Origin of the sequence: Novosphingobium sediminis (assembly GCF_007991615.1) — a bacterium.
GTDB lineage: Bacteria > Pseudomonadota > Alphaproteobacteria > Sphingomonadales > Sphingomonadaceae > Novosphingobium > Novosphingobium sediminis.
Genome location: NZ_BJYR01000018.1, coordinates 55,974 through 111,918, shown reverse-complemented (window position 1 = coordinate 111,918; position 55,945 = coordinate 55,974). Strand labels below are relative to the sequence as shown.

The window sequence follows — 55,945 nt, the reverse complement described above, 5'->3', positions numbered from 1 at the left end:
GGTGAGATCGAGGATCAGCGCGTCCACCGCAGCCTGATCGGCCAGTTCGCCGAGATAGACCGCCGCCAGCCGCGCATCCGCGCCCGAAAGGACAAGGTGATGGAACCCGCCCGCGAGCCGCAGCGGCAGCGCATCTTCCAGCGGTTTCCCGGGCCAATGGGCGAGGCGGCGGCCCGTCTCGGTGTCGCTCTCCAGCAGGGCCAGCTGCGCGCGAACGACCCGTGCGGTGCAGGGCGCGCCGTTCTTCGCGGCATGATCCGCCTGCCAGCGGATCGCTTCGGCGACATCCTGCCAATCCATCACCCGTTCCATACGGTTGCCCTTTCCGGCCCTTTGCCATAGGGGCGAGCGGCCATGACCGCGCCAGCCTCTATTGTTTTCGCCCTTCCGAAGGGCCGCATCCTCGACGAAGCGCTGCCGCTGCTCGACAAGGCGGGGGTCGTGCCTGAAGCCGACTTCTTCGACAAGGCCTCGCGCAAGCTGAGCTTTGCCACGAGCCGCGCAGACATGACCATCATCCGCGTCCGCGCGTTCGATGTCGCCACTTTCGTGGCGCACGGCGCGGCGCAGGCCGGAATCGTCGGCTCCGACGTGATCGACGAATTCGACTACGCGGACCTCTACGCCCCGGTCGATCTCGATATCGGGCACTGCCGCCTGTCGGTGGCCGAGCCGGCAGAAGCCGTCGCCAGCGGTGCCACCGCGCGTGAAAGCCATGCCCGCGTCGCCACCAAATATCCCAGCTTGACCCGCCGCCACTTCGAAAAGCTGGGAGTCGCAGCGGAGGTCGTGAAATTGAACGGGGCGATGGAACTCGCGCCTTCGCTCGGCCTTGCCAGCCGGATCGTCGATCTCGTTTCCTCGGGCCGCACGCTCAAGGACAACGGGTTGGTCGAGACGAGCCGGATCATGCCGGTCTCTGCGCGTCTCATCGTCAACCGCGCCGCGCTCAAGACGGACAGCGCGCGCATGGGTGCACTGATCGACACCTTCCGCGAACTCGCCGCGCGCGGGAAAGCCGCCTGATGCAGCGCCTGCACGCCCGTGACGCCGGCTTTGCCGCAGCATTTGCCGCCGTCGTCAGCGACCGGCGCGAAAGCGATGCCGATGTGGCGCACGGCGTTACCGCGATTCTCGCCGACGTCCGCGCGCGCGGTGACGCGGCGCTGGCAGACTATACCGCGAAGTTCGACGGCCATGATCTGGGCGATGACTGGCGCATTCCGGCCGAAACCTGCCGCGAGGCCTTCGACGCGCTCGATCCCGCCTTGCGCGCCGCGCTCGAACTCGCCGCGACACGCATCCGTGCATACCACGCGGCGCAGCTGCCGGAAGACCGCGACTACACCGATGCGTCCGGCGTCCGGCTTGGTGCGAAGTGGCACGCGGTCGATGGCGCGGGGCTCTATGTGCCCGGTGGCCGCGCAGCCTATCCCTCCTCGCTGCTGATGAACGCCATTCCCGCCAAGGTCGCGGGGGTGGGCCGCCTCGTGGTGACGACGCCGACGCCGAAGGGCGTGATCAATCCGCTGGTGCTGGCTGCCGCGCATCTCGCCGGCGTCGATGAGATATGGCGCATCGGCGGCGCGCAGGCGATTGCCGCGCTGGCCTATGGCACCGATCGGATCGCGCCGGTCGACGTGATTACCGGGCCGGGCAATGCCTGGGTCGCCGAAGCCAAGCGCCAGCTCTACGGCGTGGTCGGCATCGACATGGTGGCGGGCCCCTCCGAGATCCTCGTCATCGCCGATGGCCAGAACAACCCGCAGTGGATTGCCGCTGACCTCCTCAGCCAGGCCGAGCACGACCCTGCCGCCCAATCGATCCTGATTACGGACGACGCGGCCTTTGCCGATGCCGTAGCTGCGGCGGTAGAGGCGGAAATCGCCCTGCTCCCCACCGCCGCGGTCGCCCGCGCCAGCTGGGATGCCCACGGCGTCATCATCGTGGTCGATTCGCTGGACGAAGCCCCTGCCCTCGCCAATGCGCTGGCGGCGGAGCACGTCGAGATTGCGACGGATGATCCTGAGTCAGTGTTTGCAGGCATCCGCCACGCGGGCTCCGTCTTCCTTGGTCGCCATACGCCCGAAGCCATCGGCGATTATGTCGCGGGACCGAACCACGTGCTCCCCACCGGGCGCAGGGCACGTTTCGCATCGGGCCTGTCGGTGCTGGATTTCATGAAGCGCACCAGCTTCCTCGGCGTCAGCGAAGCCTCGCTCGGCGCAGTGGGTCCGGCTGCCGTTGCGCTCGCCGAAGCGGAGGGCCTTGCCGCCCACGCCCGCTCCATCGAACTGAGGCTTGGAATATGAACCGTCCTGCTCGTCTGACCGCCCGCTCCGCCGCGCGGCTTGCCGCCGTGCAGGCGCTTTACCAGCTCGAGATGGAAAAGCCGCAGCTGCACCTGCTGCTCGATGAATTCCACATGCACCGCCTCGGCGCCGAGATCGAGGACGACCAGTACCACGCTGCCGACGTCGCCTTCTTCGACGACGTGGTCCGCGGAGTCGCTGCCCGACAGGACGAGATCGACGGCGCGCTGACCGCGCGGCTGGTGGACGGTTGGTCGATCACCCGGCTCGACCGCACGATGCTCCAGATCCTGCGCGCGGGCGCCTACGAACTGATGGCGCGGCCCGATATCAGCGTCGGCACGGTGATCGGGGAATACCTCGATGTCGCCCATGCCTTCTTCGACGCGCGCGAGACGAAGTTCGTCAACGGGCTGCTCGATGCCGTGGCGAAGGACGTGCGGAAGTAGGCTGCATCCGCACCTTCAACGCGACACAAAACAAGACCCACTCACCCTGAGCCTGTCGAAGGGTGAGCGGGTTTTGGTGTTGGCGTCAGGACTTCACAGCCGCTCGGCGTGCCAGCGGATGTGATCGGCCATAAAGCTCGAGATGAAGTTGTAGCTGTGGTCGTAACCGTCCTGCAGCCGCAGGGTGAGGTCCACGCCCGCTGACTTGCAGGCCGCTTCGAGCAAGTCGGGACGCAGCTGTTCGGCAAGGAAGCCGTCCGCCGCACCCTGATCGACAAGGATATCGCCCGCCGGACGCTTGCCGTCCTCGATCAGCGCCACGGCATCATGCGCGCGCCATGCCGCGCGGTCCTGCCCGAGATAGCCGCCGAGCGCCTTGTGGCCCCACGGCACCTGGCCGGGCGCGACGATAGGCGCGAAGGCGGAGAGCGACTTGAACTTGTCCGGGAAAGTCAGCCCGATAGTCAGCGCGCCGTGGCCGCCCATCGAATGGCCGGTGATGCCCATGCGCGCCGGATCGATCGGGAAGTGCTCCTCGATCAGCGCGGGCAGCTCCTGCGTCACATAGTCCCACATGCGGTAGTGGGCGGCGAAGGGTTCCTCGGTGGCGTTGACATAGAAGCCCGCCCCAAGGCCGAAATCGTAAGCGCCCTCCGCATCGTCAGCCACGCCTTCACCGCGCGGGCTGGTATCCGGAGCGACGAACACGATGCCATGCTCCGCGCAGGCGCGGCGGTATTCGCCCTTGTCCGTGACGTTGGCGTGGGTGCAGGTGAGCCCCGAGAGGTAGAACAGAACCGGGAGCTTGGCTCCCGCCTCCGCCTGCGGGGGCAGGAAGACCGAAAAGGTCATCCCTGTCCCCGTCGCGGTGGATTGGTGCCGATAGACTCCGAGCGTACCGCCATGGGCCTTGCTGGTCGAAACGGTCTCGAACGTGGAATCAGGCGCCATTGGTATCCTGCCTCAGCTGCCGATGACGTGCAGCGCGCACAGCTTGTTGCCATCAGGATCGCGCAGATAGGCGAGGTAGAACGGCGAACCTTCGCGCGGCCCCGGCGGATCTTCGCAGGCGGTGCCGCCATTGGCGCAGCCGGCCGCGTGCCAGGCATCGGCCTGCTCGGGCGTCATCGCGAAGCCGACCGTACCGCCATTGGCGCAGGTAGCCGGTTCGCCGTTGATCGGGGGGGTGAGGAGAAACATGCTGCCGTTGTGCGCATAGATCAGGCGGCCCTTGGGATCGACCATCCCGGGCTGGCCGCCAAATGCTGCGAACGTAGCATCATAGAACTTCTTTGAGCGCTCGATATCGTTGCTGCCGAGCATCACGTGCGAGAACATGGCCTCTCCTTTTTGTAGTCAGCCTGCCAACCGGCTCCGGAAGGAACCAGTGCGAACGGGGGTGTGCCCGCGCGGGGGGCGTCCGGTCAAGGGGCCAGCGAACCGCCCCGCCAGAATTCAGCCGCCCGTATCGCGGCGCGCAATCCCGCGCACGAAAATGCCCACGGCATGCGCCACCTGCCGCTCGATCTCGGCCTCGTCCGGCGGCGGGATCAGCCCGCTGGAGACCCGCAAGTGGATATCCCCGCGCACCATGGCGAGGAATTGTTCGGCGGCGAGGCGCGGATCGGGGCAATCGATCAGCCCCATGGCATGGAACCGGGCCAGCGCCGGGGTGAGCACCGAATAGGCCGCCTCCGGCCCATAGGCGAAGAAGGTGCGCGCCACTTCTGGGAAGCGCTCCGCCTCGGCATGGACAGTGCGGTGGATGACGATGGCATCGGGCTGGCAGAGACGGGTAAGGAAGATCTTGCCAAAGGCCTTCAGCAGCGTGGCGGGATCCGGCGAACTGCCCGCCAGTTCCTCCAGCGGCCCGATCACCGCCTCGCACTTGCGGCGCATCACCTCGTGGAACAGTTCATCCTTCGAGGCGAAGTATTTGTAGAGCGTCGCCTTGGATCCGCCGAGCCGAGCGGCGATCGAGGACATCGACGTGATCCCGTAGCCCTCAAGGGCAAACGCCTCCGCTGCCACGGCGAGGATGTTTTCTCGCCGTTCGTCAGGGCTTTGTCGCCCGAGCCTCACCCTGGTCAGAGTTTCGTTAGTGACCATTCCGTACACTTATTCGCTTGACTTCGCAGAAGCAAGCTTTATCGCGTTAGTGACCGAACCGTACTGTCATTATGGTGTCATTGATGCGCTTCTCTCTCCCGATCAAGCAGGCGGCATTCCTGCTGGGCACCAGTGTGCTGCTGGCAGGATGCGCCGCCATGCCCGATCTCGGTCCGCGCCCTGCCCTGCGCGATCCCGCCACCCTTGGCGCTCTGCCTGCAGACGGTGCGATGCCTCAATGGCCCGGCGATGGCTGGTGGAAGGACTTTGGCGACCCGCAGCTTTCATCGCTGATCGAGGAAGCGCTGGCGGGTTCACCCTCGCTCGCAGTGGCAGATGCGCGCGCCCGCAAGGCAGCCGCCTATGCGCAAGGTGCCAGGGCTGCACTGCTCCCTGCGATCAACGCCAATGCGCAGGCCACTGAAGTCAAGCAGAGCTACAACAACGGCTTCCCGGCGCAGTTCGTGCCCAAGGGGCTGAATGATAGCGGCCGGGCCACGCTCGACCTCAACTACGAACTCGATTTCTTCGGCAAGAACCGCGCCGCGCTGCGCGCCGCCACATCCGAACGCGAGGCTGCGTCGATCGAAGCGCGTGCGGCGCGGCTCGCGCTCGCCACATCCATTGCCGCCGCCTATGCCGATCTTGCCCGCCTTGCCGCCGAGCGCGAGGTGGAAGTGGCCGCCGTCCAGCAGCGCGAGGAAATCGCAGCGCTGGTTGCACGCCGCGTGGCAAGCGGGCTCGATACGCGCGGCGAGCAACGCCAGGCGGATGCCGGAGTGCCGCTGGCACGCGGGGATCTTGCCGCAACCGATGAAGCAATCGCGCTAACCCGCAACCGGCTTGCAGCGCTGCTCGGCGCAGGGCCGGAGCGCGGAGCGGCGATTGCCCTCCCCTCGCAGCGTGTGCTGCCAGCACCCGGCCTTCCCGCCAATCTCGCGCTCGATCTCGTCGGCCGCCGGGCGGATATCGCCGCGGCCCGGCTGCGGGCGGAAGCTGCCGCCTCGCGCATTACCGTGGCGCGCGCTGGCTTCTATCCAAACGTCAACCTGATGGGCTTCATCGGCCTGCAATCGCTCGGCCTCGGCAATCTCACGGCCAAGGGTTCGGACATTGCCGAAGTGGGCGGGGCGATCAGCCTGCCGATCTTCTCCGGCGGGCGGATCCAGGGCAACTACCGCGCCGCCCGGGCCGACTATGACGAGGCCGTCGCGCAGTACGACCAGACCCTCGTGCGCGCGCTCAACGAAGTGGCCGATGCCGCCGCGTCGCAGCGCGCACTCACCGCGCGGCAGGCCGAGGCCCGTGCTGCGCTGGCAGCGTCGGAGGAGGCCTACGCCATTGCGCGGCGCCGCTACGAAGGCGGCCTTTCGCCCTATCTCTCGGTGCTGACGGCGCAGGACGCGCTGCTCAGGAACCGCCAGCTTGTCGCCGCGCTCGATGCGCGCGCGCTTACCCTCAATGTCGAGCTGATCCGCGCCCTTGGCGGCGGATACGGCCCCAAAGCTTGACGAAAGAGCACCCTATGGCTGACCGCGACCCCCAGATCATGCTCGAAGAGACCGAACCCATGGCCCCGCCCCCTCCCCCCACGCCGACAAGCGATGCCGCTGCAAAGCGCAAGCGCGGCTTTACCATTCTCGGCGGCGTCGTGCTGGCGGTGGCGGTGGTCTATGGCGGCTATGAGGCGCTGTTCGGCGGTCGCTATGTCGAAACCGACAATGCCTATGTCGCGGCCGAGATTGCGCCGGTGACTGCGCTTTCCGCCGGAACGGTGATCCGGGTGGCTGCGGTCGACACGATGCAGGTGAAGAAGGGCGACGTGCTGCTCGAGCTTGATCCGTCCGACGCGAAGATCGCCGTGGCCGAAGCCGAAGCCGCCGTCGCGCAGGCGCTGCGGCGCGTGAACCAGACGGTCGAGACGGGCACCGCGCTCGCCGCTCAGGTGCAGGCGAGCGATGCGGACATCCGCCGCAAGCAGGCGCTGGTCGGCGTTGCCTCGGCCAACCTCGCCAGGGCGCGGCTCGATCTGACCCGGCGCGAGGCGCTGGTTTCGGGCGGCGCGGTTTCCGGTGAAGAGCTTTCGAGCGCGCGCAATGCGTTTGCGGCGGCCCAGGGCCAACTGGCGGTGGCCGAGGCAGACCTTGCGCAGGCGCGGGCCTCTCGCGGGTCGGCTGAAGGACAATCAAACGCCAATGCCGCGCTCGTTGGCACCACCGCACCCACCGAAAACCCGGACGTGCTGGCGGCCAAGGCCCGGCTCGATCGCGCCAAGCTCGATCTGACGCGGACGGTGATCCGCTCGCCGGTCGATGGCATCGTCACCCAGCGCAATGTGCAGGTAGGCCAGCGCGTCGCGGCCGGTACGGTGCTGATGACGGTCGTCCCGCTCGGCGAGGCGCATGTCGACGCGAACTTCAAGGAAGGCCAGCTGCGCCGCGTGGCGCCGGGCCAGCCGGTCGAGCTGACGTCAGACCTCTATGGCTCGGGCGTGGTCTATCACGGCCGCGTGGTCGGCTTCTCGGGCAGCACCGGATCGGCGCAGGCGCTGATTCCGGCGCAGAACGCCACCGGCAACTGGATCAAGGTGGTGCAGCGCCTGCCCGTGCGCGTCGCGCTCGATCCGAAGGAACTGAAGGCGCACCCGCTGCGTGTCGGCCTTTCGATGACCGCGACGATCGATACCGGAGCAAAGTGAGGTGAGCGGTGCTGCTGCGCCGGGGGCCGAGCTTCCGCGGCTGAAGGGGTGGCCGCTCCTGCTGGCCGCCTTCAGCCTTGCGCTCGCCAACTTCGTGGTGGTGCTCGACATCACCATCGCCAACGTCTCGGTGCCGCACATCGCGGGCAGCCTCGCCGTGTCGCCCTCGCAGGGGACTTGGGCGATCACGTCCTACTCCGTGGCCGAGGCGATCTGTGTGCCGCTGTCCGGCTGGCTCGCCGCGCGGTTTGGCGCGGTGCGCGTGTTCCTCACTGCGATCACCGGATTTGCGTTGTTCTCGCTGCTCTGCGGGGTTTCACGCAGCCTCGAGGCGCTGATCGTGTTCCGCATCTTCCAGGGCCTCAGCGGCGGGCCGATCATGCCGATGTCGCAGACGCTGTTGACCCGCATCTTCCCGCCGGAAAAAGTGGGAATGGCGCTGGGGCTGTGGAGCATGACGGTCGTCGTCGCGCCGATCCTCGGCCCGATCTTCGGCGGCACCATCTCCGACGACTGGAGCTGGCACTGGATCTTCTTCATCAACCTGCCGATTGTCACGTTCTGCCTTGTGTTTGCGCTGCGCTATCTCCTGCCGTTCGAAACCCCGACCGTGCAGCGACCGATCGACTACATCGGCCTTGCGCTGCTGGTGATCTGGGTGGGCGCGCTGCAGATCGTGCTCGACGAGGGGCGCAACGCCGATTGGTTCGCCAGTTCATTCATCTGCACGCTTGCAGTGATCGCGGTGATCGGGTTCGCCGCGTTCCTGATCTGGGAACTGACCGAAGCCAACCCGGTCGTCGACCTCTCGGTTTTCCGGCAGCGCGGCTATAGCGCCGCGGTGGCCGCCCAGAGCATCGCCTACGCCGGGTTCTTTTCAGCCATCGTGGTCGTACCGCTCTTCCTCCAGACCAACCTTGGCTACACCGCGACTTATGCCGGCTATGCAACGGCCTTCGTCGGCGTTCTGGCGGTGCTCATGTCGCCGGTCGCCGCAGGGTTGATGTCAAGGTATGACGTGCGCAAGCTGATCACGTTCGGCGTCGTCTGGCTCGGCCTCGTATCGCTGCTGCGCACCGGCTGGGCAAGCCAGATGGACTTCTTCACCATCTCGCTGCCGCAGTTCCTGCAAGGGTTCGGCATGCCCTTTTTCTTCATTGGCACGACTTCGCTGGCGCTGGGATCGGTCCGCCCGGATCAGACCGCCTCGGCTGCGGGATTGCAGAACTTCGCGCGCACACTGGCAGGAGCATTTGCCACTTCGCTCGCCACAACGCTTTGGGAACGCGAGGCAAAAATGGCGCACGAGAACCTTGCAGGCCTTGCTCACCCTCTTCCGCAAGGTTTTGGATTTACCACCGAGCAAGGACGGATGATCCTGGAGCGAATCGTCCAGACAGAGAGCGTAACTCTCGCCACAAACGCGATATTCTGGGGCTGCACCGGCTTGTTCGCACTTGCAGCGATGATCGTCTGGATAGCGCCACGACCGCGCAGCGAGATCGATCTCAGTGCCGCTCACTGACAATCAAGATATTGATATATTTAAATTAAACCGCCTATATCAAGCCAAGTCGCGCCAGCCGTTAACCACAGCGTATTGATCATACAAAATCGTATCGTAACAGCAACAAAGCGGTTTTCATTCGAAACTGAACATAAATTTCATCTATATTATAATGTCTTACTGCAAATGCGAGCCAGTTGGTTTTTCGCCCTTTGCGAACGCATAACATGTATGTTAGGTAATCTTCCTGAGGGTCCATACGTGGACTGGGGTCCAATAAAAACATTCGCCAATTACCCTTCGCCGCTCGCGAGGCGCCGCTTTTTTGTGGAGTAGAAAGATGGCCAATCCCCCTGTCGGCTTTATTGCCAGGGCAATGTGTGCAGTTGCTGCAGCATCGCTCATTGCCGCCCCTGTGATGGTCTTCGCCGATGCCGGCGCGCCGACCAAGCACAAGGTGCACAAGAAGAACTGGAAGAAGAAAGGTGTTGCTCGCAAGGGCAAGCACAAGCGTACGCGGTCGGCTCGGTACCTTCCCAAGACGAACACCGTGACGACGACGACGACGACGCCGGCTCCCCCGCCGCCGCCGCCTCCGCCGCCTCCCCCGCCGCCTCCGCCGCCGCCGCCTCCTCCCCCGCCTCCGCCGCCTCCCCCGCCTCCGCCTCCGCCGCCCCCCAAGGTCGGCTATCACCCCAATATGGGCTTCCTCCTCGGTGGGGCTGCTCTGGGTGGCGGTATCGGTGCGATCATCGGTTCGAGCGAGAACAACGACAGCCCCGGCGGCTGATCGCTTTCTTCATTGCCAACAACGGGACGGCCCGGCCTCGCAAGAGGCCGGGCCTTTTCCTTTTGTGCTCGTCACAAAGCGGCTTCACGTCATCAGCCGCAGCGCATTTTCACGCTGCATTTTCAGCTGCATTTCTTAACGGCAGGGCATTTTTAACGGTCGATTGACGCTCGGCTCGCGCCTCGTTTGACGCACCACTCCTAGAACAGGGCCATCGGAACCGACGTGGCTTCACCCCGAGACCCTCGGGGGGAGTTCGGCGCCGAAACCGAAAGGAGAGCAAATAATGTCCCAAAGGAGTTTCTTAACCGCCGCTTTCATACTTGCCTCGGCGCTTGCGCCTTCGCTGGCCGCTGCGGCCACCGCTTCGGATGGCATGGAACAGAGCGTCGCGGTGGTCCGCACGTCTGATCTCAACCTCGCTTCGCCGGAAGGCCAGTCGACGCTCAACGCCCGCATCACGGGCGCCGTCAACCGGGTTTGCGGCACTGCAACCGGTGCGATCAGCATCGAGGAACGTCACGCCATCACGGTGTGCCGTGCCAAGACCCGCAATACCGCTCTCGCGGTTGCGCGGATTCGTGAGGGTCAGATGCTAGCGCAAAGCTGATCCCCACACACCACATCGCCACAACGGTCAGCAAAGGGCCGGGAGCACAACGCTCCCGGCCCTTTCGCGTATGACCGCTCGTTGCCGCAGCGATCGGGCTTTCATGCTGGCGCCGGCGCAGCTGACGAAGCGCTTCGCGCGCTCTTCACCTATCTTTGCCAGGCGAACGCCATTTTTTCACGGCCGATGCACTTTTGACGTTTGGCTCACGCACGCTTGGCGCTGGCCATGACGCAGGCCTCCTAGAAGCAATTCATCGGCAGCGCGAACCGCCGAATTCCCAGAGGAGAGCCACCATGAAGTCCAACATGATCCCCGCCGCCATCATCGCCACCACCGTCGTCCTTGCGGCAATGCTGATCCCCGCCCTCGCCAAGGCGGCTCCGGTAACAGAGGATGCGACCATCCAGGTCGCAGTCGTGAGCACCGGCGATCTCAACCTCTCGAGCGACGAAGGCATGTCGACGCTCAAGGCCCGCATCTCGGGCGCCGTGAACCGCGTCTGCGGCACTTCGACCGGCACGATCTCGCTCGAAGAGCGCATCGCGATCAACGCCTGCCGCGCCAAGGCCCGCACCGCTGCGCTCGCCGCCGTCCGCACGCACTCGGATCAGATGCTCGCCCAGCGCTGAGCAACTTTTCCCGATCGCCACGCCGGCCAGCACGGGCCGGGAGCACATGCTCCCGGCCCGATCGCGCGTTTCGAATCCAGATTGGCTACGTATGTCCCGACAGCGATGGACTTTTTCTACCAAGCATGAATACTTAGTCGAGGAGGCGGGTATGATACGGCCAGATGCAAACGCAACGCTGCTGATGCGGAGGCATCCCTGAGCGCTGCCTCCTCGTCCCGTTCGCGCATCCGTGTTGCCATCATCGGTGGCGGCTGCGCATCGATGGCTGCGGCGTGGGAGCTGACGGCACCGCATCACCGCGGGCGCTACCACGTCACCGTCTATCAGGAAGGCTGGCGGCTGGGCGGCAAGGGCGCCTCGGGCCGGGGTGAGAACGGACGCATCGAGGAGCATGGCCTGCACATCTGGCTCGGCTTCTACGACAACGCCTTCCGCATGATGCGCGCCTGCCATGCCGAACTGGACGCCAAAGGCCTTGGCCATCTCTACGGCGACTTCCGCGACGCCTGGACGCAGGAAAACGACATCGCGCTGTGCTCCGCCAGCGAGAAGGGCGGATTCCAGCGGTGGCAGGTCCACATGCCGCCGCGCGCGGGCTATCCCGGCGATCCGCTCGCGCCCGATGCGGTGTTCAGCCTGCAATACTACATGGCGGGCGCCTTCGATCTCCTCCGCGCGCTGGTGCTCGATACCACGGTCGACGGGCAAGGCCTCGTCACCCGCTTCGACAAGGCCGATGCGACCGGGCCGGCAAGCCCGGCTGAACTGGCCGCGCGGATCAGCGAACTGGCGCGCATGGGCCTGTTCGCTTCGGCCGCCGCGCTGTCAGAAGTGCTCGCCGTGCTGGCAGCGTTGGTCCGTTCGGTGAGCTCGGCAACAGCGGGCATCCTGATGACGGCGGTGGACGCGGTCGCCGTACCGCTGCGCCAATGGATCGAGGACCGCTTCCTCGCCGATGACCGGCTGCGCTTCCTGTGGGAGATCGCCGATCTCACGCTCGCCACGCTGACCGGCTTCCTGCGCTATGGCATCATGTTCGATCCGCGCGGGCTTGATGCGATCGACGATTGCGAGTGCCGCGAATGGATGCGCATGAACGGCGCTTCGCTGCGCTCGCTGCAATCGCCGTTTCTGCGCGGGCTGTACGATCTTTCGATGGGCTACGAGGACGGCGATCCGGAGAAGCCGCGCCTTTCCGCCGGGCAAGGCCTGCGCGGCACCTTGCGCACCTTCTTCGGCTATCGAGGCGCGTTCATGTGGCGGATGCGCGCCGGGATGGGCGATGTTGTCTTCGCGCCGCTCTATACCGCGCTCAAGGAACGCGGCGTGGACTTCCGCTTTTTCCACCGGCTCACTGATATCGAGCTGGATGAGGCAGGCTCGCACGCGGCGCGGCTCAAGTTCGATGTTCAGGCGCACATCAAGGGCGGCGGCGAATACCAGCCGCTGGTCGATGTGCAGGGCCGTCCGTGCTGGCCCTCTGCTCCAGACTACGCGCAACTCAAGCGGGGGAAGGAACTGCTGGCCGAGGGCCGCAAGTTCGAATCGCACTGGGACCGCCGGCGCGAGGGCGAGACCGTGCTAGAGGTCCAGCGCGATTTCGACATGGTCGTGCTCGGTGTCGGCATCGGCGCGGTGCCGCATTGCGCGAACGGCATCGTCGCGCGCGATCCGCGCTGGCAGGCGATGTGCCGCGATGTGAAGACGGTCGCCAGCCAGGCGTTTCAGGTGTGGCTCGACGAAGACCTTGAAGCGCTCGGTTGGCCGGGCCCGGCCTATATCACCGGCGCGTTCGCAAAGCCGTTCGATACCTGGTGCGACATGGCGCATGTCGTGCCCGAGGAAGCGTGGAAACGGCCGCCCAAGACCTCGGTCTATTTCTGCGCCGTGCTGCCTGATCCGCCGGAGCCACCGGCAGAGGGCGACATGACCTATCAGCCGGCACGGGATGCCGAAGTGCGCGCCAATGCCGAGAGTTTCCTCGAAGGTCCGGTCCGCGCGATCTGGCCGGGGGCCTACGACGCCGCCGGGCAATTCCGCTGGGAAGTGCTCAAGGCCGACGAAAGTGGCGGACCGGAGCCAGAAGGCCCCGCGCGCTTCGGCACGCAATACTGGCGCGCCAACCTCAACCCTTCCGACCGCTACGTGATCCACACACCGGGCAGCTGGCGCAGCCGCATCTCGCCGCTCGACCGGACTTATGACAATCTCACCATTGCCGGAGACTGGACCGACAGCGGCTTCCACTCCGGCTGCGTTGAAGGGGCGGTCATGTCGGGACTGCTGGCTGCCCACGCCATTTCCGGTGCGCCGGACCTCAAGGATATCATCGCCTATGACCACCCCTGAGAACCACGACCGAGCGCCCGCTGAACGGATCACGCGCCCTGAGGCGGCCCGCACCGCGCCGCAGCGCAAGCCATCCACCGGCGTGCCGCCCGAACCAGTCGCCGAACCCGCCGCACCGGCACCCGATCCGGGCACCCACGACAAGGACGTCCACACCGTCAACGAGGCGGTCGCGAGCTCGGTGCGGTCTGCCTACGACGTGCTGAGCGAAACCATCGGGCAAGGCCGCAAGGCAGCCGAGCAGTTCCGCGTCGGCGCCTACAACGTGCGCGATGTGCCCGATGATGTGCGGCACATGGCCGCCAATCTGCTCGGCCTTGCGCGGCAGCTCAGCAGCGCGACGTTCGACATCTGCGAGGCGCTGCTGCGGCAGGCCGACGGCATGATGACACCGCCGCCGCCGGGATCGACCCATGTGCCAGCCTTCCATGCGCCCAAGGTCGAACCTGCGCCCCACCATGCCGCTCCGAAGCCGGCTCCGCATCACGCTGCGGCTCTGGACGAGCTCCACTTGCACGTCCAGTTCAATGGCAAGCACACTGCGCGGGCACACACGAAGTCGGTCGCCCGCCCGCAAGTGCCGACCGGGGCCGATCAGATTGCCTGCGACAGCCTCGTCGCACACGGCGGGGGTGCGGCTCCGATCACGAGTATTGCGTTCGAATTGCATCCGACCGGGCATGGCCTCGCGGTCATGGTGATCGTGCCGCATGACCAGCCCAAGGGGATTTACGTCGGCCCGGTCTATTGCAGCACGCAGCCGCTACCGCTTGGCCAACTGGTGATCGAGATCGAGTGATGGCGGTCGAGGGTGCCCTGCTCCAGCGCTATGGTGCCGCCACGCGGGCGGAAGTCATGCGTTATCTCGCGGCGGGTGCGCCTTCGCCGTTCCTTGACGAGATGCTGGCGGAATACCCCTCACGCGGGGGCAAGATGCTGCGCCCGGCGATCTGCCTCGCCAATGCCGCGCTGTTCGGGAACGAGGCACATGCGGCTGCGGTGCGCGCGGCAGCGGCGATCGAGATGCTGCACAATGCCCTTCTCATCCACGATGACGTGCAGGACGGCAGCGAACTGCGGCGCGGCAAGCCCACGCTCCATGCGCTCCACGGGGTGCCGCTGGCCATCAATGCCGGAGATGCGCTGCTCTTCGCCGCATTTGGCCCTCTGATCGATGCGGTATGCCCGCTGGGCGGCCAGGTGATCCGGCAGGTGATGGACGTAACCACGATGATGGCGCGCCAGACGGCTGAGGGGCAGGCGCTCGAACTCGGCTGGCGTGATCGCAACGTCCTTGATCTGACCGAGGCCGACTACATGCGCATGGCGCTCAAGAAGACGGCATGGATGGGGATGATCTGGCCGGCGCAGCTTGGCCTTATCATCGGTTCGCGCGGGCGGCTCGATCCCGAAATGGTGGTGCGCTTCGGCTATTTCCTTGGCCTCGCTTTCCAGATCGAGGACGACTTGCGCAACCTTTCGGAAGATCCCGGCTACGGCAAGGAGCAGAACGGCGATCTGGCGGAAGCCAAGCGGACGCTGATGCTCATTCATGTGCGCGAAGCCTGCAGCGCCGAAGAGCGCGCGCGGCTGGACTGGTTTCTGGGTCTGCGGCGCGAGGAACGCAGCGCGGACGACGTGCGGTGGCTTACCCGCCTGATGCATGAGCACGGTTCGATCGCGCATGCCCGCGCAGTCGCTGCCGCGATGGCGGGAGCAGCGGAGCACGAGTTCGCAGCGGTCTATGGCGCGCTGCCACCATCTGAGGAACGCGCCTTCATCGGCAGCCTCGTGCGATGGGTGTTCGACCGGACATGAGCCGAGCGCTGCTCTATGGCGCCACCGGCTATACCGGCAGGGCAATCGCCGCGGCGCTGGCGGGCGAGCTGGATCTGGTCCTGGCAGGCCGCAGTGAACCGGCTGTACGTGCGGTTGCGGAGCCACTGGGACTGCCGTGGCGCGCCTTTGCGCTGGACGATCCATTGGCGGTCCGCGCGGGTCTTGCCGGCATTGATGCCGTGCTCCACGCGGCCGGACCGTTCGCGGCGACAGCCATGCCGATGCTCGATGCCTGCCTCACGGGCGGCGTGCATTACATCGATCTCGGCGGCGAATGGCGGATAATCGAAGCGCTGTTCGCGCGTGATGCAGAGGCGCGGGCGGCGGGTATCGCGGTGCTGCCCGGTGCGGCGCTGACCCCGGCGGCGACGGACTGCCTGCTGCTAGCGGCTGTCCAGCGCTGGCCAGATACGCGCACGCTGAAACTTGGCGTCTCGGCCGCGCAAGTCGTCTCGCGCGGGAGCGTGGCGACGATGGCGGGGCTGGCCGATCCGGGCACGGTGATCCGGCGCGGCGGCGCGCTGGCAATGGTGCCGGCGGGGAGCCTTACCGCCATGTTCGACTTCGGCACCGGCCCGCAGGAAACCGTTGCGACCGATTGGGCCAGCGTGGTCACGGGCGGCGCACTGACCGGGGTGCCGGATATTGCGATCTATTCGGCGATGCATTGGTCGATGCGCGCGGGCTACCGAGCTTCGGGCATCGGCATGGGGCTGGCCGGTCCGGCGCTCTTCCGGACGGCGGGGGCGGCAATGGCCCGTGTCTGGCCGGAACAACCGGACGAGGCCCGGCGCGATGCAGCGCGCTTTACCATGGTGGCCGAAGCGCATGATCCGTGGCGGCGGGTGCGGCGGCTCGCGATGGAAACGCTCGACGGGTACGGCGCCAGCGTGCGGATCGCCTGCGCGGCGCTCCACCGCGTGCTGGCAGGGAGCGCTCCGGCCGGTGTCTCCAGCCTCGCTGCGGCGTTCGGATCAGGCTTTGCGGTGGAAGCGGGCGCCGCGCGCTTCCTTGCCGATGACAGGAGCACGGCGGCATGAGAACACGCGTCCCCTACGTCCAGTCTGCGGCCAGCCAGCAGGTGCCGCCGCCCTACCATTTCCCCGGCGTCACCGTGAACGCGTTCTACATGAACATCTCGATGGAGCGGGTGCAGCGCTACTGCGACACCTATCTCAACATCGGCGAGGAGAGCACGCGCGAGTATGTCTATCGCCCGCTGGCGGCATGGCCCTATGCGACGGTGCTGTTCCTCGACTACCCGACGATGATCAGCGCCGCCCCGCCCAGCCCCGGCCTGCACGAGGTGCCCTACGCAGACCGCGGGGCCATCAGCCAGACCGAAGTGTTCGTGGCGATCCCGGTGGTGCGCTATGGCCGGGGCGCCAAGCGCCTGATCACCGACACGGCGCTCGAATGGGCCTTGCCGTTCATTGTCGTCGGCAACCCGATGTCGAGCGTTTGCGGACGGGAAATGCTGGGTCTCGGCAAGCTGCTTGCCGACATCGAGAACGGCGTGGGGCGCTATCCGGAAAGCTTCCATGGGCGGATCAGTCTGCCCGGCTGGCCGGACGACGAGCCCGGTACGATGCAGCGCATGCAGGAATTCATGCGCATCGAGACCAAGCCGGTTCTGCCCACACCGGCAGGAACCCAGCCGCCCTACCGTTCGCTCGCCACGCTGATGGAAAGCCCCGAAGCATCGAAGCTGGTTGGCGGCATGGCCAGCGTTTCAAACTTCATCGACAGCTTCTCGCTCGGCCTCATCCCCACGTCGATGCGCACGGTGGGCCTCAAGCAATACCGCGACGCCGCCGATCCCCAGCGCGCGGTCTATCAGGCACTGGTCACTTGCCGCGCCCAATACCTCAACGTGCGCGATGTCCGCTTTTATAACGAGTTGGATATCGACATGTATTTCAACGACATCGGCAGCTTCCACGAGATCCTTGAGGTATTCCTCGAGGTGGGCGCGCAGCCGACGGGCAAGCCCCATTCCGTCAACACGGTGGCAGCCTTGCGGTTCGAGGCGGACATCAATTTCGACACCTTGCGGGTGATCCGCGAGTTTCCCATCGACCGCGATGGCCTGCCGCCGACCCCCGGCGCCAGCGATCTCGTCTCGCGCTGGTATCGCCCGCTGCGCGGCTTTTTCGGTCCCCGCAGAGGAGTGGGCCTGCCATGACCGTGTTCCTTGAATCCTTCGCGACCGACCAGTTGCTGCCGCCGTGGCAATCGCTCGGCATGCGGATGTGGCAATTCGTCATCGCGGTCGACCGCAAGCTGATCGCGGCCTATCTCGATACGCGCTTCAATGCCGCGGCGCCGGACCGCGCGCCGTTTCACTACACCCCGCTGCCGGGCAAGACCTACGGCCTGCTCTGCGTGGCGCGGCACGAGCACTTTTCGAGCTGCTGCGACGGGCGGACCGGACGCGACACCACCAGCCACACCGAGCTTACCTGGACGTTCCCTGCCCTGCGCTACAGCGTGAACCCGGACAACCTGCTGGTCGATCCGCTGCAAGTGTGGGTCGAACCCTTTGCGTTCGACGACAACAGCTACGTGATGTTCTCGGCCCGCGAGATCTTCGGGTCCGAGATGGACATGGCTGTGATCCGCATGGAGGAAGGCGAATGCCCGGCTGACCTCAGGATCGACATGGCGATCGAAGGCATGGCAAAGTTCGATCCCAGGGCGCGGAGCCAGAGCATCGGCTGCATGCGAATGGGCCTGAAGCCGGGCACGAGCGAGGCTGACCTTGCCGGCCTGCGCACCGACGATGCCGATCTCGACGCTTTCGTCGACAACCTGATGGCTGACGGCATCTTCACCGGCAGCACCGCCACAGATGCCCGCACCGGCATGGAAGTGAATACCCTGCGCCAGTTCCGCGATGTGTTCGATATGGACCTCGCCGCCTACCGCGCGATTGTCTCCTCGACCACGCAGCACAGCAACGTCCGCGATCTGGCGTTCTTTTCGGGGGCGGATACGGTGGTGGAATTCCTCTGTTCGGACAGCCTCGAGGAAACGATCCACGCCATGTTCGGCGCGCGGCCGCACAATGCGCGATCCATGCTCGAAACTCCGCCGCCCCTGCTGAACGCCAAGGGGACGCCGGATACGGACTGGAACCTGAACTACATGCCCATCGAAGTGGCGATGGTGATCTGCTATACCGCCGATGCCCACTTCCACATCGACAAGACCCTGCACACCTACGGCCAGACCGCTTGATTATTCTCCGGGCGCTGGCCCCGAATCAACCGCGCGGCGCACGGCGGACTTGAAATCGAACGGCACCCAGGCGGCGCAATCGGGCCACTGCCCGGTCTCCTGCCAATAGCGGCAGAGGCCAAGCCGATGGCACACGCGGATGAAGCGCGGGTGGCTGAGCAGGCAGCTCCACGGTCCGAGCGCGACGCCAGGATAGAACAGGCTCGGTGATGGTCCGGCGGGATCGAACACATGGCTGTAGTCCGCCAGCTCGACCAGTTCGAACGCCATATCGGGAAGGCCGATGAAGCCGAGCCCGGTCGGCAGGCTGAGCGTGATCGTGCCGGTCTGTTCCAGCAATCCGCGATAGCGCGCGGCGCGGGTTTCCTTGACGGTCATGTCCCTGCTGAACACCGCCTCGACATAGGAGCGCACCGCCGCCAGATCGCGCGCCTGCCAGCCATCGAACTGATCGATCTTGCTGACGTTGCGATAATAGACTTCCGGATAGCCGAGCGAGCCGGCCCAATTGAGCAGCGCCATGAGGATGCCGGCATTGTTCGGCCAACGCTGGTGCACCTCTTCCAGCATGCTGACCGACGTATCGTAATCGCCGACATAGGCCCGCATTTGTGCGACATGCAGCCGCGCCGCGGGCATCAGCGGGTTGAGCTCGCAGGCCTGCTCGGCATAGGCGAGCGCATCGCGGAACCGGCCGACGCCCCAGCAGAAATTGCTCATGTCCGTCAGGGCAGCGGGATCGCGCGGGGCAACTTCCAGCGCCTGCAGCAGCAGCTTCTCGCGCACCGCGTGATGGCCCCACGGCTCCAGCATGGCGAGCGCGCGGTAGGCGCCGCCGCGGCGGGGATCGAGCTTCAGCGCAGTCTGCGCCGCCTCGATCACGGCTTCGCGTGCTTCGGCATAAGGCAGCGCGCCGCGCCCGCCGCGCAACACCTGCGCGCGGGCAAGCGCGAGCAGTTCCCACGCCGGGGCATGATCCGGGGCATCGCGAACAACCATCTCGAGCAGCGGCACGGCATCGCTCGCGGTATTGTCGAACTGCGCATCGCCATCGGCGAGCAGGCCCCGCGCGCGCAGGAAGCGCTCGTAGGTCGCTGGTGCCAGCGTCGGAATTGGCGTGCTGGGCAACAGCGTCAGCTCAAGCGCAGCGGCGACTTTCTCCGCGATCGAATCCTGCAGCGCGAAGACGTCCTCGAGATCGCCGTCGAATCGTTCGCTCCAGACTGCGCGGTGGCTGGCGCACTCGACGAGTTCGGCGGTGATGCGCAGGCGCTGGCCGCTGCGCCGCACCGAACCATCGAGCAAATGCGAGGCGCCGAGCGCGGCGGCGACCTTGGCGATGCTCTTGTCGGGACCGCGGAACTGGAAGCTGGACGCGCGCGCAACCACCGCGATCCCGGTACCGCGCGCCACGGTGCGCTGGATTTCCTCCGAAACGCCATCGCAGAAATCGGCAAGTTCGGGATCGGAGGAGAGATTGTCGAAAGCCAGCACCGCGAGCACGAGCCCGTCATTCGCGGGCGCCGGCAGTGGGGTGGCGGGCGGCGAAACGGGTGCGGCAACGACCAGCGGTTCGGCCACCAGCGCTTCGCTGCGCAGCGCGGCATCAACCAGCGGACCCGGCGCAACGCCGATTTCAGCCGCGAGCAGATCGCGGAACGCCTGATACCGGATATGCGCGGCGGCCCGCGCTCCGGTGGCGATCTCGGCGCGGATCAGCGCAGCGACAGCCGTCTCGCTGAGCGGATCGCGGCGTAGCCATGCGGCGGCGAGAGCCTTCACCCCGGCGGAATCACCTGCCTCTTCGCGCGCGGCGATATGGCGGGCAAGACCATCGGCCATCCGCGCATCGATCTCGGCGCGGGCGACATCGAGCCATTCGCCATAAGCCCCGCCGAGTTCGAGGTCCTGAAGCAGAGGAGCGGCGCCGACGCCGTCGATCAGACGGGCTGCTTCCTCCCAATCGTGGCTGGCAAGCGCGCCGCGCACGGCGAGCACGTCGCACGCGAAGGCCCCGGGAAAGAGGGTGACCGTCTCTCGCGTGGCGATGAGGTGATCGCCGTCGCTTTCTGCACTGCCTGAAAGCACACCGCGCAATTCGAGCAGGCACTGGCGCAGGCTGGCGCGGGCCTGTGCATCGCTCCGATCACCCCAGAACAGGCCAGCGAGACGCTCGCGGCCCATCGTCTGTTCCGGAGCAAGCAACAAGGTGGCGAGCAAGGCCCGCGTGCGGCGGCCCTGAATCGGAATGGCCGCACGATCGGGCCCGGCGAGGCGAAACGGCCCGATGAGCTGGACGTGGAAGCGGGCAATGGCGGCCGCATCGCGCCCAAGTTCTGTCGTCACCGCACCCATGCGAATCTTGTGCCCGCCCCTGTCACTTACGTAACATTAGCGTGAATTGTGCCGTTTTGGCGACAACTTAATATGCGAGGCACAAGTCAAACCGCTGCCTGATCGGGCGATTGGCGTGCGCTCACAACGGCGCTATCGCCACGCGCCGCTTTCGTCCGAGGTCATTCCCACCGCGCGGTATGCCGCATCGATCAGCGCCTGCCCGCGCGTATTGACGAGGATGCCTGCACCCATCCGATTCATCGTGTAGCCCATGCTCAGGCCTGCCGCCGGATCGGCAAAGCCGACGCTGCCCCCCATGCCGACATGGCCGAACGCGCTTTCGCCGAGGATCAGGCTGTCGCCGCCGGTCGGCCGATTGTCGGTGCTCGCCATGAAGCCCATGGCAAAGCGCATCGGCTGGCAGAGCACGGCATCGCTTTGGGTCGCTGCGCAGACGCGGCCCATGCGGTGCACCCGGTCGGCCGAGACAATGTTGCCGCCCCCGGTTGCCAGCGGCGCATACATACCAGCAAGCCCGCGCGCATTGGTGATGCCGTTGGCGCTGCCGATCTCCGCCGCATGGATCTCGCGCGAGTTGAAATTCGCGCCGCCCTGATTGGTGAGGAAGAGGTTGGGGAGGCTCCCCGGCTCGGTCGTCGCCTTGCGAAAGAAGTCGGAAGCGAAATTCACTTCCGCCGGATCGGCCGCGATCATCGGCGCGACGCGCGCTTCCTCGCTTTCGGGCAGGCCGATGTGGAAATCGAGGCCGAGCGGCCCCGCCACGTTTTCGCGGAAGTACTGCCCCATCGGCACACCGGCAACGAGGCGCACGAGTTGGCCGACCGTCCACGCATAAGTCAGACCATGATAGCCCTGCCGCGTGCCCGGCTCCCAATGCGCAGCCTCTGCGGCGACGCGCGCGGTCATGTAGTCCCAATCGGCCAGCCCGCCCTTGCGGATCGCTTCGCGCACATGGGGAACGGGCGAAGTGTGCGACAGCATCATGGCGACGGTGGTCGCTTCCTTGCCTGCGCTCGCGAACTCCGGCCAGATCTCGCCCACCGACGTTTCGTAGGACACCTTGCCCTGATCGACGAGCATGTGGAGGCACAGCGCAGTCGCCGCCTTGGTGCAGGAATAGACGATCCCGATCGTGTCGCGGCCCCATGCCTCGCCGGTTTGCGCATTGGCGAGGCCGCCCCAGAGATCGACGACCGAGCGGCCGCCCAGCGTGATCGCAACGCTCGCGCCGACTTCCTTGCGCTCCTCGAAATTGCGGCGGAACTCGGCGAGGACCCCGGTGAACTGCGCATCGCAGTGGCCGGAAATCATGCGGCCATCGGCCAGTTCAATCGCGATTGCGCTCATCTCAGGGAGAAGTCCTCTGGCTTGAAGGTCTTGGTCATCTTCCAATAGTCGACCAGCCGGTAGGGCAGCAGCGCAAAGACGCGGCCTGCCTCGTTGCGATACCAGTTGGTGAGGCCCTTGTGGGTCCAGACCATCCTCGCATGGCGCTCGTCGACATCGGCAACATAGGCGTCATGCGCCTCGGGCGTCACATCGATAGCCTTGGCGCCGGTTTCCAGCACTTCGCGTAGCGCGGTCAGGATCAGGCGCATCTGGCATTCGGTGATGAAGATGACATTCCCGCCATGCGCGAGGCCGGTGTTGGGGCCCATCAGCATGAAGAAGTTGGGAAAACCGGGAACCATCGTGCCGATATAGGCCGTGGCATCATCCGGACCCCACACCTTGTGCAGATCGCGGCCACCCTCGCCGGTGATCGTCATGGGGCTCAGCATCTTGCTCGCCTGAAAACCGGTCGCGTAGATGATCACATCCGCCTCGACTAGCGTGCCATCGGCCATCACGACGCCTTCCGGCACGATCTTCGCGATCCCGCCTGTCAGCAGATCGACATTGGGCCGCTGCAGCATCTCGTACCAGTTGTTGTCGACGAGAATGCGCTTGCCATAAGGCGGATAGCTCGGCGTGCACTTGGCGATGAGGTCCTCGCGCCCCGCGAGCTTCGATTGCAGGAACCGCTCCATAAACTGGCGGTGCCGCGCGTTGACCTGATTGATCGACTTGCCGCCATCGTCCCACGCCGGATCGACCTGCAGCGAGGCATGGAGCCCGTCCGCAAAGGCCCAGAACAGCTGGAACCGATACCACCGCGCGAAGAACGGGACGTGGGCGAGTACCCACTTCATGCCTTCGGACACTTCGGCGAAGTAGTTGGGATTGGGCACCACCCAGTGCGGCGAGCGCTGGAGGATCGTCAGCTTCGCGACATCGGGCGCGATCGTCGGGCCGACCTGCTGGCCGGAAGCGCCGGTGCCGACCATCACCACGCGTTTGCCCTTGAGGTCCAGCCCTTCCTGCCACTGCGCAGTGTGGACCGCCGTGCCGGCAAAAGTCTCGCGCCCCTCGATATCGGGCAGCTTGGGCCGGTTGAGCACGCCGACGGCCGAGATCACCGCACGCGCCTTCAGATGCGTGACCGCACCGGATGCATCGCGCGTTGCCACATCCCAGGTTCCGCTCGCGCTGTCATAGGTCGCGGACGAAACTTCGGTCTCGAAGCGGATGTGTTCACGCACGCCATACTTGTCGGTCGCGCGTTCGAAATAGGTCCACAGCTCCTCGCGCTTGGCGAAGAAGTGCGACCATTCGTGGTTGAGCTCGAACGAGTAGGAATAGAAGTGGTTCGGCGTATCGACCCCGCAGCCGGGGTAGAAGTTCTCGTACCAGCTGCCGCCGACCGCCGCGTTCTTTTCGATGATCGTGAAGGGAATGCCCGCCTGCCCCAGCCGGATCGCGGCGCAGACGCCCGACATGCCAGCGCCGATGATCACCACCGGGAAATGTTCGAGCGCGGCAGGTTCCGGACGGTGCCGCCAGATCAGCCCGCGCGGATCGGGCTGGGCAGCCTCCAGATCCTCGCGCATCATCGCAGTGTAGTCGGCGCTGACATGCTCGCCGACAGCGGTCGAAAGCATCTCCTGCAGAAAATCGCCTTCGGGCAGCGGCGGCAGCGGATCGCCGGTCCGCGCGTAATCAAGCAGCGTGTCCGCCAGCCGCGTACGGATTTCCGCGCGCAGGTCATCGGGCATCGTCTCGTGATAGTTCATCGGCCCGGTTATGTGCGGGCGGGCGCGTTCGAGCAGGCCATGGTCGCCGGTCAGCTGCACGAGCACGAGCATCAGCGTAGCGGGATCCGCTTCAGCCAGTGCGGCGCGCAGCGCGGCAGGATCAGCGGCCAGTGCCGACAGGTCCACGGAATCGGCCCCGGATGCAGCCGGGTGCTCCATTTTCAGCGTGGTCAAGCCACTCTCCCTCAATATCACTTGCCATCTACCTAACGGAACCTGTATCTACGCGCCAGTAGATAAAAAATGCACGCAGTTTCAAAGCTGCGAGGGATGAGGGGAAAAATCATGGTTCGCCGCCACCTATCGATTCGTTTCGATTCCGCAGCTCGCCGCACGGCGCTGGCTGTGCTTCTGGCTGGAACCGCGCTGGTCGCCACGCCTGCCGTGGCGCAGGAAGCCGCCCAGTCTGCCGATCAGCCGACCGAAGGCCTCGCCGACATCGTGGTGACGGCCACGCGCAGTTCGGAATCGCTCTCGAAGGTCGCCGCCTCGGTCTCCGCCGTCTCGGCTGCCGATCTCGGCGTCGGCGGCGTGAAGGACGTCGCCTCGCTCGCCACCGCGATCCCCAACCTTTCGGTGGGCGACCAGTTTGGCGTGAACCGCATCTTCATCCGCGGCATCGGCCTCACCTCGATCGACCTCGGCGCAGACGGCGGCGTTGCCTTCCTGCAGGACGGCGCACAAATCGCCCGCCCCGCCGCCCAGCTTTCGGGCTTCTATGACCTTGATCGCGTCGAAGTGCTGCGCGGGCCGCAGGGCACGCTCTATGGCCGCGGCGCGACGGCGGGCGCGATCAACCTCATCACCAAGAAGCCGACCGACCACGTCGACGGCTACCTGCGCGCCAGCTACGGCAACTACAACGCCATCGCGCTCGAAGGCGCGGTCGGCGGGCCAATTGCGGGCGACAAGCTGATGGCCCGCGTCAGCGCCAAGTTCGACAAGCGCGACGGTTACGGCATCAACGAATTCACCGGCGCGCAGATCGACGACCGCAATGCCTATGCCGTGCGCGGCACGATCGTCGCCAAGCCTTCGGAAGACCTCGAAGTCACCCTCTCCGGCGAATATTTCAACGAAGACGACAGCAACTACGCCTTCCACTACTTCGGCCCGACGGTGGCGCCGGAGAACCTGCTCGGCTCGATCCTCGGCGGCAAGTCGCTGTTCACGGTGGCTGCCGCTGCGGGCAAGCCGGCCAACATCCGCAACATCTGGTCGGATCAGGAACCCCTCAACCAGCGCCACGGCTACAGCTTCACCGGCACGATCGACTGGAACAAAGGTGACCTCGACGTGAAGTCGATCACCTCGTACCACAAGTTCAAGCGCTTCAACCGCGACGACCTCGACGCGTCCGACGCCAACATGTTCGGCCAGAACAACTACATCGAGGACAGCAAGAGTTTCAGTCAGGAGTTCGTCGGCAACTACAAGACCGACAAGCTCGATATCCTGTTCGGCGCGAACTACTTCCACGAAAAGCTCTACGGCGAAGTGCGCGTGCCGCTGACCAACCTTGCCGTGCTGCTCAAGATCGCCGGGCAGGTGCCGCCGTTCGTTCCCGACAACGCGTTCGACAGCTTCAACTACCTGCAGAACGGCACCGTCACCATCGATGCGCTGGGCTTCTATGCGCAGGGCACCTACGCGCTGACCGACAAGTTCAAGATCACCGCCGGCGGCCGCTTCAGCCATGAAAAGCGCAAGGGCGTCGGCACGTTCGACTTCCTCGGCAGCGTGAACACCGACAAGGCGAAGAGCTGGAACGCCTTCACCCCGACCGTGACGCTGAACTATCAGGCCAACGACAGCACGCTGCTCTACGCATCGGTCACGCGCGGCTTCAAGTCAGGCGTCATCAACGTCGGTTCGCGCAACGACGTGATCAACCCCGAGTACGTCTGGAGCTACGAACTGGGCCTCAAGACCGCGACGGCGGACCGCAAGCTGCAGGCCAACATCGCCGCGTTCTACATGGACTACACCGACCTGCAGGTCGGCTTCGTCGATGCGACCAGCGTCGTCACCACGGTCAACGCCGCCTCGGCGCGCAACTACGGCATCGAGGCCGAGCTCAAGGCGAAGCCGCTGCCCGGCCTGACGCTCGAACTGTTCGGCACCTACCTCAACGCCAAGTATCGCAAGTTCGTCACCGGTGATTACCGCCAGGCGTTCAAGCAGATCAGCGTCGCCGGCAACCGCCTGCAGAACGCGCCGGAATTCTCGTTCCGCGCGGGCGCCGATTACGACATCCCGCTCGGCACCGTCGGCAAGCTCAACGCCCGCGCCGAAGTGAACTGGCAGGACCGCGTCTACTTCACCGAATTCAACAATGCGGATGCGACGCAGGCACCCTATGCCCTCATCAACGCCGGGCTGCGGTTCACTTCGTCGAACGACAAGTATTACGTCGATGTCTGGGGCCGCAACCTCGCCAACAAGCTGGTCATCACCAACAACATCATCACCGCCCCGCTGTTCAGCAGCGTCCGCGTCGGCTCGGTCGCCCCGCCGCGCACCTACGGCGTGACGCTGGGGGTGAATTTCTAATCGGCTGAAATATACCCCCAACCCCGCTCATGCTGAGCTCATCGAAGCATCTGGCGCAACGCTAGCGCCAGATGCTTCGTCCTTCGACAAGCTCAGGATGAGCTCAGGATGAGTTCAGGGTGAGCGGAGTGGGGATTGGGGTGCCACCCCCCTAAAGCCCGATGACATGAGATGATATCGTCGGCCCGGACTTGATCCGGGCCTTGGTTTTTCTCGTTCACGCCGCGCCTGAAGAATAGCCCAACCCCGTGTCAAGCACGGGGCGACGAAGCCTGCACTGCGCCGATTTGGCCCTACAGCCGTTCTTTCTTCAGCCGCATCCCTGCCTTCTCGCGGTCCCACGTATCGGGCGTGATGCCCTCATTGCGCAGTTCGGCCTTCATCACCTTGGCGGTCGGCGTCTTGGGCAGTTCGGGCAGGATGCGGATATAGCGCGGCACCATGAAGTAGGGCATGCGCGCGGCGAGGAATTCCGAGAGCGCGACCGGGTCGATGCTCGCGCCCGGCACCGGGGCAATCACGGCCATGACCTCGTCTTCCGAATACTCGCTCGGCACGCCGATCACGGCCGCCTCGCGCACATCGGGATGCGCAGTGACGTCGCTTTCCACTTCGAACGAGGAGATGTTCTCACCCCTCCGGCGGATCGCGTCCTTCACCCGGTCGACGAAGTAGAAATACCCCTCGTTGTCGCAGCGGAATGCATCGCCGGTGTGGAACCAGCCATTGCGCCACGCCTTGGCGGTCGCTTCCGGGTTCTTGTGATAGCCGCTGTTCATCGCCCAGGGCCGGTCGGTGCGCACGATCATCTCGCCTACCGTACCGATGGGGACTTCGCAGTCGTTGGCGTCCACCAGACGCACGTCGACCCCGGGGCGCACCTTGCCGCAGGTGCCCAGCTTTACCGGATTGGCGTCCGAGACAATGGGCGAGGAAATCTCGGTCATGTTGAAGATAGTGTAGACGTCGATCCCGAAGCGTTCGTGGAACTCTCCCGCGGCTTCGGTGAGCGGCACCATGAAGGCCTTGGTCACGCGGTGGTCGCGGTCTTCCGGCCCCGGCGGGCGCTTGATGAGGAAGGTTGCCATCACGCCCAGCAGGAACACCACGGTGCAGCCGGTGCGCTTGACGAAATGCCAGAAGGTGTCGGTGGAGAAGTTCTCCATCAGCGCGATCGAACCGCCGCGCGCCAGCATCACGAACGGAATGCCAAGCCCGCCGATGTGGAACACCGGCATGTTGACGAGGAAGCGGTCCGCACCCGTGACGAAGTGCCAGCTTTCCGGCCCGGCATTCGTATAGAGGTGGAGGTACGACGAGAGCACGCCCTTGGAAGGCCCGGTCGTGCCCGAGGTATAGATGATGGACTGCGTGTCCCACGGCTCGATGGGCCGGTCGAGCGGGACCAGATCCGCTTCCTCGCCGTTGACATCATCGAACGCATGGACGGCGAACCGCGCCGGCGCGGTGCCCTCGCCCAGTTGCACGATAGTGCTGACAGCCGCCGTATCCGCGCCATCCAGCCGGTCGAGCAGCCCGCCGTGGGCAACCAGCACCGTGGCATCCGAATTGGCCAGAACATGCTCGAGGATAGAGCCGCGGTAGGCGGTGTTGAATGGCACGAACACGCCGCCGAGGTAGTTGATCGCATAGAACACGATCAGCGCCTCACGCCCGTTGGGCAGCCATACCGCGACATGATCGCCGCGCTTCACGCCCAGCTTCTGCAGCCCAGCCGCCTTCCGCACGACCAGATCGCGAAGCTCGGCATAAGTCCACTGCCCGCCGTCCTCGAACACCGCATAGATCGCCTGCGACTGGGAAAGCGCATAATCATCAAGCAGATAACGCAGCACGCAGGCGCGGCGGCCAAGCACGCGCGGATCGCTGTGCCCCTTCGACTCAAGCACGCGCGCCTCCTGCCGGCTGGACCATCTTCTGCACCATGGTGATCGCGTCCATCACCACTTCGGTCGCCGACCAGCGCCCGCCTTCGTGATACCAGAGCGCGATCCAGCTCAGGAGGCCCGAGACCCAGATCGCAGTGCGCGAGGGATGCTGCACGTCGAATTCGCCGCTGCGCTTGCCGCGTTCGAGCAATGCAGCAAGCTTGGTATCGAAGGTGTGCCGCAACTCCCGGATGCGCCGCGCGTCCTCGGGCAGCAGGCATTTCTCTTCGCGCAGGTAGACGGTCACGTAGCGCTGGTTCTCGATGATGATCCGCGCCACTCGCTCCACCACGATCTTCAATTGTTCGCTCGCCGTGCCCTCCACGCTCAGCGCTTCTTCCAGCGCCGTCAGCGAAAGCTGGATGCCGGTCTGGCAGATCTCGTAGAGCAGCTCGCCCTTATTCTTGTAGTACGAGTAGATGAAGGGCTTGGTAACGTTGAGCTGCTCCGCCACGGAATCGAGCGTCGTCGCTTCATAGCCATTGGCGAAGAAGAAGTGGCTTGCTTCCTCAAGAATGCGCCGCCTCTTGTAGGCGGTGATCTCATCCTTGAGCTGGGCTGCGGCGCGCTTCTTCTTCGGCTTGTCCATCATGTCCGCCGCATCCGTGCTGTCTGCCAATTTGTGCATCAGCCCATCGCGGTCCGCAAGATTTCCATCACGTCTGCCGCCGTGGTGATCGTGCGCGGATTGGTGCGGCCCCAGATGTCTTCCAGCGTATACTCGGAAACGAGCTGGAGCTGGTTCTCGCTCACCCCCACCTCGCGCAAGGAGCGCGGCATGCCGAGCCCGCGGATCAGCTTGTCGAGCAGCTCCGAAGCCGGGCGCGATGCATCGCCAAGGCAGGCGCTGATGCGCTTCTGGCGGTCGGCATTGACCGAGAGATTGAACGCCTGGACATAGGGCGACATGACGCAGGAGGTATAGCCGTGCGGTACATCGCACGTGCCGCCAAGCACATGGCCGATGGCGTGGCTGGCGCCCATCGGCACGCCGCCGATGATCGGGATCATCGATTGCCACGCGCCGATCTGGCACTTGAGGCGCGCATCGAGATCAGCCGGGTCCGCCTTCACTGCCGGCAGGCCTTCGGCCAGCAGGCGCAGCGCGCTGTCGGCAATGCCATCGCAGAAGTCGTTGGAGAGGAACGAGGCCAGCGTCTCCGTCGCGTGATCGACCGAGCGCACCCCGGTCGAGAGCCACAGCCACTCGGGCGTGTGCACCGTGATCGCGGGATCAAGCACGACGCAGACCGGCACCATCTCGCGCTGGGTATAGGCCTGCTTGAGCTTGATCGCCTCGTCAGTCGCGCCCGAAAGCGGATTGAACTCGCCGCCCGAAAGCGTCGTCGGCACGCAGATCGCGCGCACGTCCGGCCCTTCGAAATCGGGGATCACCATCGCGCCGGTTTCATCGACCCGCACGCGGTAATCGTCGAAGCCTTCGATGGTGGTGATGTTGTGCTTGAGGCAGACGAGCAGGATCTTGCCCGCATCGGTCACCGAACCGCCGCCCACCGTGACGACCAGATCGGCGCCCGCCGCGCGTGCGGCATTGGCGGCGGCGAGCACATCGCTGCGCGGCGCGTGCGGCTGGATGCCATCATGCGTCGCGGCGTGGCGATCGCCCAGCGCGGCTTCGATCCGGCGGATCTCGTCGGTCTTGCGGTTGAGGTAGCTGCTGGCGAGGATGAACACGCGCTTGGCACCGCGCGCCGCCGCTTCCTGCGCAACCGCTTCGGCTGCCGGAACGCCCAACGTGACGCGTTCGGTTGCCGTGAGCATGACCTGTGAGGCTGTCACCACTGCCGTTCTCCCATGATTGCTTTGTTTATACTGCTTGGTAGCAATTATGGAATGTGGGTCAACTGTGGATTAGGGCCACCCGATCCTGAAAGTGCAGACCTCATCGCCGCGCGCGCAGCAATGCTCGTGGCGCACCAGCACGTGCGGGCTGACCAGTTCGCGGAACAGGCGCGTGAACACGCCGCGGTGCCACGGACAGTTCGGCATGGCGATGGGATTGTGGCCGATGGCGATGATCGCCGCTCCCCGCTCAATCGTGGCCGAAAAATCGCCCGATCCGGCAAAGGTCCAGGCATGCACCCGGATCGAGCGCAGCAGCATCCGTGCCGACAAAGTGGGCGGCAATCGCCGGAGCAGCCATTGCGCTCCCTTCGGAATGCGGTTCGCCAGCAGGTACTTGGCAGTCCGCTCACCCGCCTCCCACGAAAGCTCGTCCCATTCATCGGGCCGGCGGGCCTGCACCACCTTGTGCAGCGCAGCCGCCTCCCGCTCGTCGGTCATCCGTTCGGGATCGGCGGCGAGATACTTCGCCAGCCCCGCCGCATGCAGTGTCGCCGCGCGCTCCTCCAACCCGATCCGGTCAGCCAGCACATCGGCCAGCTGGATGATGGCGTTGGGGCCGACTTTCCCCAGCGCCGCGCTCATATGTGCGCTCCACTCCGCCCCGGCGCATCGCCGCGCGCTGGCACGCCGTTGAATTCATCAAATTCGTCGTCCGTCAGCTGCTCGGTACCGCCGCCGCAGGCCTTGATAACGCCGGCCGCCTCGTGGACGACGGCCTCGCGTTTTGCCGCCTTGCGGCTGGTCTCCGCCGCCGCCTTCCAGTCGCCCGTCTCCGCACGGTGGTTGGTGCGGGTGCGGTCGAACTTGAAGTCGACGCCCTTCTTCGATTGCGGGCCCCAGTAGTTGACCCGGCCCAGATCATAGAACGTGCGCTGGAAACCCGCCTTGAGGAACGCCTTGAGGCAGCCAAGCAGGTATTTGCGCCGGTATCCCGTACCCTGCCACGGATAGGAAAACAGCGCCTTCCGCATGTAGAAACGGCGGTAGTTGTTCATCACCCGGTCGAGCAGTTCGGCCCGGTCCATCGCCGCAGGCTTGATGATCGGGGTGACGAAATTGTACTTGTCGAAATCGTGGATCTCGACCTTGTCGCCCAGTTCCTCGAACAGGTTGGAGAAGGGCCAGGGCGTGTACATCGACCAGTTCGCAAGGTCCGGCTTCCAGTCCATCGCCATGCGGTAGGTCTCTTCGAGCGTCTCCGCCGTCTCGTTCTCAAGGCCCACGATGAACTGCGCCTCGACGAGGATATCCGCCTCTCGCAGCAGGCGGATCGCCTTCTTGTTCTGCTCGACCGTGGTTTCCTTGTTGAACAGATCGAGCTTCAGCTGCGCCGCCGCCTCGGTGCCGAGCGAAACGTGGACGAGCCCCGCCTTGCGGTAGAGCGCGAGGTATTCCTCATCGCGCAGGATATCCGTCACGCGGGTGTTGATGCCCCACTGGATCTTGTCCGGCAGGCCGCGCGCGATCAGTTCCTCGCAGAAGGCGATGAACTTCTTGCGGTTGATCGTGGGTTCCTCGTCGGCAAGGATGAAGAAGCCGACATCGTGGTCGTTCACGAGACCCTCGATCTCGTCGACCACCGCCTTGGGATCGCGGATGCGATAATCACGCCAGAACTTCCACTGCGAGCAGAACGAGCAGGTGAACGGGCACCCGCGCGCCATGTTGGGAATGGCGACCCGCTTGCCCAGCGGGATATAGATGTACTTGCCCCACTCCAGAATGCCCCAGTCGGGCTTGATCTTTTCAAGGTCCTTCACCGTCGGCGCGGCCTTGGTGGCGATGATGTCCGACCCATCGAGGAAGGCGAGGCCCTGGATTTCGTGGCGCGCCACCGGCCAGCGCCCGTCATCGATCGAACGCACCAGATCGAGCAGGATTTCCTCCCCCTCCCCGCGCACGATCACATCGATCCACGGCGCTTCGGTCAGCACCTGCTTGAACATGAAGGTCGCGTGGACCCCGCCCAGCATCGTGATGATCGCGGGCGAGACCTTCTTGGCGATCTTCAGCGTTTCCTCTGCCTTGTAGATCGAGGGTGTGATCGCAGTGGTGCCGACGACATCGGGTTTCAGTTCGCGGATGCGCGCTTCCAGCGCCTCGTCATCCACATGGTCCGTCATCGCATCGATGAAGTGGACGTCGTCGTAGCCCGCCCCCCTCAGGGCCCCTGCCAGATAGGCCGCCCAGGCAGGAGGCCAGTTCCCCGCAATCTCCGCGCCGCCGGAATGGTAATTCGGATGAACGAGAAGAATGCGCATGACCTGTCACTCCCGATTGACAGGTCAAGGCTCCATTGTTTTGGACACTGGATCATTGATCCAGCGCAACTGGGCTTTCAGCCAGCAGCGACCATATCGATGCGCTGCAGCACCAGCGGCAATTGGTCGTTGCCGAAGTACATGAAAGCGCCATCGACGTAGATCGTCGGCGAACCATAGGCCCCGCGCGCAATCGCCTCGTCTGTATTGGCGCGCAGCCGCGCCTTCACCTCGTCGCTCCCGGAAGCCGCCCGCAGTGCCGCGCCATCAAGCCCGCAGGCATTGGCGATGTCCTCCAGCACGGCAGGATCGTCGATATTGCGCGCGTCGCCGAAATAGGCCTCGAACGCCGCCTCACTGAAACGCACCAGATCCTCAGGTCGCTCCTCCAGCGCGCAGCAGAAGCGCATCGCGTGGACCGACTTCACCGGATGGAATTCCGAGGGAAAGTTCATCCGCAACCCTGCAAGCCGCGCCCATTCCTTGAGCCAGACGAAGCTCAGGCGGAACTTCGGATTATCCGGATTCGCGCGGCTTTCATAAACGCTCTGGTTCACCGCATTGAACACCCCGCCAACGAGGAAGGGCCGCCACGTTACCGTGACATCGCGCCCTTCAATGTCGGCGCGGAAGTTGTGAAACGCCAGCCGCGTCCACGGCGAGGAGAGATCATAGAAAAACTCGACGCGCACGCTCATACCTTGTCCTCATCCTTGATCCCGAAAAGCACCCGCCGCGCTTCGGCATCGTCCTGCGGCCGCTTGTTGATCAGCTCGCGCCCCACGGCCATTCCGCGCCGGAGGCCCGGACGTTCCTTCAACCTGTCATACCATGCCTTCAGCGCCGCGAATTCCTCCAGCGGAATGCCTTGCGCCTTCCACGTCTGGATCCATGGAAAGCAGGCCATGTCGGCAATCGAATAGTCGGCCCCGGCAACATGTTCGTGCCGCGCCAGTTGGCGGTCGAGCACGCCATACAGCCGCAACGCCTCCGCCCGGTAACGGTCGGTCGCATAAGCAATCCGTTCGGGTGCATAGAGCCGAAAATGCCCATGCTGCCCCAGCATCGGCCCCAACCCGCCGATCTGCCAGAAAAGCCACTCCATCACCGCCTTGCGCCCGCGCAGGTCGGCAGGAAGAAATTGCCCCGTCTTCTCCGCCAGATAGAAGAGGATCGCCCCCGTCTCGAACACCGGCACCGGCTCGCCGCCATCCGCCGGGGCATGATCGATGATCGCGGGTATCCGGTTGTTGGGGCTCACCGCGAGAAACTCGGGCGCAAACTGCTCGCCCTTGCCGAGGTTGATCCACTTCACCTCATAGGGAAGCGCGCATTCCTCCAGCATGATGGAAATCTTCCACCCGTTGGGCGTCGGCGCGCTCAGCAGTTCGATCATCACCGTGTCCTGTCGGCATCCTCTGGCGCCAGACATTCCACGCCGCCACGCGACATGCAACGCCGCAATCCCACCCGCGTACGTGCCGATCGCGCCGTGATCGGCAAAGCTGGCGCAACCTTTGGCACAATCGCCGCGCCCACCCCATCAAAGGGGCTTGATGCGCGCCGACGATCCCGCCATACGGCGGCTCCGGCGTTCGCCGCTGGCAGTGCGCAAAAGCTGCCCGAGCGGGTGTAGCTCAATGGTAGAGCAGCAGCTTCCCAAGCTGAATACGAGGGTTCGATTCCCTTCACCCGCTCCAGCTTGCCATCCAAGTCTCCCGCGCCGTTTGACGGATATTGCCGGAAGCCGGTTTTTGCTGATGCGCCGGCGCGCGGGCGATCAGTCTGAACGCCCAGCCTTGCGCTGCGCCAGTTCCGCCGCACGTGCTGCGCTGGCGGCCACGCCGGCGATATACCAATCGTCTGCTTCCACCGGGATAATCAGCCCGCGCACCAGCTTGCGTTCGCAGGCGAGATGCCGTGCGACGAGATCGGTGAGGCCTTCCATCATGGCATCAAGCTGCGCACGGGGACGGCCAACGAGCGTGAGGCAGGTGAAGAAGGGCGCAGGCACGGCGCCATCGCTAACCAGCCTTCCGCCAACCGCGCAGCGGCGCGGTGCGATATCGCAAACCAACGCGCGCACCCGCTCGACCGGGACCGGCGTGAGTTCGGGATAAAGCGCGGCGGCGAAGGCATGGCTGGCTTCGATCAGCAGCGTGTCGATGGCCGTTTCAGGATAGGCCGAGCTGACAAGATGGAACTGGATGATGGGCATGAAAAAGCGCTCCTCAGGGCAACCCGCGCCGACGGCCAGCGTCGAGAAACAGCGTCGATCCGGCCAGTGCATCAGCTTCGGGCGCCAGCAGGGTGGAAACCGCCCAGGCCACCTGCTCGGCGCTGACGAAGGCGCCGATGGCGGATTCCGCGCGCATCGCGTCAAGCTCGTCTTCAAGATCACTGCCGTTGCGGCTGGCGCGCGCTGCGGCAACATTGCGCAGGCGCTCGCTGTCAGCCGGGCCGGGCGCAATGAGATGCGCGGTCACGCCCTGTTCGCCGTACGCCCAACTGAGCTGGCGGATGAGGTTGGCAACGGCGGCGTTGGCGACACCGGCGGTCGCGGCATAGGCGGTCGGTTCGAACCCATAGTGTCCGCCGATGGCGACGAGCCGCGAGCCGGAGCGCAGCCGCGCCTCGGCCCCGCGCACCAGCCGCAGCATACCGCCAACCTTGATGTTGCAGGCCGCAGCGAGCAGGTCGGGCCGCGCATCGCGCACGCCGCCCGCAACCGGCAGGCCCGGCGCATGGACAACCATCGCAACGGGCAAGGAAAGCGTGCTGGCAATCGCCGGGATCGCGCTGTCGTCGCCCATGTCGGCCAGCAGCGGGGTGAACCCTTCGCCGATGGTTTCGGCCAGCGCGGCAAGCGGGGCCTCGCTACGGCCGATGCCGATCACCGACAGCCCTTGCGCCGCCAGCCTTGCGGCAATCGCGCTTCCGAAAGTGCCGCCCGCGCCCACGACAACGGCGTGCTCCTGACGAGGCCCCATCGCCGGATCAGGCCGGAAGCAGGCCGCGCGCCCGCGCCATGGTCAGCGCGGTGTCCTCGATCATGTCTTCCTGTCCGCCGATCATCTTGAGGCGGCCCAGTTCGACCAGCAGCTCGCGCGCTGGCAGGCCGTACTTCCGCTCGGCATCCTTGGCGAAGTAGAGGAAGGTCGAATAGACACCGGCATAGCCCAGCGTCAGCGCATCGCGGTCCGCGCGCGGAGGCTTGGCCATCATCGGCAGCACGCGCTCTTCGGCAACGTCCATCAGCTTGAACGTGTCGATCCCGGTTTCGATGCCGAGCCGGTCGCACACCGCGGCGAAGACCTCGAGCGGGGTGTTGCCCGCGCCCGCGCCGAAGCCCGCAGCCGAACCATCGACACGGGTCGCGCCCGAAGCGATGGCGGCAAGCGAATTGGCGATGCCCATGCCGAGGTTGTGGTGGCCGTGGAAGCCGATCTCCGTTTCGGCCTGCAGCACGCTGCGCAGCGCGCCGACGCGGGCGGTGACATCGTCGGGCAGCATGTAGCCCGCGCTGTCGACGCAGTAGACCGTAGTCGCGCCGTAGCCTTCCATCAGCAGCGCCTGCTCGACCAGCGCTTCGGGTGTGGTCATGTGCGCCATCATCAGGAAGCCGACGGTGTCCATGCCGAGCTTGCGGCCAAGGCCGATGTGCTGCTCGGTAACGTCCGCCTCGGTGCAGTGCGAGGCGACGTGGACGCAGCCCGCGCCGTTGTCTGCCGCCATGCGCAGTTCATCGAGCGTGCCGATGCCGGGAACGTGGAGCACCGAGACGACCGCGTTCTTTACGCGCGAGGCGACGGCGGAGATGTATTCCTGATCGGTGTGCTTGCCGCGCCCGTAGTTGAGCGAGGAACCGCCGAGGCCGTCACCGTGCGTCACTTGCATGAACGGCACCCCGGCAGCATCGAGCCCGGTCGAGATGTCGATCATCTGCTCGACCGAAATCTGGTGCCGCATCGAGTGCATGCCATCGCGCAAGCACATGTCGTGCAGCTTGACCTTCTTGCCGCGCACCTGTTCTTCAAGCGTCATCACACAGTCTCCATGCTGGCAGGGGCGGCAAGGCTGAAGGTGCCATCAAGCATGTGCCGCGCAAACAGTTCGGCGGTGCGCGCTCCTGCGGCGGTCATGATGTCGAGGTTGCCCGCATACTTGGGCAGGAAGTCACCCAGCCCTTCGACCTCAAGGAAGATGGCCACCTTGCGGCCATCGAAGGTGGGCCCGTTCTTGAGCCGGTAGCCGGGCACGTACTTCTGCACTTCGGCGATCATGGCGTGGACCGACTGGGTGATCGCTGCCTGATCCGGCTCGTCCGCCGTTTCGCAGTAGACGGTGTCGCGCATCATCAGCGGCGGTTCGGCCGGGTTGATGACCACGATCGCCTTGCCCTGCTTTGCGCCGCCAACCTTCACAACCGCGCCCGAGGTGGTGCGGGTGAACTCGTCGATGTTCTTGCGCGTGCCCGGTCCGATGGACTTCGAGGCGACCGTGGCGATGATCTCGGCGTAATCGACTGACTGCACGCGGCTGACGGCGGCGACCATCGGGATCGTCGCCTGCCCGGCACAGGTTACCATGTTGACGTTGGCGACCGACTGCTCGGCGAGCGCCGCAAGGTTCACCGGCGGCACACAGAGCGGGCCGATCGCGGCGGGGGTGAGGTCGATCATCACCACGCCCAGTTCATTGAGCTTGCGGCTGTTTTCCGCGTGGACATACGCCGAGGTCGCATCAAAGGCGATGCGGATGCCGTCTTCCAGCACGTGCGGCAGCAGGCCGTCCACGCCTTCCTCGGTGGTCTTCAGGCCAAGCTCGCGCGCACGAGCAAGGCCCGCCGATGTCGGATCGACGCCGACCATCCACACCGGTTCAAGCACTTCGGAGCGGAGCAGCTTGTAGAGCAGGTCGGTGCCGATATTGCCCGGCCCGATAATGGCGCACTTGATCTTGCTCATCACGAAGCCTCCTTGATTGTCGCGGCATTTTCCGCCCGTTCGGCGAAGGTTTCTCCGGCCACAGCATAGTGGCCCAGCGGCAGTTCGTTGAGCATCACGCGGACCTGATCCGGCTTGACGCCCAGCGCCTCGACCGTGGCTTCCGTGATGGCCCGAATGAACCGGCGCTTCATGGCTGTGGTGCGCCCTTCGGCGATCACGACGGAGATAATCGGCATTACGCGATCCTGACGTTGATGGACCCCATGTCCTGAAAGCGCGCACAGACGGCGTCGCCCGGCTTGATGGGGAAGGCTTCGGTAACGGCGCCGGTGAGGACGACGCTGCCTGCAGGCAGGATGCGTCCGCGGCTGTGGAGCCAGGCGACGAGCAATTGCGTGACATTGACCGGATGGCCGAGCACCGCGCCACTCGACGCGAAAGCCATCGGTTCGCCATTGATCTCGAGCACGACGCCGACCGCATCGAGATCGAGCCCGACCGCCCTCCGCGCGCGCCCGCCGATCACAAACCGCGCAGAGGAGCCATTGTCGGCCACCACGCTGGCGAGGTCGAACTTGAACTTCTCGAACCGGCTGTCGATGATCTCGATGGCGGGGATGACATAGTCGGTCGCCGCCAGAATCTCCTCGGGCGAGACGTTCGGCCCGGCCAGATCGGCGGAAGTCACGAACGCGATCTCGGCCTCGACACGCGGATGGATCAGCCCTTCGGTCGAAAGCGTGCCGCCCTCGGCCTCGCAGGTATCGCGCATCAACATGCCGAAGCTAGGCACATCGACGCCCATCTGCGCCATCTTCGCGCGCGAGGTGAGGCCGGCCTTGTAGCCGATGAGCTGGCGGCCACGCGCTTCCCAGCGGCCGAGCAGCGCGTCCTGCACATCATACCCGTCGTCGATGGTCATCCCGGGATGTGCATCGGATATCTTGGGCATGGTGTGCGCATGGGTCTGCGCGTGATCGACGTCGGCTGCGATCAGGGCAGCGGCACCGGGCTCAAGCATGGACGCTCTCCCGCGAGAAGGCGATGGAACAGGCACCGATCCCGCCGACCTTCATGGTCAGCCGGTCGCCGGGTTCGATGGCGAACATCGGTCCGAGCGCGCCGGACAGGATGGTCTCGCCCGCGAGCAGCAGCGTGCCGAGGCGGCCCAGCGTGTTGGCAAGCCAGGCAACGGCATTGAGCGGCGAGCCCTGCACCGCAGCGCCCGCGCCGGTCACCACGACTTCGCCATTGCGCATGGCGACCATGCCAGCCAGCGCGAGATCAACGTCGCGCGGATCGACCTTGTCGGCACCGAGTACGTAGACGCCGCAGGAAGCGTTGTCCGCCACGGTATCCTGAATGCGGATGTCCCAGCCATCGATCCGGCTGTCGACGATCTCGAAGCAGGCGCGCACATGGTCGGTCGCGGCGAGCACATCGGCGGCGGTCACGCCCGGGCCGACGAGATCGCGCTTCAGCACGAAGGCAATCTCCGCCTCGGCCTTGGGCTGGATCAGCGTTTCCCACGGCACTTCCGCGCCATCGGCATATTCCATCGCCGAAGTGAGGATGCCGAAATCGGGCTCGAACACGCCGATGGCTTGCTGCACCGCGCGCGAAGTGACGCCGATCTTCTTGCCGACGACCGTCTCGCCCGCCGCCAGCCGATGGACAAGCATGCGCGCTTGCACCTGATAGGCATCAACGATGGACATTCCGGGCGCACGGTCCCGCAGGTTCGGGATCGTCCGGCCGTCGACGAGCGCCGCGTAGAGCTCGTCTCCGAAACGGTTGATGGTGGAAGGATCGAGGGCCATGGGCGCGGTACTCTGCGGGGGAAAGCGGTCGGGTTGCAGCAGGCAGTCAGGTCACGATCGAGAGGAAGCTCTCGTGCAGCTTGCGCTGCGGGTAATCGAGGCCCTGCGGGAACGCGTCCCAGGTCCAGGTGATCGTCTCGTAGTCCGGATAAGGGTAGTACCCGCCCTGGAACGTCTCGAAACGGTTGCCCGAAGGATCCCAGGCATAGATCGTGCAGCCGCGCGTGATGCCGTGGCGCGTTGGCCCGATATCGACCGAGATCTCGTTCTTCGACATGATGTCGCCAGCGCGCAGCACCTTCTCCCAGCTGTCCATCAGGAACGAGCAGTGGTGCAGCTTGCCCGGCTCCGGGTGTTCCACGAAGGCGATGTCGTGGACCTTCTGGCCGCACGAAAGCCACAGCGCGGTCTCTGTCTCGCCATCGGGGCCAAGCACCCGCTCGACGAGGTAGAAGCCGAGGATGTCGACGAAGATGCGCTTCACGTCGGCGATATTGGGCCCATAGAGCAGCGCGTGATCGAAGCGCACAGGGGCGATGCCGGTCTCGCTCTGCTCGTTCCACGGCGCAGGATTGACCATGGGCATGCCGTTGCCGACCGAGGTCTTGGTGGCATAAAGCTCGATCTCGTGGCCGGAGGGCAGCGTGAAGCGCACCCGGCGGCCGGTTTCGAGCAGATCGCCAGCCGGAAGGCTCGTCGTGGCAATGCCTGCTTCAGCGAGCTTCGCCTCGAACCGGTCGAGCGTCGCATCGTCGCGGACCTTGAAGCCGAGGAAATCGATCCCGGCGCTCTCAGCCTCGCGCAGCACGATGCTGTGGTGATCGCGCTCGTCCCAGCACTTGAAATAGACCCGGCCCGATGCATCCCGGCCGGTTTCAACAAGGCCGAGAACATCGCGGTAGAAATGGACTGCGGCATCCAGTTCGAGCACGCGGATCTGCGCATGCCCCGGACGCATCACCCCTTCGAGAGCCATCGTTCGTCCCTTTCAAAATTGGTGGGCGCCCGGGGAGTTCCCGGACGCCCGGGGGGTTTCAGAACTTGAAGCCGGCGCGGACGTACCATTCGGCCGGACGGCTGAACGAACCAGCGATCACGCCCGAAGCCGGGATCGACGAACCGGCCACGATGTAACGCGCGTTGGTGATATTCGTGCCGCCAACGGTCAGCGTGTAGCGGTCCTGCGGCGCGGTGTAGATCAGGCTCGCGTTGACGACACTGGTCGCGCCGCGGTTCATCACGATCGTGCCTTCAACGTTGTTCCGCTGCTTCGAGGTGTAGGTGTAGTCCGCGAGCAGCGAGACTTTCGCACCGTCCGAACCCAAAGGCAGGTCGAGCCGCGGCGAAAGGTTGATCTTCCAGTGCGGGGTCTTGGGCAGATCGCCGCCGACCGTCGCACCCAGCTGGAAGCTGTTGGCCGCGCTGGTCACCTGCACCGCCGGATCGAGGTAGGTGTAGTGCGCGTCGGTGTAGCCGAGCGAGGCGTTGATCGTGAGGGCCTGCGCAGGCTTGGCGATCATTTCGAACTCGACACCGCTGATCCGCGCGTCACCCACGTTGGCGATCGTCGGCGAGGTGCCCACCTGATAGTTGAGCTGGATGCCCTTGTACCGCGTGGTGAAGGCCGCGAGGTTCAGCTGCAGGCGGCGGTTCAGCAGGGTCGATTTGACGCCGGCCTCGAAGGTGTAGGCCTTCTCCGGATCGAAGCCGGAAACCACCGTCTGCGGTGTGGTGTAGCGCGTCGTCCAACCACCGGTCTTGTAGCCGGCCGAGTACGAACCGTAGACCATGACATCGTCCGCCGGGTGCAGCTGGATGCCGAACTTGGGCGCGAAGTTGTTGAACTTCTTCTTGTTGATCCCCGGCGCATAGACCCGGAGCGGGTTGGAATTGCCCTGAGTGGGATAGCCCAGCACCTGCATGCAGGTCGCGCCGCCAAAGCCCGGCAGCACCGCGTTGGGGTACACATTGCCCTTGGTGTCGGCGCAGACGTTGCCCAGCGCCGGATCGGCAAGCGGCGTGCCGGCGAAGGCGACCGAGCCGACCAGCTTGTAGAACACGCCGTTCATTTCCTGCTGCCCGCCTTCGAACTCCTTGTTCTCATGCGTGTAGCGGCCACCAACGGTCAGGCTGATCAGATCGTTCACCTTGAAATCGAACTGGGTGAAGCCGGCGAAGTTGGTGGTGTTGAACCAGTTCGGCCCATCGATCTGCACCGCGCCCTGTGCGAACGAGACGAGATCGAGCAGCGAACCCTTCTCGTTGAAGAAATAGGCGCCGACGACGAACTTCAGGCGATCGTTGAGCCCGCTGCCGACCAGCTGGAATTCCTGGCTGAGCTGATGCTGGCGCTGATCGAAGCTGGGGTGGAGGATGTTGAGCGGCGAACCGTCAGCATCGAGACCCGAGAGCCACTTGCTGTTGCGATAGCCGGTGATCGACTTGAGCAGGATGTTCGGCGCGATATCGAGCTCCGCATTCAGCGTGAAGCCGAAGTTGCGCAGGCGCGAGAAGTTGTTGCCGGTGGCGTAGGTGGTGTCGGGATTACCGGTGATGAACTGGTTGGTATAGAGCAGTTCGTGGCGGCTCGCGTCCGGCGAGGTGTTGATGCCGGGCGTGTAGTTGACGATGTTGATGTTCGTGATCTCGCCGCGGCGGTTCGACGGATACTGCGTCCCGAAGGTGCTGCAGAAGTTCATCAACCCGATCGCGCCCAGCACGCCTTCGGGCGCCGCACGGCAGGTGTTGTAGAGGAACGCGAAGTTCGGATTGCCGGTGGCGGCAGGATCATTGAGCACGCCGAGCAGCGAATAGGCCGCGGTGCCGGTCGAGTACTGGTAGTCACCGCTCAAGGTCGCGCGGAAATTGCCGCCATCATACTTGACCTTGCCGCGCAGCGAGCTGTTGGTCGCGCCGCCTTCCATCGAGGGCGCTTCATAGCCCACCGAAGGCAGCACGGTGTAGGGCGCCGAATTGGCAACCAGCGCGCTGGGGAAGGGAATGCGGCGCGAATAGCCGTTGCTGTGGCGCACGTCGAAGGTGACGAGCGAGGTCAGCCCTTCGGCGAGCGGAATGTCGATCGCGCCGCGCCCTTCGAAGCTGTTGAAGCGGCCGACGGTGACATCACCCTGAACCCGGAACTCCTTGGCCGGATCGCGCGTCACGATGGAGACGGCGCCGCCGATGGTGTTCCGCCCGAAAAGCGTGCCCTGCGGGCCCTTGAGCACTTCGATGCGGCCAGTATCGAGCAGGTCCTGGTTCGCGCCGACCGAGCGGGCGAGATAGATGCCATCGACATAGACGCCCACGCCCGGATCGATGTTGAAGGCGAAGTCCGAGGAACCGATGCCGCGGATCGAGGCGGCGAGCACCGCGGTCGAACCGGTGAAGGCAACGCCGTTGTCGAAGTTGACGTTGGGGGCAACGGCGGTCAGCTGGCTGACGTTTGCGACGGCGCGTTCCTGCAGCGAAGCACCCGAAAACACCGAAATCGCGATCGGCACCGTCTGCGCGCTTTCAGCACGCTTCTGCGCGGTAACGATGATTTCCTGAATGCCACCGGACTGCGTTTCTGTCGCGGCTTCGGCTGCGGCTTCCTGTGCAATTGCCGGCGCCGCCGAAAGCAGCGCGCACGACGCCATCAGATAGCCGAGAAACTTCTTCTTGTCAGACATATACCCCTCCGCTCCGTTCGCGTCGCAGATCGGCGGTTGATGGGTGCCGTCTTGCAGGTTCGCGAATTGAGCGGGGGGTATCAACGCGGAGGATTGCCTTCCAATACCATTTTTGGCACCAAGCGATACCGTTTGGGTAACGAGAGATTGCCATGAGCCGCTTTGCCAGCCAGGTCGATATTCGTCATCTGCGCTATCTCGAAGCGATCGTCCGCAACGGCAGTTTCCGCAGTGCAGCAGAAGAGCTGAACATCTCGCAGCCCCCGCTTACCCGCCAGATTCAGCAGCTTGAGACGATCGTCGGCGCCCCGCTTCTTGTGCGCCGCGCAAAAGGGATCGAACCCACCGCTGCGGGCGCCGCATTGTGCGTGGAAGCCCGCAACATCCTCAACCTGCTGGAGACCGCGTGCACGAATGCGCGGCTCATCGGCATAGGGCAGCTCGGGCGACTCGACGTCGGCGTGTTCGGTTCGGCGGTGTTCGACATCGTGCCAAGGATCGTCGCCGCCTTCCGCGAGCGCTTTCCGCTCGTCGAGGTGAACCTGCACAACATGGACCGCGCCACGCAAGTCAAGGCCCTGCACGAGCGGCGCATCATGGTCGGCTTCAACCGCTTCTTTCAGGATCATCCCGATCTCTTGTGGGAGCCCATCGTCCACGAGCCGATGATCGCGGTCGTCCCGCGCCACCATCCGCTCGCCTCACGCACATCGGTGCGGCTGGAGGACCTCGCCGGCGAACCACTGATCCTCTACCCGCGCACAAATGCGCCGGGCGGCTTCGGCAATTACCTCTACCGCCAGTTCCACCAGGCCGGGTTCGAACCCAAGGTGGTCCAGAATGTCGACGATGTGGTCACCGCCGTCTCGTTCGTATCGAGCGGCGTGGGGCTGACGGTGGGCGTATCCTCGGCACAGAACCTGCGGCTGCCCGGGGTATCCTACATCCCGCTGGAAGAGACCGGCGGGGCGGAATTCGACCTTTGCATGATCTACCGCGCTTCGGAGGAATCGATCCTGCTCGGCGAGTTCCTCAAGACGGTGCGCGAAGTGGTCGGACCGCGGCCCTAAGCTGCATCCAGCGCCTTCAGCGCGGCTTCGGCAATCGCGAGATCCTCCTCCGCGCTGCCGCCGCTGACGCCGATCGCGCCGACCACCGCCCCGTCCTGAACAATCGGCACACCGCCGCCGAGCAGGGTGAAGCCCGCTGCCTTGCTCAGGCCGTGGACCAGCGCGGGCTCATCCTTGATCCGGTCGTACCAGAGGTGTGTGGCGACACCGAACGAGGCTGCCGTCACCGCCTTGTCGCGCGCGATGTCATTGCTGAGCAGCGGCGCGCCGTCCATGCGGCTGAAGCCCTTGAGCACGCCGGATTCGTCGACCACAGCGATGGCGACGGCCGCCCCGAATGCATCCGCTGCCGCCTCGGCAGCGCGCAGCAGCGCAGTCGAACCCGCGCTGCCGATGGATGCGCGGACAACAGTGATCGGCATGGCATTTCCCTTTCCCGAATGAATGAGGGGGACGATTGCTCGCCCCCCTCTACCTTGGCAATGGCCCCTCCTTGCAGGGCCACGGATCGCTTCAGGTCACCACGCCAAGGAATGCCGGATTGAGCTGGCGATCGTGGTAATAGACCGCCGTGCCAACCTCGTCCCAGGTCCAGGTCAGCGTTTCGTGATCGGGATAGGATGACTGGACCCCGGCGAAGGTCTCGAAGCGGTTGCCCGAAGGATCGAACGCATAAATCGTCGTGCCGCGCGTCACGCCGTGGCGCGTCGGCCCCATGTCGATCGAGATCTTGTGCATCGACATGAGATCGGCTGCGCGCAGGACTTTCTCCCAGCTTTCCATATAGAACGAGACATGGTGAAGCTTCGCCGGCTCCTCGTGGCGAACGAAGGCAATATCGTGCGCCTTGGAAGAACAGGCCATGAAGATCGCCAGCTGGGTCTTGCCGTCCTCGAGCATGATCTGTTCGCTGGTGTGGAAGCCGAGCACGTTGACGAACAGGTCCTGCACCTTCTCGATATCCGGACCATAGAGCAGCGCGTGATCGAACCGGATCGGCGCGATGCCGCGTTCGGCCTCGGGGTTCCATGGCGGAGGATTGTTGCCGGATTGCGGGGTCGAGAGCCTGGCCTTCTCGGCGTAGAGTTCGATCTGATGGCCGCTGGGTATCTGGAAGCGGACCCGCTCGCCGGTCTGGAGCAGATCGCCCGCAGGAATGCGCTCGGTCGGAATGCCATAAGCGCGCACATCGGCCTCAAGCCGGTCGAGCGATGCTTCGGAATCGACCTTGAAGCCCATGAAATCCATGCCGGCGCTGTCCGCCTCGCGCAGGATGATGCTGTTGTGCTCGATCTCGTCCCACGCGCGGTAATAGACGCGCCCGAAGGAATCGCGGCCGGTTTCGATCAGCCCCAGCACTTCGCCATAGAAGTGCGTCGCTTCCTTCATGTCCAGCACCCGGATGCACGCATGCCCGGGGCGCAGAACGCCAGTCATTGCCATATCACTCTCCTGTTTTCTCGGCGTTTGCGCCGGTTCTTTCCGGAAATGCGCGGATCATCTTGCCCACCACCTGCACCGCCAGATCGCTGCTGGGGGTGATCCGGCAGGCGAGCGCGTAGCCGTCACGCTCCTCATCATGGCTGACATGCGCCCGGCTCATCACACGGCGTTCGCAGGTGCCCGCGATTACGCGCACCTTGCACACGCCGCACCCGCCGTTGCGGCAGCCCACCGGAATGCCCTTGCGCCCCAACCGCTCCATCGAAGCGAGCAGGCTACGGTCGTCGGTGCAGGCGAGCGTCTCGCCGGTCTCGACAAAGCAGACGGTGTGGCTGGTCATGCCCGCGCTCTAGAACTTCTTGAAGAAGGGGGAGCGCACCTGGTTCGCGTCAGCGGCCGAGATGAACTTCTCGATGAAGATGTCCCGCTCGAACAGGCGGCCCTGCATGAGCGTGGAGATCGCGGATTCGATCATCAGCGGAGGCCCGCAGAGATAGGCGGTATGGCCGCGGAAATCGTTGCCGAAGTGATCGCGCGCCGCCTCGTGTACGAAGGCGCGGGCACCGCTCCACGCGCTGTCGGCAGGCTCGTCGCTCAGAGCAGGCACGTAGGTGAACGTGTCGTGCGCCTCGGCAAGAGCGACGAATTCATCGTGATAATAAAGCTCACCGCGATTGCGCGCACCGTAGACGAGCGTGATCGGCTGGGTGCAGCCCTCGGCGAGCAGATCGTGGATCATCGAGCGCGGGCTGGAGAGGCCCGATCCGCCCGCAAGGAACAGATAGGGCGTGGCGCGCGAGGTGCGCAAGAAGAAGCGGCCATAGGGCCCCGCGACGGTAACTTCGTCGCCAGCCTTCAGACTCTCGTGGATGTAAGTGGTCGCCGCGCCGCCGGGGACGATGCGGATGTTCAGCTCGATCTCGCCATCCACCTGCGGCGCATTGGCGATCGAGAACGGCCGGGTCAGTTCGGGATGGCCGGGGATATGCAGGTTGACGTATTGGCCTGACTGGAACTCCATCGCCCGGCCCCCGTCCAGCTTGACGAAGACCGCCTTGATCGTCGGCGTCAACGCCTCGATCCGGCTGACCGTCCCGGCGAAATCCTGCACCGCGATGTTCCGCGCATCGGGCTCGACATCGATGTCGGCCTCGATCGTCACATCGCTCTGCGGGATCGCGCAGCAGGCGAGCGTCTTGCCCTCCTCCCGCTCGAAATCCATCAGCGCGAAGGTCGAAGCCTCGCCATGCTCGACCTCGCCGTCGAGGATCTGGACCTTGCAGGTGGCGCAAAGACCATGCCCGCAGGCGTGCGGCAGGTAGATCCCGGCGCGCAACGACGCGTCGAGGATGGTCTGGCCATCCTCGAGCGTGATCGTCTGGCCGAGCGGTTCGATGGTCAGGTCGTAGCCCATCGCCTCAGCTGCCCGAGCCCTTGATGCCATTGAGGCCCGGCGTGCGGAACCGCAGGCTGTCCTTGTGATAGAGCCCGTTCTCTTCGATGCTCTTCTCGAAATCCGGGGTCCACGGCTTGCCCGACTTGAGCCATTCGACCTTCGACCAGTCGATCCTGGCAAAATCCGGGTGCGCCCCGAACGAGGCGGGCATGATCTTTTCGACCAGATCACCGAACCGCATCGCGGGCGGCAGCGGCCACATGAACGGCGCGCAGAACATCAGGTGCTGGTCCCAGCCCACGTTGATGAGCCAGTCCCCGCGGTACTTGTCGACCCCATCCATAACGCGCAGCGGATAGTCCTTGAGTGCATTGACAGCCATGGTCGCCCCCTCAGTTCTTCGTGCTGGTTTGCCGCCATTCGGCGAAGTTCTTTTCATCCTCGCTGCCGACGTAGTCCATGTTGTCGCGGCCGTTGTGGATGTTGTAATATTTCAGAACTTCCTCGACCGCGTTGAAGTCGGGTGCGGTGGGATCGGCGCCTTCGGGGAAGCAGTTGCCCTGATAGATCTGCTGCGCTGGCATCCACGCCTGCACATACTTCTCCGGCTCGTCGTCGAAGATGTGTTTGCAGTGATCCGAGCAGAAGTGATATTTTTCGCCGCCAAAATCGCTCTCGCGATAGCAGATCTGCGTCGGATCATCGGGTTCGGTGAAGATCATCGGGATCTGGCACACCTGGCACAGCTGCGGCAGGGTGGTGTTGTAGAACCGCCGGCCTTCCTTCGCTTCCGCTTCCCAGTGCTCGAACCGGGGGCGATAGTACTTGTCGAACGTGTCGGGGTACTTGGCCGAGAGCCAGTCCTTGTCCTCTTCGCTCGGCAGCCATGAGTGGAAGTTCGAGATGCCCGAGTACTGGTAGAACGTCGCCCAGGCCTGGTGCGAGATGTGGTCCTTGTCGATGAACGCCTGCTTGGCGCATTCGGGCATCTTGATGCCGTAGCGGGCCAGATCGTTGAACAGCGCGCCGGCGTTCTCCTCGAAGTAGATCTCCCAGGCTTCCTTCCAGCTCATCACCTTCTTCGGCAGCATGTAGTCCATCATCATGGCGACGAGCGTGAGCACGCGGATGCCGCGCCAGGTCCACTTGTCGATCCACTTCTGGACGATCGGGATATTGTCCGGATCCTGTTCCAGCATGAAACGGATGCACTCGAGGCCCAGCGTCATGTGCCGCGCTTCGTCCGATTGCGCGGAGAAGCCAAAGGTCATCGCGCCCATGTCGCCGTTATAGGCCGCGCCCGAAACGAACGGCACGAACAGCAGGTTGGTCAGCACGTATTCGAAGCTGAACCCGATCGCGACCATGAACTCGAACGGACCGGCGGTGTAGGCATCGTCGAAGAACGAGCGCGGGACCGACATGTACCAGACCTTCTGGATCATCTCGGTCGGCGAGTGCAGGCCGTTGTAGTACTTGTTGTAGTTCGACATCGAGTGGATCTGCGTCTGCGCGTGGCGCAGTTCGTCCAGCGACTGCATCTGGCAGGCCACCCGCGGGCCGACGCCGGGGAACTGGCGGCCGACATGGGCAAAGCCGCGATGCGCCATGTATTCCAGCGGCGAAATGCCATTCAGGAACAGCTTCAGCGTGTTGACATAGCGCGCGTCGGTAACGCCGAGGTGGCCGTTGTTCTGGTTGAACGCATCGAGGATCGCGTAGAGCTTGCGCTCCTTTTCGGCCTGGTACTTCCAGTAGGCGTCCATGGTCAGGCGGAAGGGATCTTCCCACTTGTCCCAATCGTGGATCTTGATCCCCTCGAACTGCGCGTAGGGAAACACCTTGTCCATCGGCTGGTAGCTGGTTTCCCAATCTAGCCCGCGCGTCATCAGCGCGTAGCGTTCCTTGATGCCGAGCTTCTTCTTGGTGGTGGGCATGTCCATGGCAGAAATCCTCAGTTGCGCCAGGCGAGCGTGAAAGCGTCGTCGGTCTCGTCGATGTTGCCGGTCAGGGTGATGAGGTGGAGCTGGAGTTCCTGCAGGTCGAAGTCCCGCCCCATGCGCTCCTCAACGCTTTCGCGGTTGATGGTGAGTCTGCCCGGGCAGACGACGCGAACCATGGCGGGCTGCTCGTCGAGCGTCGCGCCGGGGTTGTCGGCAAGGATCGCCTCTATGATCGAGCGGCTTTCGTCGTTGGTCTGGAAAGCGATGAAGACGTTGTCGGCCATGGCGTTCAGCCTTTCTGCGCGGTGCTGACGCCGAGCTTGGCAAGCCGGGCGGAGAACTGTTCGGTAAGCTGCTCGATCACCGCCGGCGCCTCGGCACCGAAGGCGCTACGGGCCGGGCCTTCGAGCGCGGCCTGCGCGAGCGGCAGGTAGGTGCCGATCCAGCTTTCGATCTGCGCCTTGTTCGCGGCGCTTTCGCCGGCCGCGTTCTTGATGACGGCGTTGGTCCACTTGGTGGCGTCGATGAACCATTCAGCCTCGAAGCGGGTCAGCATAGAGAGCACGGCGCCGCCGCCTTGGGCTGCAAGGTGCGTGTCGATCTCGCCGAAGAACAGCGGGAACAGCAGCCCATCGAGCACCACGCAGTGCGCGGTGAACAGCTCGAACCAGTCCTGCATGACGAAGCAGTCTTCGATGTACTTGCGCAGCCCCTGCCATTCCGGCCCAGCCACCCACGCCTGCTTGGCAGCGGTGAGTTCCGCCTCGTCACCCAGCACAAGGCCAAGGCGCGTGAGGTACTGCGCCATGCCGAGGTGGTCCATCGCGTGGAACAGCGCGGGCGAGGTGAACGCCGTGCCGAAGCCATAGGCCGCAAGCGACATGCAGTTGGTGTTGCCGCCCCATTCGAGGTGGCGCAGCGGCAGGTAGAGGTCCATCGCGAGGCGGCGCACCGCGTGCGGCAGGCTGTCTGCCAGACCGCGATCCTCGACCAGCGCGAAATCGGCCTCCGCCGCCTCCTGCATGCGGGCGCGGGCCAGCGTGTAGGAACCATAGTAGTACTGGCGCGGATCGAGCAGCTTGTACCAGTCGGCCATGACGATGGCGGTGCGGCTCGCGTCGAAGATTTCGTAATCGGGCGCCCACAGCGGCCGGTAGTGGAAGTTCATCGTCGCCTGCAGGTCGAACGTGCCTTCCTGATAGCGCGAGGCCGCCTTGTCGGCGCCGATGCGCCGCGCGACGTGGCTGAACGTCTGGCGCAGCGGCTTGATGGTGACGGTGCGAAGATCGAGTTGCATCTTGGCCTCTCCCGAATGGGGTTATGCGGTCGGATGGGTGCGTGTGGCGCCCTCGCCCGCCGCGGCACGCGCGGCATCGGCAAGGCGCCAGAGAAAGTCGTTGTCGTCCGCAGCAGAGGGCGCGGCTTCGAGGCGGATCGGATTATGCTCGGCGCAGAAATCCGCGAAGGCCGCCTGTGGCAGCAGCATCTCGACGTAGATTTCAGGCTCACCGATGGCGAAATCGAAGGCGACGAAACCATCGGCGCGCAGTTCGGTGACGCGCACATATTTCGCTTCGGTATCAAGCTTCTCCGACGCGGCTGCGCATGCGCTCGCCGCTCCGGCGAGCTCATCATGCCGCGCCATTGCTCTCTCCGGTTTCTATCTTGAGCAGGAATTTCGAGCGATTCGCGGTTTCGTTCAAAAGCAAACTGTCAGGAAACCGCAAAAATCAAAAAATCTCGAGAAACTGCGGGTCTCGGGGGAACCATTCCGTAGTTATCGGCTCTGACCGCCACCGATATTTGATGATTTCAGCAAAATCGCATACAAGCCGTTGATGAAATCGTGATCGAGGGCAGCCCAGTGAAACAACCCGCACCAGCACGTGGCCAAGCCCCGGTGAAAGCCGCTCCCGCACCGGATGCCCCGGGTGAGGCTGCCGAATGGTTCGGGGTCGATATCGATCAGTTGTCTGGACGGCTGCGCTTCAGCCCAGACGACGCGCACATCTGGCTGGAGAGCGAACGGATGGTGCTGCTGCACCTGTCCGCCCTTTCCAGCTTGCGCCGTGAACTGATCGAAACCGCTGGCATCGAAGCAGCGCGGCGGATGCTTTACCGCGTGGGCCAGGTTTCAGGCACGCTCGATGCCTCGATCGCGCGGCGCGCCATGCCGCATGCCGGCCCCATCGAGGCTTTCAACGCGGGCCCTCGCCTCCATGCCATCGAAGGCATGGTCGTGCCGGAGGCCGTGAGCGTGGAACTCGACGCCGAAACCGGCTTTCACATCGGCGAATATATCTGGCGCTACTCGGCGGAAGCCGATGCCCAGATCGCCGCGTTCGGGATCGGCGGCGAGCCAAGCTGCTGGATGCTCAACGGCTATGCCTCCGCCTATTCGAGCGCGTTCATGGGTCAGCCAATCATCTACCGCGAGGTCGAATGCCGCGCGATGGGGGCACCGCATTGCCGCATCGTCGGCAAGCCCGCCGCCTTGTGGGAAGACGAAGGGCTCGGCGGCGAACATTTGGACGCCGACATCGGCTTTGATCTGCGTGACACATGGCTGGGAGAGCGCATAGGCCGCAGCAGCGTCGGCGAGGCCCCTCTATGGCAGGAAGAAGGGCTGGTCGGCGAAAGCCCGGCCTTTGTCGCGATGATCAGCACCGTCCGCCAGATCGCCGCAACCAATGCCCCCGTGCTCGTGCTGGGCGAACCCGGCGTGGGCAAGAAGTCGATTGGCCAGATGATCCACCGCCTGAGCGGACGGTCCGCGCGCCCGCTGCTGGTCGTCAATTGCGCGCGTCAGGATAGCGAGGAACTGGCGCTCGACCTGTTCGGCCGCGAACGGACCACGAGCGATCCCGCGCGCCCCGGCAAGCTGGAGCGGATCAACGGCGGCACCTTGCTGCTCGAGGACATTCAGGCGATCTCGCCGCAATTGCAGGCGCGGCTGGCCCAGCTGATGGTCGAAGGGCAGATGGCCCGCCTCGGTGCTGGCCAGCCCCGCGCCATCGATATCCGCGTTATCGCCTGCGCCAACGATGAACTGGCCGCCGCCGTGCGCTCGGGGCGGTTTCGGCAGGATCTCTACTACAAGCTGTCGGTCTGCCCGGTAGCGGTGCCGCCGCTGCGTGATCGCAAGGCGGACCTGCCCATGCTCATCCGTCATTTCGTCGAACTGCATGCCACGCGCCACGGCAAGTCGCTCGGCGGCCTGACCATGGATGCGGCCAGCTATCTGCTCAATCACGAGTTTCCCGGCAATATCGCCGAGATGGAAGCCATGATGGAACGCGCGGTCATCATGGCGCCGGCGGACGGGATGATCCGCACCCACCACCTGCTCTCCGTCGCCGATCTGCACCAGCCCTCGTTCTTCCGCGTCTCCGAAGCCGGAGCACTGGTCCATGCCGAGCCCGACGAGAGCACCGCGATCTCGACGCAGACCGAGAAGCTGCTGCGCGGCAAGTTCAATCTTGAAGAGTTCGAGGCCGATCTCATCCAGCGCGCCGTCGCGCAGGCCAATGGCAATCTTTCGCAGGCCGCGCGCATGCTGGGAATCACCCGGCCCCAGCTCGCCTATCGCTATGCCCGGATCCGCGGGGAGAGCTGATAGCCTTCCTCCGCAAGCACGCCCTCACCCAGCCCGCGCAACACGTCGAGCGTCGAGTTGATGTGCAGCTCGATCACTTCGCCCGCACGCTCCTCATCCCGCGCGATGGCCGCTTCGTAGATCGCGACATGTTCGGCATGGACGTCGCGGTCCGGCGGCGCGTTGAACCGCGCGATCCGGCGGTAGCGCTCCGATTGGCGGTAGAGGATCGTGAGGAAATGCCGCGTCCACTGCGATTGGCAGCCGGCCACCAGCGCTTCGTGGAACTTCTTGTTGCAGGCTTCCCAGTAATCGTCCGCCGTCGCACCGGCGCGGCGCTCCTCGGCACGCGACAGGCGGTGGAACGCGCCTGAAAGCTCGGCTTCCCATTCGTCGTCGCCCTGGCGGATCGCCATACGCACCGCATGCGCCTCCAGCATGGCACGCGTCGCGGTGATATCGGCGAGATCTTCGAGCGAGACCGGCGCGACGATGAAGCCGCGCTGCTCGCGCGCGATGACGAGCGCATCGGAAACGAGCAGGCCCAGCGCCTCGCGCATGGTGGCGCCGCTGACGTTGTAGATAGACTTGAGATGCTCCGCCCTGAGCCGCGTTCCGGGCTTCAGTTCGCCGCTGATGATGTCTGCCCGAAGGCGCTGATAAACGTCCTGGATCAGCGTCCGCGGCGAAGCCGCTTCCGATGTCCGGGCGCTCTCCAGATCAGAGGGATGGGGCATGCCTTTCCTTGCGACCGCGAGCGGCCGAGCGTCAACGCGAAAGTGGTAAATTTGATAAAATCTCGAGATTATGACTTGTAGACGAGATTCTATGCCGTTACCTTGCGCCGTATTCCGCTGCCCCTCGCGGCAGATTCCCGGCGTGGAGAAACTCTCATGGGTCAGATCGTGAAACTCGACGAAGCGCGCGCCTCGCGCCTGCTGCCAAACTTCATTGCCGACGAATGGGTCGCGACGGACAGCCGCTTCGACAATATCGACCCGACCACTGGTGAGGTGATCGGCAGCGTCTGCGCCAGCGGCAAGGGCGAAGTGGACCGCGCTGTCCTTGCTGCACGCGCGGCCCTCAAAGGCCCGTGGGGCCGCATGAAGTCGGCCCAGCGGATCGAGATGCTCCATGCCATCGCCCGCCGCATCAACGAACGCTTCAAGGATTTCGTCGAAGCCGAAACGCGCGACACCGGCATGCCGATCCACTTTGCCGAGCATGTCGACGTGCCGCGCGGAGCCGCCAACTTCCAGATCTTCGCCGATCTCTTCGCCAATGTGCCGAACGAGACGTTCACAATGGACACGCCCGATGGCGGGACAGCCGTGAACTATGCGCTGCGCGTGCCGCGCGGCGTGATCGCAGTCATCAGTCCGTGGAACGTGCCGCTGCTGCTCACCACGTGGAAGCTCGGCCCGGCGCTCGCCTGCGGCAACACCGTGGTGCTCAAGCCATCAGAGGAAACCCCCTCCTGCGCCAACCTGCTCGCTGAAGTCATGGCCGAAGTCGGCCTGCCCGAAGGCGTATTCAACGTCGTCCACGGCCACGGCGCCGATGCGGCGGGCCAGTGGCTGACCGAGCATCCCGGCGTCGACGGCATCACCTTCACCGGCGAAACCTCGACCGGCGAGGCGATCATGCGTGCTGCGGCCAAGGGTGTACGCCCTGTCTCGTTTGAGATGGGCGGCAAGAACAGCGCCATCGTATTTGCGGACGCCGACCTTGATGCGACAATCGCCGGGCTCGCCCGCTCGTGCTTCCAGAACACCGGTCAAGTCTGCCTCGGCACCGAGAAGGTCTATGTCCAGCGCCCGGTGTTCGATGAAGTCGTCGCCCGGATGAAGGCCGTGGCCGAAGCGCTGAAGCCCGGCCGCCCGGGCGAGGGCGGCGCCGATTTCGGCCCGCTCAATTCGCGCACCCATCAGGCCAAGGTACTGAGCTACTACGCGCTCGCCCGCGAGGAAGGAGCCGTGCAGGTCACCGGCGGCGGCGTCCCTGCCATGCCCGACCACCTCAAAGGCGGCTGGTGGATCGAGCCGACGATCTGGACCGGCCTCGGCGACGACGCACGCGTGGTCAATGAGGAGATCTTCGGCCCCTGCTGCCACATCGCCCCGTTCGACACCGAAGAAGAAGTGATCGCGCGTGCCAATGCCACCGAATATGGCCTCGCCGCTTCGGTCTGGACCCGCGATCTCGGCACCGCGCACCGCCTCGGCGCGGCGCTGGAAGTCGGCGTGTGCTGGATCAACAGCTGGTTCCTGCGCGATCTGCGCACCGCATTCGGCGGCGCCAAGCAGTCCGGCATCGGCCGCGAAGGCGGCGTCCACAGCCTCGAGTTCTACACCGAACTTCGCAACGTCTGCGTGAAGCTGTGACCATGGCCGCGCTTCCTGCCGAAACCGTCGCCAGCCTTGGCGATGCTTTGTTCGCTGCGCTGGAGAGCCGGACGGCCATCGCCCCGCTCACCGAAACCTATCCCGACATGGCCATCGAGGATGCCTACCGCATCCAGTTGCGCATGATCGAACGGCGCCTCGCGCTTCCCGGCGAGCGCGTGATCGGCAAGAAGATCGGCGTGACGAGCCAGGCGGTGATGGACATGCTCGATGTCCGCCAACCCGATTTCGGCCATCTCCTCGCCTCGATGAACCTTGCCGAGGGCGAGCCCCTGCCGATGGACGCGCTGATCGCACCGCGCGCCGAGGGCGAGATCGCGTTCCTCCTCAAGGACGATCTCGTCGGCCCCGGCGTGACGGCGGAGCAGGTGATTGCAGCGACCGAATATGTCCTGCCCTGCTTCGAGATCGTCGATTCCCGCATCCGCGACTGGAAGATCAGCATTCAGGATACCGTGGCCGACAACGCCTCGTGCGGGATGCTGGTGGTGGGCGCGGCGATTGCCGATCCGCGCCAGCTCGATCTGGGCCTCGTCGGCATGACCCTCGTCAAGAATGGCGAAATCGTCGGAACAGGCGCCGGTGCCGCTGCGCTCGGCCATCCGGCCAATGCCGTCGCATGGCTCGCCAACACGATGGGTGCGCTTGGCATTCCGCTCAAGGCGGGCGAGATCATACTTTCCGGCGCACTCTCCGCACTCGTGCCGCTCGCCCCCGGCGATGTGCTGTCGATGACCATCGGCGGCATCGGCAGCGTCAACCTCGTCTGCTCGGGAGCCCGCGCATGAGCCTCTCTGAAACCCAGATCGCCCTGCTGGCCGAACGCGTCGATGCAGCCGCGCTCAACCGGCAGCCCATCGCCAAACTCACCAACGAATTCCCCGAAATGGACTGGCAGGACGCCTACGCCATTCAGGACGCGCTGAAGGCGCGGGTCGAGGCGCGCGGGCAGGATTGCTCGCTGCTGTTCAAGGCTGGCCTCACCTCACGC

At 64.9% G+C, this 55,945-nt stretch carries 54 protein-coding genes and 1 tRNA gene (2 of these 55 only partly in view); 22 read left to right on the top strand and 33 right to left on the bottom strand.

Translation table 11 applies throughout. The features are described 5' to 3' along the window. Positions 1-312 carry the beginning of a DUF2332 domain-containing protein gene (locus NSE01_RS13795; protein ID WP_147160222.1) on the bottom strand. 741 nt of this gene lie to the left of the window's left edge, so 312 of the gene's 1,053 nt are visible here — the first part of the coding sequence; the start codon lies at positions 310-312; its stop codon lies off the left edge, out of view. A 42-nt stretch (positions 313-354) separates the two neighbouring features. On the opposite strand from NSE01_RS13795, the gene hisG reads away from it, so the two are divergent. The 3 genes from hisG to nusB are packed head-to-tail and all read left to right on the top strand — an operon-like array spanning position 355 to position 2,761. Further along, positions 355-1,026 (top strand): ATP phosphoribosyltransferase, encoded by a 672-nt coding sequence (gene hisG / locus NSE01_RS13790; RefSeq protein ID WP_147160221.1) that lies wholly within the window; start codon positions 355-357, stop codon positions 1,024-1,026. Continuing rightward, a complete protein-coding gene (hisD, locus tag NSE01_RS13785) occupies positions 1,026-2,312 on the top strand; it encodes a histidinol dehydrogenase (protein ID WP_147160220.1) in 1,287 nt (428 codons plus the stop codon). The genes hisG and hisD overlap by 1 nt, the downstream gene beginning before the upstream one ends. Next, positions 2,309-2,761 (top strand): transcription antitermination factor NusB, encoded by a 453-nt coding sequence (nusB, locus tag NSE01_RS13780; RefSeq protein WP_147160219.1) that lies wholly within the window; start codon positions 2,309-2,311, stop codon positions 2,759-2,761. The genes hisD and nusB overlap by 4 nt, the downstream gene beginning before the upstream one ends. A 93-nt stretch (positions 2,762-2,854) precedes the next feature. Here nusB and fghA read toward each other — a convergent pair whose 3' ends face one another. The 3 genes from fghA to NSE01_RS13765 form a co-directional block, all read right to left on the bottom strand. Beyond that, entirely contained in the window at positions 2,855-3,712 is an 858-nt protein-coding gene (gene fghA, locus NSE01_RS13775; RefSeq protein WP_147160218.1) for an S-formylglutathione hydrolase, read from the bottom strand. 12 nt (positions 3,713-3,724) lie between these two features. Further along, positions 3,725-4,099 carry a VOC family protein gene (locus NSE01_RS13770; RefSeq protein ID WP_147160217.1) on the bottom strand — a complete coding sequence of 125 codons (375 nt, stop codon included), beginning with the start codon at positions 4,097-4,099 and terminating at the stop codon, positions 3,725-3,727. A 117-nt stretch (positions 4,100-4,216) separates the two neighbouring features. Then, positions 4,217-4,792 carry a TetR/AcrR family transcriptional regulator gene (locus NSE01_RS13765; protein ID WP_246135210.1) on the bottom strand — a complete coding sequence of 192 codons (576 nt, stop codon included), beginning with the start codon at positions 4,790-4,792 and terminating at the stop codon, positions 4,217-4,219. A 161-nt stretch (positions 4,793-4,953) separates the two neighbouring features. Between NSE01_RS13765 and NSE01_RS13760 the strand changes: the two genes are divergently transcribed. The 12 genes from NSE01_RS13760 to NSE01_RS13705 all read left to right on the top strand — a co-directional run bounded on the left by NSE01_RS13760 (position 4,954) and on the right by NSE01_RS13705 (position 18,538). Next, on the top strand, positions 4,954-6,381 hold the full coding sequence (locus tag NSE01_RS13760; RefSeq protein ID WP_147160215.1) for an efflux transporter outer membrane subunit: 1,428 nt from the start codon (positions 4,954-4,956) through the stop codon (positions 6,379-6,381). Between the two features lie 14 nt (positions 6,382-6,395). Next, positions 6,396-7,568 (top strand): HlyD family secretion protein, encoded by a 1,173-nt coding sequence (locus tag NSE01_RS13755; protein WP_147160214.1) that lies wholly within the window; start codon positions 6,396-6,398, stop codon positions 7,566-7,568. 1 nt (position 7,569) lies between these two features. Continuing rightward, positions 7,570-9,093 (top strand): DHA2 family efflux MFS transporter permease subunit, encoded by a 1,524-nt coding sequence (locus NSE01_RS13750; protein WP_147160213.1) that lies wholly within the window; start codon positions 7,570-7,572, stop codon positions 9,091-9,093. A gap of 322 nt (positions 9,094-9,415) precedes the next feature. After that, a complete protein-coding gene (locus NSE01_RS21335; RefSeq protein WP_170233839.1) occupies positions 9,416-9,865 on the top strand; it encodes a hypothetical protein in 450 nt (149 codons plus the stop codon). Positions 9,866-10,151: 286 nt separating this feature from the next. Then, the gene (locus NSE01_RS13740; protein ID WP_147160212.1) at positions 10,152-10,475 is read left to right on the top strand and encodes a UrcA family protein; all 324 of its coding nucleotides are present in this window, start codon (positions 10,152-10,154) and stop codon (positions 10,473-10,475) included. A gap of 296 nt (positions 10,476-10,771) precedes the next feature. Then, positions 10,772-11,107 carry a UrcA family protein gene (locus NSE01_RS13735; protein ID WP_147160211.1) on the top strand — a complete coding sequence of 112 codons (336 nt, stop codon included), beginning with the start codon at positions 10,772-10,774 and terminating at the stop codon, positions 11,105-11,107. A gap of 129 nt (positions 11,108-11,236) precedes the next feature. Next, complete coding sequence (locus NSE01_RS13730; RefSeq protein WP_307725990.1) at positions 11,237-13,459, top strand: FAD-dependent oxidoreductase; 2,223 nt, start codon at positions 11,237-11,239, stop codon at positions 13,457-13,459. After that, positions 13,446-14,258, top strand: coding sequence for a hypothetical protein (locus NSE01_RS13725; RefSeq protein ID WP_147160209.1), 813 nt, complete (start codon positions 13,446-13,448; stop codon positions 14,256-14,258). The genes NSE01_RS13730 and NSE01_RS13725 overlap by 14 nt, the downstream gene beginning before the upstream one ends. Continuing rightward, on the top strand, positions 14,258-15,277 hold the full coding sequence (locus tag NSE01_RS13720; RefSeq protein ID WP_147160208.1) for a polyprenyl synthetase family protein: 1,020 nt from the start codon (positions 14,258-14,260) through the stop codon (positions 15,275-15,277). The genes NSE01_RS13725 and NSE01_RS13720 overlap by 1 nt, the downstream gene beginning before the upstream one ends. Further along, complete coding sequence (locus NSE01_RS13715) at positions 15,274-16,338, top strand: saccharopine dehydrogenase NADP-binding domain-containing protein (RefSeq protein ID WP_170233845.1); 1,065 nt, start codon at positions 15,274-15,276, stop codon at positions 16,336-16,338. The genes NSE01_RS13720 and NSE01_RS13715 overlap by 4 nt, the downstream gene beginning before the upstream one ends. After that, entirely contained in the window at positions 16,335-17,483 is a 1,149-nt protein-coding gene (locus NSE01_RS13710; RefSeq protein WP_147160206.1) for a hypothetical protein, read from the top strand. The genes NSE01_RS13715 and NSE01_RS13710 overlap by 4 nt, the downstream gene beginning before the upstream one ends. After that, positions 17,480-18,538 carry a hypothetical protein gene (locus NSE01_RS13705; protein WP_147160205.1) on the top strand — a complete coding sequence of 353 codons (1,059 nt, stop codon included), beginning with the start codon at positions 17,480-17,482 and terminating at the stop codon, positions 18,536-18,538. Before NSE01_RS13710 ends, NSE01_RS13705 begins: the two co-directional genes overlap by 4 nt. On the opposite strand, the gene NSE01_RS13700 is transcribed toward NSE01_RS13705, so the two are convergent. From NSE01_RS13700 to NSE01_RS13690, 3 genes are all read right to left on the bottom strand, one after another. Continuing rightward, complete coding sequence (locus NSE01_RS13700; RefSeq protein WP_170233844.1) at positions 18,539-20,884, bottom strand: BTAD domain-containing putative transcriptional regulator; 2,346 nt, start codon at positions 20,882-20,884, stop codon at positions 18,539-18,541. It abuts the gene before it with no gap. A gap of 141 nt (positions 20,885-21,025) precedes the next feature. Then, the gene (locus NSE01_RS13695) at positions 21,026-22,243 is read right to left on the bottom strand and encodes a serine hydrolase domain-containing protein (protein WP_147160203.1); all 1,218 of its coding nucleotides are present in this window, start codon (positions 22,241-22,243) and stop codon (positions 21,026-21,028) included. Beyond that, on the bottom strand, positions 22,240-24,204 hold the full coding sequence (locus NSE01_RS13690) for a flavin-containing monooxygenase (RefSeq protein ID WP_147160202.1): 1,965 nt from the start codon (positions 24,202-24,204) through the stop codon (positions 22,240-22,242). Before NSE01_RS13690 ends, NSE01_RS13695 begins: the two co-directional genes overlap by 4 nt. Positions 24,205-24,315: 111 nt before the next feature. Here NSE01_RS13690 and NSE01_RS13685 point away from each other — a divergent pair, with 111 nt between their 5' ends. After that, positions 24,316-26,583 carry a TonB-dependent receptor gene (locus NSE01_RS13685; protein ID WP_147160201.1) on the top strand — a complete coding sequence of 756 codons (2,268 nt, stop codon included), beginning with the start codon at positions 24,316-24,318 and terminating at the stop codon, positions 26,581-26,583. A 293-nt stretch (positions 26,584-26,876) separates the two neighbouring features. Here the strand turns inward: NSE01_RS13685 and NSE01_RS13680 are convergent, their stop codons facing one another. The 7 genes from NSE01_RS13680 to NSE01_RS13650 form a co-directional block, all read right to left on the bottom strand. Next, positions 26,877-28,493, bottom strand: coding sequence for an AMP-binding protein (locus NSE01_RS13680; protein ID WP_174812050.1), 1,617 nt, complete (start codon positions 28,491-28,493; stop codon positions 26,877-26,879). Further along, complete coding sequence (locus NSE01_RS13675; protein WP_170233843.1) at positions 28,486-29,151, bottom strand: TetR/AcrR family transcriptional regulator; 666 nt, start codon at positions 29,149-29,151, stop codon at positions 28,486-28,488. Before NSE01_RS13675 ends, NSE01_RS13680 begins: the two co-directional genes overlap by 8 nt. Positions 29,152-29,159: 8 nt before the next feature. Then, a complete protein-coding gene (locus tag NSE01_RS13670) occupies positions 29,160-30,332 on the bottom strand; it encodes an iron-containing alcohol dehydrogenase (RefSeq protein ID WP_246135209.1) in 1,173 nt (390 codons plus the stop codon). Positions 30,333-30,404: 72 nt separating this feature from the next. Continuing rightward, the gene (gene bchJ / locus NSE01_RS13665; protein WP_147160199.1) at positions 30,405-30,980 is read right to left on the bottom strand and encodes a bacteriochlorophyll 4-vinyl reductase; all 576 of its coding nucleotides are present in this window, start codon (positions 30,978-30,980) and stop codon (positions 30,405-30,407) included. Next, on the bottom strand, positions 30,977-32,659 hold the full coding sequence (gene bchE / locus NSE01_RS13660) for a magnesium-protoporphyrin IX monomethyl ester anaerobic oxidative cyclase (RefSeq protein ID WP_147160198.1): 1,683 nt from the start codon (positions 32,657-32,659) through the stop codon (positions 30,977-30,979). The genes bchJ and bchE overlap by 4 nt, the downstream gene beginning before the upstream one ends. A 77-nt stretch (positions 32,660-32,736) precedes the next feature. Next, positions 32,737-33,357, bottom strand: coding sequence for a 2-hydroxychromene-2-carboxylate isomerase (locus tag NSE01_RS13655; RefSeq protein ID WP_147160197.1), 621 nt, complete (start codon positions 33,355-33,357; stop codon positions 32,737-32,739). Beyond that, on the bottom strand, positions 33,354-34,055 hold the full coding sequence (locus tag NSE01_RS13650; RefSeq protein ID WP_147160196.1) for a glutathione binding-like protein: 702 nt from the start codon (positions 34,053-34,055) through the stop codon (positions 33,354-33,356). Before NSE01_RS13650 ends, NSE01_RS13655 begins: the two co-directional genes overlap by 4 nt. A 230-nt stretch (positions 34,056-34,285) precedes the next feature. Here NSE01_RS13650 and NSE01_RS13645 point away from each other — a divergent pair. Continuing rightward, a tRNA-Gly gene (locus NSE01_RS13645) sits at positions 34,286-34,359 on the top strand. 80 nt (positions 34,360-34,439) lie between these two features. On the opposite strand, the gene NSE01_RS13640 is transcribed toward NSE01_RS13645, so the two are convergent. From NSE01_RS13640 to NSE01_RS13600, 9 genes are read right to left on the bottom strand one after another with little or no spacing between them, the layout of a single operon-like run. Further along, positions 34,440-34,877, bottom strand: a complete 438-nt coding sequence (locus NSE01_RS13640; protein ID WP_147160195.1) for a tautomerase family protein — start codon at positions 34,875-34,877, stop codon at positions 34,440-34,442. Positions 34,878-34,890: 13 nt separating this feature from the next. After that, positions 34,891-35,649, bottom strand: coding sequence for an SDR family oxidoreductase (locus tag NSE01_RS13635; RefSeq protein ID WP_147160194.1), 759 nt, complete (start codon positions 35,647-35,649; stop codon positions 34,891-34,893). A 7-nt stretch (positions 35,650-35,656) separates the two neighbouring features. Then, positions 35,657-36,703 carry a 4-hydroxy-2-oxovalerate aldolase gene (dmpG, locus tag NSE01_RS13630; RefSeq protein ID WP_147160193.1) on the bottom strand — a complete coding sequence of 349 codons (1,047 nt, stop codon included), beginning with the start codon at positions 36,701-36,703 and terminating at the stop codon, positions 35,657-35,659. Further along, positions 36,703-37,626, bottom strand: coding sequence for an acetaldehyde dehydrogenase (acetylating) (locus tag NSE01_RS13625; RefSeq protein WP_147160192.1), 924 nt, complete (start codon positions 37,624-37,626; stop codon positions 36,703-36,705). Before NSE01_RS13625 ends, dmpG begins: the two co-directional genes overlap by 1 nt. Next, positions 37,626-37,844: a tautomerase family protein gene (locus NSE01_RS13620; RefSeq protein ID WP_147160191.1), complete on the bottom strand. Its 219-nt coding sequence runs from the start codon at positions 37,842-37,844 to the stop codon at positions 37,626-37,628. The genes NSE01_RS13625 and NSE01_RS13620 overlap by 1 nt, the downstream gene beginning before the upstream one ends. Further along, positions 37,844-38,629 (bottom strand): fumarylacetoacetate hydrolase family protein, encoded by a 786-nt coding sequence (locus tag NSE01_RS13615; protein ID WP_147160190.1) that lies wholly within the window; start codon positions 38,627-38,629, stop codon positions 37,844-37,846. The genes NSE01_RS13620 and NSE01_RS13615 overlap by 1 nt, the downstream gene beginning before the upstream one ends. Beyond that, positions 38,622-39,428, bottom strand: a complete 807-nt coding sequence (locus NSE01_RS13610; protein WP_147160189.1) for a fumarylacetoacetate hydrolase family protein — start codon at positions 39,426-39,428, stop codon at positions 38,622-38,624. The genes NSE01_RS13615 and NSE01_RS13610 overlap by 8 nt, the downstream gene beginning before the upstream one ends. A 46-nt stretch (positions 39,429-39,474) precedes the next feature. Continuing rightward, complete coding sequence (locus tag NSE01_RS13605) at positions 39,475-40,404, bottom strand: catechol 2,3-dioxygenase (RefSeq protein WP_147160188.1); 930 nt, start codon at positions 40,402-40,404, stop codon at positions 39,475-39,477. Between the two features lie 58 nt (positions 40,405-40,462). Beyond that, on the bottom strand, positions 40,463-43,102 hold the full coding sequence (locus NSE01_RS13600; RefSeq protein WP_147160187.1) for a TonB-dependent receptor: 2,640 nt from the start codon (positions 43,100-43,102) through the stop codon (positions 40,463-40,465). Between the two features lie 152 nt (positions 43,103-43,254). Between NSE01_RS13600 and NSE01_RS13595 the strand changes: the two genes are divergently transcribed. Further along, entirely contained in the window at positions 43,255-44,172 is a 918-nt protein-coding gene (locus tag NSE01_RS13595) for a LysR family transcriptional regulator (RefSeq protein ID WP_147160186.1), read from the top strand. Here the strand turns inward: NSE01_RS13595 and NSE01_RS13590 are convergent. The 9 genes from NSE01_RS13590 to NSE01_RS13550 form a co-directional block, all read right to left on the bottom strand. Continuing rightward, the gene (locus NSE01_RS13590; protein WP_147160185.1) at positions 44,169-44,594 is read right to left on the bottom strand and encodes a GlcG/HbpS family heme-binding protein; all 426 of its coding nucleotides are present in this window, start codon (positions 44,592-44,594) and stop codon (positions 44,169-44,171) included. The genes NSE01_RS13595 and NSE01_RS13590 overlap by 4 nt on opposite strands. Positions 44,595-44,685: 91 nt before the next feature. Next, entirely contained in the window at positions 44,686-45,615 is a 930-nt protein-coding gene (locus tag NSE01_RS13585; RefSeq protein WP_147160184.1) for a catechol 2,3-dioxygenase, read from the bottom strand. 1 nt (position 45,616) lies between these two features. Next, positions 45,617-45,955: a 2Fe-2S iron-sulfur cluster binding domain-containing protein gene (locus NSE01_RS13580; RefSeq protein WP_147160183.1), complete on the bottom strand. Its 339-nt coding sequence runs from the start codon at positions 45,953-45,955 to the stop codon at positions 45,617-45,619. 9 nt (positions 45,956-45,964) lie between these two features. Then, on the bottom strand, positions 45,965-47,029 hold the full coding sequence (locus tag NSE01_RS13575; RefSeq protein WP_147160182.1) for an NADH:ubiquinone reductase (Na(+)-transporting) subunit F: 1,065 nt from the start codon (positions 47,027-47,029) through the stop codon (positions 45,965-45,967). Positions 47,030-47,033: 4 nt separating this feature from the next. Beyond that, positions 47,034-47,393 (bottom strand): phenol hydroxylase subunit P4, encoded by a 360-nt coding sequence (locus NSE01_RS13570; protein ID WP_147160181.1) that lies wholly within the window; start codon positions 47,391-47,393, stop codon positions 47,034-47,036. 10 nt (positions 47,394-47,403) lie between these two features. Continuing rightward, a complete protein-coding gene (locus NSE01_RS13565; RefSeq protein ID WP_147160180.1) occupies positions 47,404-48,954 on the bottom strand; it encodes an aromatic/alkene/methane monooxygenase hydroxylase/oxygenase subunit alpha in 1,551 nt (516 codons plus the stop codon). A gap of 11 nt (positions 48,955-48,965) precedes the next feature. Further along, entirely contained in the window at positions 48,966-49,238 is a 273-nt protein-coding gene (locus NSE01_RS13560) for an MmoB/DmpM family protein (RefSeq protein WP_147160179.1), read from the bottom strand. A 5-nt stretch (positions 49,239-49,243) separates the two neighbouring features. Further along, on the bottom strand, positions 49,244-50,251 hold the full coding sequence (locus NSE01_RS13555; protein WP_147160178.1) for a ferritin family protein: 1,008 nt from the start codon (positions 50,249-50,251) through the stop codon (positions 49,244-49,246). A 21-nt stretch (positions 50,252-50,272) separates the two neighbouring features. Then, entirely contained in the window at positions 50,273-50,599 is a 327-nt protein-coding gene (locus tag NSE01_RS13550; protein ID WP_147160177.1) for a phenol hydroxylase subunit, read from the bottom strand. A gap of 255 nt (positions 50,600-50,854) precedes the next feature. On the opposite strand from NSE01_RS13550, the gene NSE01_RS13545 reads away from it, so the two are divergent. Then, positions 50,855-52,570 (top strand): sigma-54-dependent Fis family transcriptional regulator, encoded by a 1,716-nt coding sequence (locus tag NSE01_RS13545; RefSeq protein WP_147160176.1) that lies wholly within the window; start codon positions 50,855-50,857, stop codon positions 52,568-52,570. On the opposite strand, the gene NSE01_RS13540 is transcribed toward NSE01_RS13545, so the two are convergent. Beyond that, on the bottom strand, positions 52,543-53,286 hold the full coding sequence (locus tag NSE01_RS13540; protein ID WP_147160175.1) for a GntR family transcriptional regulator: 744 nt from the start codon (positions 53,284-53,286) through the stop codon (positions 52,543-52,545). The genes NSE01_RS13545 and NSE01_RS13540 overlap by 28 nt on opposite strands. Positions 53,287-53,442: 156 nt before the next feature. Here NSE01_RS13540 and NSE01_RS13535 point away from each other — a divergent pair, with 156 nt between their 5' ends. The 3 genes in view from NSE01_RS13535 to NSE01_RS13525 are tightly spaced (at most 2 nt apart) and all read left to right on the top strand, a layout consistent with a single transcriptional unit that may run on beyond the window. Continuing rightward, positions 53,443-54,933, top strand: coding sequence for a 2-hydroxymuconic semialdehyde dehydrogenase (locus tag NSE01_RS13535; protein WP_147160174.1), 1,491 nt, complete (start codon positions 53,443-53,445; stop codon positions 54,931-54,933). Positions 54,934-54,935: 2 nt separating this feature from the next. After that, the gene (gene dmpE / locus NSE01_RS13530; protein ID WP_147160173.1) at positions 54,936-55,742 is read left to right on the top strand and encodes a 2-oxopent-4-enoate hydratase; all 807 of its coding nucleotides are present in this window, start codon (positions 54,936-54,938) and stop codon (positions 55,740-55,742) included. Then, positions 55,739-55,945 carry the 5' portion of a fumarylacetoacetate hydrolase family protein gene (locus tag NSE01_RS13525; protein ID WP_147160172.1) on the top strand. It continues 585 nt past the right edge of the window, so 207 of the gene's 792 nt are visible here — the first part of the coding sequence; it begins with the start codon at positions 55,739-55,741; the stop codon falls past the right edge of the window. Before dmpE ends, NSE01_RS13525 begins: the two co-directional genes overlap by 4 nt.

Excerpts from the sequence above, each read along its gene's own strand:
- hisG (WP_147160221.1), top strand. The coding sequence starts at position 355 with ATGACCGCGCCAGCCTCTATTGTTTTCGCCCTTCCGAAGGGCCGCATC.
- hisD (WP_147160220.1), top strand. The coding sequence starts at position 1,026 with ATGCAGCGCCTGCACGCCCGTGACGCCGGCTTTGCCGCAGCATTTGCC.
- nusB (WP_147160219.1), top strand. The coding sequence starts at position 2,309 with ATGAACCGTCCTGCTCGTCTGACCGCCCGCTCCGCCGCGCGGCTTGCC.
- fghA (WP_147160218.1), bottom strand. The coding sequence starts at position 3,712 with ATGGCGCCTGATTCCACGTTCGAGACCGTTTCGACCAGCAAGGCCCAT.
- NSE01_RS13770 (WP_147160217.1), bottom strand. The coding sequence starts at position 4,099 with ATGTTCTCGCACGTGATGCTCGGCAGCAACGATATCGAGCGCTCAAAG.
- NSE01_RS13760 (WP_147160215.1), top strand. The coding sequence starts at position 4,954 with ATGCGCTTCTCTCTCCCGATCAAGCAGGCGGCATTCCTGCTGGGCACC.
- NSE01_RS13755 (WP_147160214.1), top strand. The coding sequence starts at position 6,396 with ATGGCTGACCGCGACCCCCAGATCATGCTCGAAGAGACCGAACCCATG.
- NSE01_RS21335 (WP_170233839.1), top strand. The coding sequence starts at position 9,416 with ATGGCCAATCCCCCTGTCGGCTTTATTGCCAGGGCAATGTGTGCAGTT.
- NSE01_RS13740 (WP_147160212.1), top strand. The coding sequence starts at position 10,152 with ATGTCCCAAAGGAGTTTCTTAACCGCCGCTTTCATACTTGCCTCGGCG.
- NSE01_RS13735 (WP_147160211.1), top strand. The coding sequence starts at position 10,772 with ATGAAGTCCAACATGATCCCCGCCGCCATCATCGCCACCACCGTCGTC.
- NSE01_RS13725 (WP_147160209.1), top strand. The coding sequence starts at position 13,446 with ATGACCACCCCTGAGAACCACGACCGAGCGCCCGCTGAACGGATCACG.
- NSE01_RS13720 (WP_147160208.1), top strand. The coding sequence starts at position 14,258 with ATGGCGGTCGAGGGTGCCCTGCTCCAGCGCTATGGTGCCGCCACGCGG.
- NSE01_RS13715 (WP_170233845.1), top strand. The coding sequence starts at position 15,274 with ATGAGCCGAGCGCTGCTCTATGGCGCCACCGGCTATACCGGCAGGGCA.
- NSE01_RS13710 (WP_147160206.1), top strand. The coding sequence starts at position 16,335 with ATGAGAACACGCGTCCCCTACGTCCAGTCTGCGGCCAGCCAGCAGGTG.
- NSE01_RS13705 (WP_147160205.1), top strand. The coding sequence starts at position 17,480 with ATGACCGTGTTCCTTGAATCCTTCGCGACCGACCAGTTGCTGCCGCCG.
- NSE01_RS13695 (WP_147160203.1), bottom strand. The coding sequence starts at position 22,243 with ATGAGCGCAATCGCGATTGAACTGGCCGATGGCCGCATGATTTCCGGC.
- NSE01_RS13685 (WP_147160201.1), top strand. The coding sequence starts at position 24,316 with ATGGTTCGCCGCCACCTATCGATTCGTTTCGATTCCGCAGCTCGCCGC.
- bchJ (WP_147160199.1), bottom strand. The coding sequence starts at position 30,980 with ATGAGCGCGGCGCTGGGGAAAGTCGGCCCCAACGCCATCATCCAGCTG.
- bchE (WP_147160198.1), bottom strand. The coding sequence starts at position 32,659 with ATGCGCATTCTTCTCGTTCATCCGAATTACCATTCCGGCGGCGCGGAG.
- NSE01_RS13655 (WP_147160197.1), bottom strand. The coding sequence starts at position 33,357 with ATGAGCGTGCGCGTCGAGTTTTTCTATGATCTCTCCTCGCCGTGGACG.
- NSE01_RS13650 (WP_147160196.1), bottom strand. The coding sequence starts at position 34,055 with ATGATCGAACTGCTGAGCGCGCCGACGCCCAACGGGTGGAAGATTTCC.
- NSE01_RS13640 (WP_147160195.1), bottom strand. The coding sequence starts at position 34,877 with ATGCCCATCATCCAGTTCCATCTTGTCAGCTCGGCCTATCCTGAAACG.
- NSE01_RS13635 (WP_147160194.1), bottom strand. The coding sequence starts at position 35,649 with ATGGGGCCTCGTCAGGAGCACGCCGTTGTCGTGGGCGCGGGCGGCACT.
- dmpG (WP_147160193.1), bottom strand. The coding sequence starts at position 36,703 with ATGACGCTTGAAGAACAGGTGCGCGGCAAGAAGGTCAAGCTGCACGAC.
- NSE01_RS13625 (WP_147160192.1), bottom strand. The coding sequence starts at position 37,626 with ATGAGCAAGATCAAGTGCGCCATTATCGGGCCGGGCAATATCGGCACC.
- NSE01_RS13620 (WP_147160191.1), bottom strand. The coding sequence starts at position 37,844 with ATGCCGATTATCTCCGTCGTGATCGCCGAAGGGCGCACCACAGCCATG.
- NSE01_RS13615 (WP_147160190.1), bottom strand. The coding sequence starts at position 38,629 with ATGCTTGAGCCCGGTGCCGCTGCCCTGATCGCAGCCGACGTCGATCAC.
- NSE01_RS13610 (WP_147160189.1), bottom strand. The coding sequence starts at position 39,428 with ATGGCCCTCGATCCTTCCACCATCAACCGTTTCGGAGACGAGCTCTAC.
- NSE01_RS13605 (WP_147160188.1), bottom strand. The coding sequence starts at position 40,404 with ATGGCTCTCGAAGGGGTGATGCGTCCGGGGCATGCGCAGATCCGCGTG.
- NSE01_RS13600 (WP_147160187.1), bottom strand. The coding sequence starts at position 43,102 with ATGTCTGACAAGAAGAAGTTTCTCGGCTATCTGATGGCGTCGTGCGCG.
- NSE01_RS13595 (WP_147160186.1), top strand. The coding sequence starts at position 43,255 with ATGAGCCGCTTTGCCAGCCAGGTCGATATTCGTCATCTGCGCTATCTC.
- NSE01_RS13590 (WP_147160185.1), bottom strand. The coding sequence starts at position 44,594 with ATGCCGATCACTGTTGTCCGCGCATCCATCGGCAGCGCGGGTTCGACT.
- NSE01_RS13585 (WP_147160184.1), bottom strand. The coding sequence starts at position 45,615 with ATGGCAATGACTGGCGTTCTGCGCCCCGGGCATGCGTGCATCCGGGTG.
- NSE01_RS13580 (WP_147160183.1), bottom strand. The coding sequence starts at position 45,955 with ATGACCAGCCACACCGTCTGCTTTGTCGAGACCGGCGAGACGCTCGCC.
- NSE01_RS13575 (WP_147160182.1), bottom strand. The coding sequence starts at position 47,029 with ATGGGCTACGACCTGACCATCGAACCGCTCGGCCAGACGATCACGCTC.
- NSE01_RS13570 (WP_147160181.1), bottom strand. The coding sequence starts at position 47,393 with ATGGCTGTCAATGCACTCAAGGACTATCCGCTGCGCGTTATGGATGGG.
- NSE01_RS13565 (WP_147160180.1), bottom strand. The coding sequence starts at position 48,954 with ATGGACATGCCCACCACCAAGAAGAAGCTCGGCATCAAGGAACGCTAC.
- NSE01_RS13560 (WP_147160179.1), bottom strand. The coding sequence starts at position 49,238 with ATGGCCGACAACGTCTTCATCGCTTTCCAGACCAACGACGAAAGCCGC.
- NSE01_RS13555 (WP_147160178.1), bottom strand. The coding sequence starts at position 50,251 with ATGCAACTCGATCTTCGCACCGTCACCATCAAGCCGCTGCGCCAGACG.
- NSE01_RS13550 (WP_147160177.1), bottom strand. The coding sequence starts at position 50,599 with ATGGCGCGGCATGATGAGCTCGCCGGAGCGGCGAGCGCATGCGCAGCC.
- NSE01_RS13540 (WP_147160175.1), bottom strand. The coding sequence starts at position 53,286 with ATGCCCCATCCCTCTGATCTGGAGAGCGCCCGGACATCGGAAGCGGCT.
- NSE01_RS13535 (WP_147160174.1), top strand. The coding sequence starts at position 53,443 with ATGGGTCAGATCGTGAAACTCGACGAAGCGCGCGCCTCGCGCCTGCTG.
- dmpE (WP_147160173.1), top strand. The coding sequence starts at position 54,936 with ATGGCCGCGCTTCCTGCCGAAACCGTCGCCAGCCTTGGCGATGCTTTG.